The 45,929-nt window shown below is 41.5% G+C and carries 44 protein-coding genes and 2 riboswitches; of the genes, 36 read left to right on the top strand and 8 right to left on the bottom strand.

The features are described 5' to 3' along the window. Positions 1–56: 56 nt before the first annotated feature. Complete coding sequence (locus PGLA_RS17150; protein WP_068535136.1) at positions 57–1,067, bottom strand: alpha/beta hydrolase; 1,011 nt, start codon at positions 1,065–1,067, stop codon at positions 57–59. Between the two features lie 171 nt (positions 1,068–1,238). Between PGLA_RS17150 and PGLA_RS17155 the strand changes: the two genes are divergently transcribed. Next, positions 1,239–1,982 (top strand): IclR family transcriptional regulator, encoded by a 744-nt coding sequence (locus tag PGLA_RS17155; RefSeq protein ID WP_068535139.1) that lies wholly within the window; start codon positions 1,239–1,241, stop codon positions 1,980–1,982. A gap of 118 nt (positions 1,983–2,100) precedes the next feature. Here PGLA_RS17155 and PGLA_RS17160 read toward each other — a convergent pair whose 3' ends face one another. Then, positions 2,101–3,564, bottom strand: coding sequence for an amino acid permease (locus PGLA_RS17160; RefSeq protein ID WP_068535142.1), 1,464 nt, complete (start codon positions 3,562–3,564; stop codon positions 2,101–2,103). Positions 3,565–3,741: 177 nt separating this feature from the next. Continuing rightward, positions 3,742–3,940, bottom strand: a riboswitch (Lysine riboswitch). Positions 3,941–4,033: 93 nt separating this feature from the next. Beyond that, positions 4,034–5,170, bottom strand: a complete 1,137-nt coding sequence (locus tag PGLA_RS17165) for a virulence factor (protein WP_068535145.1) — start codon at positions 5,168–5,170, stop codon at positions 4,034–4,036. Between the two features lie 232 nt (positions 5,171–5,402). Then, a riboswitch (cyclic di-GMP riboswitch) is annotated at positions 5,403–5,496 on the top strand. Positions 5,497–5,715: 219 nt separating this feature from the next. Between PGLA_RS17165 and ggt the strand changes: the two genes are divergently transcribed. The 8 genes from ggt to PGLA_RS17205 all read left to right on the top strand — a co-directional run bounded on the left by ggt (position 5,716) and on the right by PGLA_RS17205 (position 18,910). Further along, positions 5,716–7,434, top strand: a complete 1,719-nt coding sequence (gene ggt, locus PGLA_RS17170; protein ID WP_068535149.1) for a gamma-glutamyltransferase — start codon at positions 5,716–5,718, stop codon at positions 7,432–7,434. Between the two features lie 175 nt (positions 7,435–7,609). Beyond that, positions 7,610–9,661 (top strand): methyl-accepting chemotaxis protein, encoded by a 2,052-nt coding sequence (locus PGLA_RS17175; protein WP_084411200.1) that lies wholly within the window; start codon positions 7,610–7,612, stop codon positions 9,659–9,661. A 195-nt stretch (positions 9,662–9,856) separates the two neighbouring features. After that, the gene (locus tag PGLA_RS17180; protein ID WP_068535251.1) at positions 9,857–11,482 is read left to right on the top strand and encodes an ABC-F family ATP-binding cassette domain-containing protein; all 1,626 of its coding nucleotides are present in this window, start codon (positions 9,857–9,859) and stop codon (positions 11,480–11,482) included. A gap of 202 nt (positions 11,483–11,684) precedes the next feature. Next, entirely contained in the window at positions 11,685–12,647 is a 963-nt protein-coding gene (locus tag PGLA_RS17185) for an ABC transporter permease (RefSeq protein WP_068535152.1), read from the top strand. Positions 12,648–12,678: 31 nt separating this feature from the next. Next, positions 12,679–13,572 (top strand): carbohydrate ABC transporter permease, encoded by an 894-nt coding sequence (locus tag PGLA_RS17190; protein WP_425415401.1) that lies wholly within the window; start codon positions 12,679–12,681, stop codon positions 13,570–13,572. 96 nt (positions 13,573–13,668) lie between these two features. Then, positions 13,669–15,339, top strand: coding sequence for an extracellular solute-binding protein (locus tag PGLA_RS17195; RefSeq protein ID WP_068535158.1), 1,671 nt, complete (start codon positions 13,669–13,671; stop codon positions 15,337–15,339). A gap of 208 nt (positions 15,340–15,547) precedes the next feature. Further along, positions 15,548–17,134, top strand: a complete 1,587-nt coding sequence (locus PGLA_RS17200; RefSeq protein ID WP_068535160.1) for a response regulator — start codon at positions 15,548–15,550, stop codon at positions 17,132–17,134. Between the two features lie 15 nt (positions 17,135–17,149). After that, complete coding sequence (locus PGLA_RS17205; protein ID WP_068535254.1) at positions 17,150–18,910, top strand: cache domain-containing sensor histidine kinase; 1,761 nt, start codon at positions 17,150–17,152, stop codon at positions 18,908–18,910. A 112-nt stretch (positions 18,911–19,022) separates the two neighbouring features. Here PGLA_RS17205 and PGLA_RS17210 read toward each other — a convergent pair whose 3' ends face one another. After that, complete coding sequence (locus PGLA_RS17210) at positions 19,023–19,208, bottom strand: hypothetical protein (RefSeq protein ID WP_068535164.1); 186 nt, start codon at positions 19,206–19,208, stop codon at positions 19,023–19,025. A 153-nt stretch (positions 19,209–19,361) separates the two neighbouring features. Here PGLA_RS17210 and PGLA_RS17215 point away from each other — a divergent pair, with 153 nt between their 5' ends. From PGLA_RS17215 to PGLA_RS17225, 3 genes are all read left to right on the top strand, one after another. Continuing rightward, complete coding sequence (locus tag PGLA_RS17215) at positions 19,362–20,255, top strand: cation diffusion facilitator family transporter (RefSeq protein ID WP_281197403.1); 894 nt, start codon at positions 19,362–19,364, stop codon at positions 20,253–20,255. Positions 20,256–20,484: 229 nt separating this feature from the next. Next, entirely contained in the window at positions 20,485–21,060 is a 576-nt protein-coding gene (locus PGLA_RS17220) for a hypothetical protein (RefSeq protein ID WP_068535168.1), read from the top strand. A gap of 333 nt (positions 21,061–21,393) precedes the next feature. Then, entirely contained in the window at positions 21,394–21,876 is a 483-nt protein-coding gene (locus PGLA_RS17225; protein ID WP_068535171.1) for a DUF948 domain-containing protein, read from the top strand. 128 nt (positions 21,877–22,004) lie between these two features. On the opposite strand, the gene PGLA_RS17230 is transcribed toward PGLA_RS17225, so the two are convergent. Together PGLA_RS17230 and PGLA_RS17235 are read right to left on the bottom strand one after the other, a co-directional pair. Continuing rightward, a complete protein-coding gene (locus PGLA_RS17230; protein WP_068535174.1) occupies positions 22,005–22,412 on the bottom strand; it encodes a YtxH domain-containing protein in 408 nt (135 codons plus the stop codon). Between the two features lie 337 nt (positions 22,413–22,749). Continuing rightward, positions 22,750–22,977, bottom strand: a complete 228-nt coding sequence (locus PGLA_RS17235) for a DUF1128 domain-containing protein (protein WP_068535177.1) — start codon at positions 22,975–22,977, stop codon at positions 22,750–22,752. Between the two features lie 180 nt (positions 22,978–23,157). Here PGLA_RS17235 and PGLA_RS17240 point away from each other — a divergent pair, with 180 nt between their 5' ends. The 4 genes from PGLA_RS17240 (at position 23,158) to PGLA_RS17255 (ending at position 28,418) form a co-directional block, all read left to right on the top strand. Continuing rightward, complete coding sequence (locus PGLA_RS17240; RefSeq protein ID WP_068535258.1) at positions 23,158–23,952, top strand: alpha/beta fold hydrolase; 795 nt, start codon at positions 23,158–23,160, stop codon at positions 23,950–23,952. Between the two features lie 161 nt (positions 23,953–24,113). Then, positions 24,114–24,764, top strand: coding sequence for a DUF6483 family protein (locus PGLA_RS17245; RefSeq protein ID WP_068535180.1), 651 nt, complete (start codon positions 24,114–24,116; stop codon positions 24,762–24,764). A 74-nt stretch (positions 24,765–24,838) separates the two neighbouring features. Then, a complete protein-coding gene (locus PGLA_RS17250; protein ID WP_068535184.1) occupies positions 24,839–26,002 on the top strand; it encodes a class I SAM-dependent methyltransferase in 1,164 nt (387 codons plus the stop codon). Between the two features lie 271 nt (positions 26,003–26,273). Beyond that, complete coding sequence (locus PGLA_RS17255) at positions 26,274–28,418, top strand: O-antigen ligase family protein (RefSeq protein ID WP_161487941.1); 2,145 nt, start codon at positions 26,274–26,276, stop codon at positions 28,416–28,418. Between the two features lie 11 nt (positions 28,419–28,429). On the opposite strand, the gene PGLA_RS17260 is transcribed toward PGLA_RS17255, so the two are convergent. Next, complete coding sequence (locus tag PGLA_RS17260) at positions 28,430–28,744, bottom strand: dehydrogenase (protein ID WP_068535189.1); 315 nt, start codon at positions 28,742–28,744, stop codon at positions 28,430–28,432. A gap of 171 nt (positions 28,745–28,915) precedes the next feature. Between PGLA_RS17260 and uptA the strand changes: the two genes are divergently transcribed. The 19 genes from uptA to PGLA_RS17355 all read left to right on the top strand — a co-directional run bounded on the left by uptA (position 28,916) and on the right by PGLA_RS17355 (position 43,949). After that, on the top strand, positions 28,916–29,530 hold the full coding sequence (gene uptA / locus PGLA_RS17265) for an undecaprenyl phosphate transporter UptA (RefSeq protein ID WP_068535192.1): 615 nt from the start codon (positions 28,916–28,918) through the stop codon (positions 29,528–29,530). Beyond that, complete coding sequence (locus PGLA_RS17270; protein ID WP_068535195.1) at positions 29,527–30,093, top strand: thioredoxin family protein; 567 nt, start codon at positions 29,527–29,529, stop codon at positions 30,091–30,093. The genes uptA and PGLA_RS17270 overlap by 4 nt, the downstream gene beginning before the upstream one ends. A 6-nt stretch (positions 30,094–30,099) precedes the next feature. Continuing rightward, entirely contained in the window at positions 30,100–30,723 is a 624-nt protein-coding gene (locus PGLA_RS17275; protein WP_068535198.1) for an MBL fold metallo-hydrolase, read from the top strand. Between the two features lie 237 nt (positions 30,724–30,960). Beyond that, a complete protein-coding gene (sigY, locus tag PGLA_RS17280) occupies positions 30,961–31,482 on the top strand; it encodes an RNA polymerase sigma factor SigY (protein WP_068535202.1) in 522 nt (173 codons plus the stop codon). A gap of 2 nt (positions 31,483–31,484) precedes the next feature. Further along, complete coding sequence (locus PGLA_RS17285; protein ID WP_068535204.1) at positions 31,485–31,823, top strand: YxlC family protein; 339 nt, start codon at positions 31,485–31,487, stop codon at positions 31,821–31,823. Beyond that, positions 31,820–32,056, top strand: a complete 237-nt coding sequence (locus PGLA_RS17290; protein WP_245700047.1) for a hypothetical protein — start codon at positions 31,820–31,822, stop codon at positions 32,054–32,056. The genes PGLA_RS17285 and PGLA_RS17290 overlap by 4 nt, the downstream gene beginning before the upstream one ends. A 1-nt stretch (position 32,057) precedes the next feature. After that, positions 32,058–32,255 carry a PLD nuclease N-terminal domain-containing protein gene (locus PGLA_RS17295; protein ID WP_068535207.1) on the top strand — a complete coding sequence of 66 codons (198 nt, stop codon included), beginning with the start codon at positions 32,058–32,060 and terminating at the stop codon, positions 32,253–32,255. Beyond that, a complete protein-coding gene (locus PGLA_RS17300) occupies positions 32,252–33,172 on the top strand; it encodes an ABC transporter ATP-binding protein (protein ID WP_342671693.1) in 921 nt (306 codons plus the stop codon). Before PGLA_RS17295 ends, PGLA_RS17300 begins: the two co-directional genes overlap by 4 nt. Then, positions 33,169–33,948, top strand: a complete 780-nt coding sequence (locus tag PGLA_RS17305) for an ABC transporter permease (protein WP_068535213.1) — start codon at positions 33,169–33,171, stop codon at positions 33,946–33,948. The genes PGLA_RS17300 and PGLA_RS17305 overlap by 4 nt, the downstream gene beginning before the upstream one ends. Before the next feature lie 89 nt (positions 33,949–34,037). Beyond that, on the top strand, positions 34,038–34,421 hold the full coding sequence (locus PGLA_RS17310; RefSeq protein ID WP_068535216.1) for an ATPase: 384 nt from the start codon (positions 34,038–34,040) through the stop codon (positions 34,419–34,421). A 173-nt stretch (positions 34,422–34,594) separates the two neighbouring features. Continuing rightward, positions 34,595–34,882 carry an Asp-tRNA(Asn)/Glu-tRNA(Gln) amidotransferase subunit GatC gene (gene gatC / locus PGLA_RS17315; RefSeq protein ID WP_068535218.1) on the top strand — a complete coding sequence of 96 codons (288 nt, stop codon included), beginning with the start codon at positions 34,595–34,597 and terminating at the stop codon, positions 34,880–34,882. Positions 34,883–34,912: 30 nt separating this feature from the next. After that, the gene (gatA, locus tag PGLA_RS17320) at positions 34,913–36,370 is read left to right on the top strand and encodes an Asp-tRNA(Asn)/Glu-tRNA(Gln) amidotransferase subunit GatA (protein WP_068535220.1); all 1,458 of its coding nucleotides are present in this window, start codon (positions 34,913–34,915) and stop codon (positions 36,368–36,370) included. 122 nt (positions 36,371–36,492) lie between these two features. After that, positions 36,493–37,932 (top strand): Asp-tRNA(Asn)/Glu-tRNA(Gln) amidotransferase subunit GatB, encoded by a 1,440-nt coding sequence (gatB, locus tag PGLA_RS17325; protein WP_068535223.1) that lies wholly within the window; start codon positions 36,493–36,495, stop codon positions 37,930–37,932. A 175-nt stretch (positions 37,933–38,107) separates the two neighbouring features. Next, the gene (locus PGLA_RS17330) at positions 38,108–38,566 is read left to right on the top strand and encodes a GNAT family N-acetyltransferase (protein WP_068535225.1); all 459 of its coding nucleotides are present in this window, start codon (positions 38,108–38,110) and stop codon (positions 38,564–38,566) included. Positions 38,567–38,622: 56 nt separating this feature from the next. Beyond that, positions 38,623–39,336: an MgtC/SapB family protein gene (locus PGLA_RS17335; RefSeq protein ID WP_068535228.1), complete on the top strand. Its 714-nt coding sequence runs from the start codon at positions 38,623–38,625 to the stop codon at positions 39,334–39,336. Positions 39,337–39,610: 274 nt separating this feature from the next. Beyond that, complete coding sequence (locus PGLA_RS17340) at positions 39,611–40,213, top strand: hypothetical protein (RefSeq protein WP_068535231.1); 603 nt, start codon at positions 39,611–39,613, stop codon at positions 40,211–40,213. A 2-nt stretch (positions 40,214–40,215) separates the two neighbouring features. Beyond that, a complete protein-coding gene (locus PGLA_RS17345) occupies positions 40,216–41,484 on the top strand; it encodes a DUF4097 family beta strand repeat-containing protein (protein ID WP_068535234.1) in 1,269 nt (422 codons plus the stop codon). Between the two features lie 118 nt (positions 41,485–41,602). Beyond that, on the top strand, positions 41,603–42,028 hold the full coding sequence (gene perR / locus PGLA_RS17350) for a peroxide-responsive transcriptional repressor PerR (RefSeq protein ID WP_068535237.1): 426 nt from the start codon (positions 41,603–41,605) through the stop codon (positions 42,026–42,028). 202 nt (positions 42,029–42,230) lie between these two features. Then, a complete protein-coding gene (locus PGLA_RS17355; protein ID WP_245700050.1) occupies positions 42,231–43,949 on the top strand; it encodes a glycosyl hydrolase family 18 protein in 1,719 nt (572 codons plus the stop codon). Positions 43,950–44,061: 112 nt separating this feature from the next. On the opposite strand, the gene PGLA_RS17360 is transcribed toward PGLA_RS17355, so the two are convergent. Then, complete coding sequence (locus PGLA_RS17360; RefSeq protein WP_068535240.1) at positions 44,062–44,439, bottom strand: YgzB family protein; 378 nt, start codon at positions 44,437–44,439, stop codon at positions 44,062–44,064. Positions 44,440–44,563: 124 nt separating this feature from the next. Between PGLA_RS17360 and PGLA_RS17365 the strand changes: the two genes are divergently transcribed. Next, positions 44,564–45,436, top strand: a complete 873-nt coding sequence (locus tag PGLA_RS17365; protein ID WP_068535243.1) for a nucleotidyltransferase-like protein — start codon at positions 44,564–44,566, stop codon at positions 45,434–45,436. The last annotated feature ends 493 nt before the right edge of the window (positions 45,437–45,929 follow it).

A 45,929-nucleotide genomic window follows, 5' to 3' on the forward strand; every position in this document is an offset into this window, starting at 1 on the left:
ACTTCATATTACAATCCATCAAATATAAGAAAGTATATATTTGACTTAATGCTCAATTATTCCTCTTGAATGGAGGTATTAAGGGTAGTCTTAACTTTTCCGAGGAATGATGAAACACGACGCAAGTAATCTCGAGAATGTTCTCGAAAGATGAGTTCATGATGACTATCATCGACAATCCAGACGGTCGAGAGTGGATTACTTTGGTTGGAAGCTAGCTTTTCGGCAATGCCAAAGGGTGCTTTCTCATCTAGAGTTCCGTGTATGAAGAAGATGGGAAAAGGATAATCCTCACTTTTTACTTGTTGATATGGAATTTGATTGAGGCTTGTTCCATTCAATACCGGAAACAGTAATTCTAATATTTCCAAAGATGGATGGCGAGGCAGAGCGATTTGGTTCTTAATATTGTGATATAACGTATCTGGTTCTAGTAGAAAGGTACTATCAAGAATCATAGCATCTACATCTTCTGTTTGCAGACCTGCTTGAAGTGCCGTGCCAGCTCCCATTGAGAAGCCCCATACGATAATCTGTCCTGCATCACGTTCTTTAGCAAGTTTAATAGCTCCTAGTAATTGCTGTGTTTCAATTTTGCCACCCGTTGCGACATCTTTATTGTACTCAGCTGCAAATCCATAGTCGAACATAAGCACATTATAATTAAGGCTGTGTGCATAATGAGCAAGATCATACATAGGAACCCATGACTCCTCACGATTAGCCCCATAGCCGTGACTGAACACAATGGTTCTTTTGGACCCTTCAGCAGGAATATACCAACCATGCATCACACGGCTATTATCGAGTGCAGGGAAAGTAACATTCTCATACGCCATAGATTTGGCAGCTAAGGGATTGGAATAGACAGGTGCAACCGTGGGATTGGATAATACCCAGGCAATGTAAGCATGTAGAGCAACGAAACAAAACAATAGGAAAAAGATAATCGATAGAATAAGTGCAACAATGATATGTTTAACACGAATGAATCGAGTTGTGGTCGGTTCGGCTAACTTTTGGATTGAACGAGATCCTGGGGCATTAGTCCTAGTTAATATGTTCATAAAAAAGCCCCTCCTTATAGGTCTTATTAATCGTATGCCCCATATTAATGAAAGTCAATGAAGTTGGGACAATTGTTAGCTAATTGTAATATGTAGACTTTACTCACGTTATTTCATATAATTATGTAACCATGTTTCACGTGATGAAACAACAAAGAGGGGCGATTCATCTTGGAAGATCGCAAATTAACGGTCCGTTCTGTAGAACGGGCGCTTGACATATTACTGTGTTTCACAAGAAATGATGATCTCGGACTGACAGAAATAGCAGTGCAGATTGGGCTTCATAAGAGCACGGTACATCGTCTATTGTCTACGCTCGAAGAGAGAGGGTTTGTTATTCGGGATGCTGCAACAGAAAAGTATCGTCTCGGAATGAAGATATGGGAACTATCCACGCATTTGTCACGAAGTGATGACCCAGCTATATTATTGCTGCCAGCAATGGAGAGAGTACGAGACCACTTAGGCGAAACCGTTAGCCTTTACTTACGTGAAGGTAAAGAAAGACTTCGTATTCAGGCGGTGCAGAGTAATCAAGCCATTAGGCGTGTAGCTCAGGTTGGTGCAAGACTCCCGTTGTATGTAGGTGCATCAAGTAAAGTCCTTGTGGCTTTTGCATCGACTGAAGAGCAAGAGGCGTTGTTGAATGATCCTGAATGGCCTTCATGGATTGATCGTGTAAGCTACATGGAACAGTTATATGAAATTCGGGAATGTGGATATGCGATGAGCTTTGAGGAAAGGGAGCCAGGAGCTGCGGCGATATCGGTCCCTATTGCGAATTGTCATGGCGTGGTGACGGCTGCACTGTCGGTATCGGGGCCAGTTAATCGACTTTCTATTGATACCCTTTATGAGTATGCACCTTATCTAATGGAAGCAGCACATGATATGGGATTAATGATTCAGTAGCTAAAAGACAAAAAGTAAGGATCAGCCAACACTAGCTATTTCTAGTGTTGGGCTGATCCTTATTTTATGCTCAAAACTTATAATCAGTACATGCAGAATATACAAGAAGGACAATCCGTTATCCTCGATGATCTATAGTACTTAAGTCACATTGCTCCAGTGGGATGACTTTGGTCTTCTTCACCCATCGATAACCGAACCAGATCATCAAAAAGAGTGGAATGCTGATATAGGATACGACAATGCCATACCAATCAATAGAATCACCGGTAAATGCTCCGAGGTTCTGTCCGAATATGGCGATTAGACATAGGATGAAAGCGAAGATCGGACCAGCTGGGAACCAACGTGCTATAAAAGGGAGTTCCTTAAGAGAATGCCCTTGAGCTAGAAATGCACGTCGGAAACGATAGTGACAGACGGATATAGCTAACCAGTTGATAAATCCGCACATGCCAGATGCATTCAGTAACCAGATGTAGACAACACCATCTCCGAAGAAGGAGGCAAGGAATGCAAGCATTCCAACGGAAGTTGTGAGGATCAGAGCATTAACTGGAATGCTACGTCGATTCAGCTTACCTAAAAATTTCGGTGCTAGTCCATTCTTGGCCATGGAATACAAGACACGTGTTGCTGCATACATACCTGAGTTGCCTGCAGAGAGGACTGAACTCAGGATAACGGCGTTCATGACCGCTGCGGCAAAAGCAAGTCCAGCCTTCTCGAATAATAGTGTGAATGGACTGACTCCAATGTTATTGAGATCACTGTTGAGTAGACTAGGATCTGTATAAGGGATAAGCATGCCAATAACAAAAATAGAGCAAACATAGAAAATAAGAATACGCCAAAAAACTTGTCGAATAGCACGGGGCACATTCTTGCGAGGGTTCTCGCTTTCACCGGCGGCAACACCAATGAGTTCTGTACCCTGAAATGAGAAACCTGCAGCCATAAATACCCCAACAAAGGCAAAGAATCCACCGTGGAATGAGGAGCCTCCAAGATTGAAATTCTTCAATCCAACGGATTCACCACCGATAATTCCGAAGATCATCAGAACGCCGAGGGTAAGAAAGACAATGACTGTAATAATCTTAATGATAGCGAACCAAAACTCTGATTCCCCAAAGCTTTTAGTAGATAAGAAATTCAATCCGAACATAATAAGTAGAAACAAGAGACTCCATAGAGCAGAAGGGCTGTCTGGGAACCAAAATTTGATGATGACAGTGGCTGCAGCGAGTTCTGCGGCAATGGTGATCGCCCAGTTATACCAGAAATTCCAGCCCACAGCAAAACCAAAGGCAGGACTAACAAATCTTGAAGCATACGTGCTGAATGAACCTGAGTCGGGAAGATAGGTAGCCAATTCACCAAGGCTATTCATCAGGAAGTATACCATCAACCCTACCGCAGCATAAGCTAGCAAGGCTCCACCGGGACCAGAAGAGGAAATAGCACTTCCACTAGCAAGAAAAAGTCCTGTTCCTATAGATCCACCTAAAGCAATCATAGTCATATGTCGTGCTTTGAGACTGGGCTTCAGTGAACCTTCAGTCTCCTTGTGATTCTTCATTAATCATTACACTCCCTCTACAAATTAAATGCCTTGTCATGGAAGGGAAGGAAGATAGCAAAAAAGACCGCTGGAATGGATTCCGGCGGTCTTATCAATAGATATCATAACAAATGCATGCTCTTATACAGAGAGCACATAATGTCTTCTATTTATATGATCCGCACCCAACTTCCATGAAAAGATAGCCCAACATAGCGTCCTATTGAAGGAAACTATGACAGTTCTGCCCCTATTCGGAAAACAGACCCAGCATACTTGGCTTGAAGCAGCCTATATACTTCGGCGAAAGGCGCCTTTCGATCGTGAATGATACGGCGGCTTCTTACGCCTCTTCACGGTCTACTCATCGCGGTTCGCGACCTCTACCTCATCTTTTAGTAGGATGAGGATATCTTTAATTGATTATACTGAACAATGTCTAAGTATAATCAATTGTTATGTTAGGATCAAATGGATAAATATTGAATTACGAGCGGGTACGCTTAGCCATCTGCTGCCATATCGTTCCGGCGGCTTCTTCACCAGACTCGATCCGTTCAAGAGCCATTTTGGCTTGTAAGCTGACTTCGAATTCAGGATCTTCAGCCGCTTCCTCAAGAGCTTGGCGTGCATCTTCTGTACCGACTTCATAAAGGAAGCGAGCAGCCCGCCAACGAACAAGTTTACTGCTGTCTTTCAACGTTTCAGTCATCGCCTTCGTTGCATGGGCATCACCGATGTCGGATAACGTGTCACCAGCTGTACGTCGTACAGCAGCAGATTTATCTTGCAGTGCAACGTATAACAGTTCCATTGCTTCTGGTGATTTCAAATCTCCAAGGTAGATGATAGCAAGACGACGGATTTGCATTTTTGGATCTTGAAGTGCAGTTCTAATGAAACGGATTCGTTCTGTTGAAGGATTCATACCGTCAAATGCGGCATAACGAATTCTCCAATCGTTATTCTGAAGCGCTTCTTCAAGCTCTTGATCGCTGAGTTCGGTACGTTTCTCCATGAACTCTTCGTCACTAGCGCCATGTGCAATGGCCTGCTGAATGACTTTCTCGAGACGTTCAGGAGGATAGGCTGCTTCAAGTTCTTGCTCTACTTCACGTGCAATCTCCTCTAATTCACCATAACGGACACCATAATCAGAAAGCTTACGTTCCTTAATCATGGTTGCTATGGCAACAGCGGTTACCGCCTGAGTGAACCGTTCAGATAAAGCAATACGTTCTTCTCGACCAGCAGCCTTCACACGAATTTGCATGGGGATACTGCGGAAGTACTGCACCAGAACTTCAGCTTCACCGTAATGTTCGCCTGACTGGGTATCAACTTCTAGCCATGTCGTTGTCATGTCATCCTGTCCGAGGCGCTCCTGTACTTCGCCCAAGATGGTGGACCAATCTGCGTTACCTTTACGTTCGAGAGCTGCAAAATCTGTGGTGTGGAATACGCTTTTGACACCAGAAATATGGAGCATTTCTCGTATCCATACCGGTGCAGAACGTTCATTATCTAACGTATATGTTTTTCGTAACCCAGTCTCTATAGTTTCATCCAAGTGGAGCTTCATCGTATTGGGACTTGGTGTTGGTTCAATAAATGTGATCTTCATAATGATAATCAACCTCCTCTTCTACGTTATTTTACCTCATTTAATAAGAAAACCAAAAATAAGATTTCTGAGTGACCGTAATTCAATAAATGGTTATAAAGGGATGTTTTAAGGACAATCGCTAGAAACAAATTGTTTTGGGAGATTACTCGAATTTTGTCGACCCTTGCTGGAATTTGATGGATGGGATATAATCGATCTTAATGAGTAAATGTTCGTGAACAAATACAATTACAGAAAAGAGCACACTATTTCGAAAGAATAGGTCGCAAAGCTATAGGGGCTACCGCTTGTGTCTATGCAGGTTATGCCAGCCAGTTACCTGTCATCGCAACGCTAATAAATAAGATGACATTGGTGGATGAGAGTTTTACCTCATCCTGTAGAGAAATTTTCTTCTAACAAGGGAAGTACTCTCTGCAATGTCATCTTTATCTTGCTTTCACAGTGGTAATTGTTACCTTTAAAGGAGGTAAAATGTTTAAGGGTTAGGTTCTAATACATTACATAGCCATCAAGAATATATATTATTTAGGAGGAGAAACATGAGAATTAATTTGAAAAAGTGTACAACCCTGTTGCTGACGACAATGTTATGCTTCTCGACTTTATCGGCCACTGCAGGTGCGGCGGGTCGCCCCACAACAATGGCACCAAACGGAATCGTTACAACTCCGCATTATCTGGCATCTGCGGCAGCATTGGAAGTGCTTGAAGATGGCGGTAACGCTGTAGACGCGGCAATCGCGGCGCAAGCAGCGCTCGCGGTTGTTTATCCCCACTATACAGGTTTAGGTGGAGACGCATTCTGGCTTATTTATAACGCAAAGACAAAAGAAGTAAAAGCATTAAATGCGAGTGGTCGCTCAGGTGAGAAGACGACGATTGATTTCTACAAACAAAAGGGTTTTGATGTAATCCCTTCCCGCGGCTACTTGGCGGCAAACACAGTTCCAGGAACAGTGTCTGGTTGGGGAGAAGCTTACAAATACGCGAAAAAATCGATGGGTAATTCCATGGATCTGGACAACGTGCTTGAGCGTGCCATTCAGTACGCTGAGAAAGGTTATCCGGTGACACCGAATCAAGAGTCATGGACGAAAAGCGCCATCGACACAAAGGATAAAGAATTGAAAAACTTGCAGCGTTTTGAAACGTTCCGCAAGACGTTCTTGAAGCCTAACGGTGAACCATACAAAGCAGGCGAAATACTTGTGCAAAAAGATTTGGCGAACACGCTGAAGACAATTGCAGATAAAGGTACAGACGCATTCTACAAAGGCAATATCGGGAAGAAGATCGCAGCTGATATTCAAGCTAACGGAGGTTCCTTGACGTACAATGACTTTGCTAACCACAAAGCGGATTGGGTGAGCCCTATTTCCGTGGATTACCGTGGATACAAAGCATACAATGTACCGCCTAACTCCCAAGGTATGGCATCATTATCTATTTTAAACATTTTAAACAACTTTGATCTGAAGAGCATGGGCGAAGGCTCAGCTGACTACTATCATGTTATGGTTGAAGCGACGAAGCAAGCATTTGCGGATCGCGATAAATGGTTAACTGATCCGGAGTTTGTTAAAATTCCAGTTGACCAATTGTTATCCAAAGAGCACGGTAAACAAATGGCTGAGCGCATCGACATGAAAAAAGCCGCGGAAGCAGTTAAACCACTTGATCCTAAAGGTGATACTGTATGGTTAGGTATCGTAGATAAAGACGGCAATGCCGTATCCGTCATTCAAAGCCATTACTTTGACTGGGGCGCAGGTGTTGTGGCAAAAGATACAGGGGTTCTGTTACAGAACCGCGGAAGCTTTTTCTCCTTGGATAAGAGCAACATCAACCACTTGGAGCCCAAGAAGCGCACGTTCCATACACTGAACCCTGCGATGCTGTTGAAAGACGGCAAGCCGTATATGCTATACGGTACACAAGGTGGGGAGGGACAACCTCAAACACAAGCAGCACTTGTAACACGCTTCGTAGATTTTGGCTTCAGTGTGCAGGATGCTATTGAAGCGCCAAGATGGCTGCATGGCCGTAACTGGGGAGATTCTGCTAATGATTTGAAGATGGAAGGACGTATCCCGCAATCCGTTATGGATGAGCTTGTCCGTCGTGGTCATCCAGTGAAGAAGATTGACAATTACACGGACCAAGTGGGTCAATCCGGTATGATTGTTATCGAACCGAAAACTAACGTGAAATTCGGTGGCGCTGACCCTCGTGGTGAAGGCGCGTCTATTGGGTATTAATCCTATAAAATAATGAAATCGACAACGGGGATAACGTTCGGAAATTTCCGGACCTCCCTAGTTGTCTCCTCTAAAATATACGCATATGAGACATCATGACACCCATACACCCTCCGACAACACATGCCGTACAGCTTAATTAGAGATTTCAATGGATAAGGTGGAGGAATAATAAATGAAAGAATCTGTCGAACAAAGTTCGGCTTCCAAGGCTAAGGGTCTGATACTGATACGTAATCTCTTTACAGGCAAGTTAAAAAATAAGCTAATCGCTTGGTTTTTGGTCGTTTCGTTTATTCCTTTAATTTCAACATCCTTGTACGTCTACTACACGGTTTCGACTAAATTGATTGAGAAACAAAATGATTCCTACGTTTCTCTCGTACAGAGTAAAGCTAACACGATGGATATGTTCTTACGGGAACGCATGTCTGAAATACAGCTGCTGGCAACAACGTCAGATATTCGTTCAGACGATAACACACAAAAAATGAAGTATATACAGTCGTTAACAAAGACAACAGACAAGTACGACGGCAACACCTTTATTGGTGCGGACGGCCTTGTGAAAGCTGATACATTTGAAAAAAGCGTAGGTATTGACTTGGGGAGCCGTCCATTTTTCAAAAATGGACTGGAAGGAAAAGTAACGTACACGGATGTTATTCTAGCAAAGACGACGGGCCAACGCTCCATTATTATGGCCGCTCCAGTTAAACAGGCTGACGATCGTGTCAAGGGTGTTCTGACTGGACTCGTAAACTTTGAAGGATTTACGTCCGACATTTTAAAAGATTTGTACATTGATAACGGTGTTGGTTATCCGATTGTCGTGGACAATCAAGGGAAAATTCAGCTTCATCCGAATAAAGAGCTGATCGGCAAGACAGTCAAAGAAGCAAAGTTGACAAATGGTTTAGCTGATATCTTAGCTGGAGTCAAAGCGGAATCGACTTCCTATGTATATAATGAAGCAGGGAAAAATTATTCAGTTGCATACGCGCCTGTGCCAACGACGGGTTATAGCCTGTACTTGCACATTCCGGAAGACTCGATTACAGCAGCAGTTTCCTCCATCAAAACGAATGTGACGATAATTGTTCTGCTTGTAAGCTTAGCGGTTATCTTTATTGCGATCGTTATAGCACAACAAATTACGCGGCCAATTGTCGCGGTAGCATACGCAGCTGAACGTGTATCGAAGGGCGATCTAAGCCAAGAAGCGTTGCAAGTGAAAACGCATGATGAAGTTGGCAAGCTGACAGGGGCCGTCAATACGATGATTACGACTCTGCGTGGCTTCATTCTGCAAGTGAATCGAACGGCCCAAGACGTGGCTACGTCCGCAGAGGAGTTGTCTGCCAACGCAGAGCATACGAGTAAGGCTACCGAGCATATTGCGATGGCGATTCAAGATGTGGCTGACGGAACGGAGAAGCAACTGAAAAACGTTGAAGAGAGCGTACACTCAATTCGGGAGGTAGCAGAGGGTGTACAGCAAATTGCGACTAACGCGCAAAGTGTAGCAAACTCTGCTTTGACAGCATCCGAAAGTGCCGATATCGGCAATCAGGCCATTCAAGTGGTTATGAATCAGATGGAATCTATTCACGTTACGGTAAACTCCATTAACGATACGATAAAGCGGCTAGGCCAACGATCTGCTGCAATTGATAATATCGTTAAGGTAATGTCTGATATTGCGGGGCAAACGAACTTACTCGCTCTTAATGCAGCGATCGAAGCGGCTCGAGCAGGCGAACATGGACGAGGATTTGCTGTAGTAGCCGGTGAAGTGCGGAAACTGTCTGAGCAATCGGGAGAGTCAACCAAGCAAATTACGGAGCTAATTGAAGCGATTCAAAGTGAAACGACAGTAGCCATCGAATCTATGGAGCAAGGCACACGCGAAGTAGCCGTAGGTATCGATGTTGTTAACCAAGCGGGCGCATCTTTTAATGAAATTATGCAATCGGTACTGCAAGTGACAACTCAAATTCAAGAGGTTACGGCTTACTCGATGCAAATGAATAAGAGCACCGATTACGCTGTCGAGCAAGTGAACTTTATTACGAATGTGGCGGAGAAATCGGCTGAGGGGACGCAAGATGTGTCTGCGGCGACCGAAGAACAGTTGGCTGCGATGGAGCAAGTCAGCTCTTCGGCACAGTCGTTGGCCAAGATGGCAGAAGATCTACAAATATATTTACGGCAATTCAAAGTATAATTAAGGAAAAAAAGTGATCGGGTAACAACAAAAACAGCTCATTCCTTGTTAGAGGATGAGCTGCTTTTGTTGTAGTAATGATAAATCCGGAGGCAAGAAAGCGGAATTAACTGTAATTCCATGATTACACTTCGAAAAGGTGCTCCATTTATGGTATGATGGGGGAAGTTTAATTTGAAAGGAATGGATTATTTCATGATCAGTACAAGCGGCGTGACACTCCGTTATGGAAAACGCGCACTTTTTGAGGATGTAAACATAAAATTCACACCAGGCAATTGTTACGGTCTTATTGGAGCGAACGGTGCAGGTAAATCAACTTTTCTAAAGATTCTTTCTGGAGAGATTGAAGCGAACTCAGGTGATGTTCATATGACTCCGGGAGAACGCATGGCGGTTCTTAAACAGAACCATTATGAATATGACGAATTCCCAGTTCTTGAGGTTGTTATTATGGGTCATATTCGCCTATATGAGATTATGAAAGAGAAAGATTCGCTCTATGCTAAGACAGACTTCACAGAACAAGACGGACTTCGTGCTGGTGAACTGGAAGGCGAATTTGCAGAATTGAATGGTTGGGATGCTGAGCCAGATGCTGCAGCACTCTTGATCGGTCTTGGTATTCCTCGTGAACTTCACGATAAGAAGATGACAGAGCTCAGTGGTAATGAGAAGGTACGTGTATTGTTGTCCCAAGCGTTATTTGGTCGTCCTAATAACCTTCTTCTCGATGAGCCTACCAACCATTTGGATCTTGAATCTATTGGCTGGTTGGAGAATTTCTTGATGGATTATGAAGGTACTGTTATTGTCGTATCCCATGACCGTCACTTCTTGAACAAAGTATGTACGCAAATTGCGGATATCGACTTCGGTAAAATTCAGATGTACGTAGGTAACTACGACTTCTGGTATGAATCCAGTCAGCTTGCTTTACGCTTGTCACGGGATTCTAACAAGAAGAAAGAAGAGAAGATGAAAGAACTACAAGCGTTCATTCAACGTTTCTCCGCGAATGCATCTAAGTCCAAACAAGCAACTTCTCGTAAGAAACAGCTAGAGAAAATTACATTGGATGATATTCGTCCGTCTAGCCGTAAATACCCGTTCTTACATTTCAAGCCGGAACGTGAGGCAGGTAAGCAACTTCTTACTGTTGAAGGTTTGAACAAAACGGTTAACGATGAAGTCGTGCTTGACGGTGTAGGCTTCGTAGTCAATAAAGGGGATAAGATTGCTTTTGTCGGACCAAACAGTCTGCCTAAATCCACATTCTTTGATGTTGTGATGGGCGAGCAAACCGCTGATGCTGGTGAATACACATGGGGGATCACGACAACTCAAGCCTATTTTCCTAAAGACAACTCCCGTTATTTCGATGGCGTGGACATGAATTTGGTGGATTGGCTTCGTCAGTATTCCCAAGACCAAGATGAAACGTTCCTACGTGGTTTCCTTGGACGCATGCTGTTTGCCGGAGAAGAAGCGTTGAAGAAAGCAAGCGTGCTTTCTGGTGGAGAAAAGGTTCGTTGTATGTTAGCGAAGATGATGCTTAATGGTGCCAATGTACTCGTGTTCGATGAACCAACGAATCACTTGGATTTGGAATCCATTACAGCACTTAATAACGGACTTACTGATTTTGACGGGACGATTCTTTTCACATCCCATGACCATCAGTTCATTCAGACGATTGCGAATCGGATCATCGAGATTACTCCGAACGGAATAATCGATCGCTCAATGAGTTACGATGAATATTTGGAGAACGAAGAGGTTAAAGCGCTTCGGGAACAAATGTACCCTGTAGAAAAATAGTCTGAAAGTAGTAAGTCTTTAGCATGTGAATGGTGACCCGTAAGTTGTACACTTTGAAAAAAGTGACCACCTTACGGGTCACTTTTTTGTATTAATTATAAGTGAGTTGATAAGTATCACATTTAGTTGATCTGTCAGATAGTAAAAGAAAGCGTTTTTTCGTAAACTTAATGCAGTCGGATAAAGCAGAGGGGGACACGACATGGCACAGCTTTCCGTGAAAACGGTGGAATCAAAGCCACCGCTAAAGCGGCCTACAAGCAGATTTACAACGTTCATGAAACAAATTGATTTACAATTAATGGTACTACCGGCACTTGCGCTTATTATTCTCTTCAGTTATGTTCCTATGTATGGGATTATGATTGCATTTCAGGATTATAAAGTAGGCAATAGTTTCACTAGTAGTCCATGGGTTGGATTTAAGCATTTTGCTTATTTCTTTAATTCACCAGATTTTGCCTTAGTTATGAAGAATACAATCGTTATCAGTTTGTTGAAATTCTGTATCGGATTTCCGGCACCGATCATTCTAGCTTTAATGCTTAATGAAGTTCGTAGAATGAGATTTAAACGAATTGTACAGACAGTTACTTACTTGCCTCACTTTATGTCATGGGTTATTATCGGCGGACTTGTTGGTTCGATGCTCGCGACAGACAATGGTAGTATTAATATGCTACTACAAAAGTTGAATTTGATTAATGAACCGATTAACTTTCTATCGGTACCCGAATATTTCAAAACGATTCTGGTATCAACAAATATTTGGAAGGAAATCGGATTTGGATCCATTGTTTATTTGGCAGCCATCGCCGGAGTTGATCCTAGCTCGTATGAGGCGGCTTCGATAGACGGAGCCAGTCGGTTTAAACAGATATACCTGATAACGCTTCCATCAATTATGCCAGTTGTTTCAATCTTCATGATTCTAGCAATCGGGAACTTGTTGAGTGCTGGATTTGAAGATATTCTCGTTCTCGCACCGAATCCCGCGCTTAGGGATGTATCAGATGTCATCGATACTTATGTCATACGAGTCGGGGTAAACAATTACCGATATTCCTACGCTACTGCCGTGGGTCTATTCAAAGCTGTTATTAGTGTAGGATTACTCACAATCGCTAACTTTGTGGCGAAGAAGTCAGGTAACAGTCTATGGTAATTATGACACAAGTAAAGGAGGTACATAACTGATGCGCGACACTAAAGGCGATCGCATTATGATAATATCCATCTATGCAATTCTAACTATCTTAGCTGTTTCAACGCTTTATCCGTTTCTGAATGCGCTTGCGGTCTCATTCAATGTGGGGTCAGATACTTCTAATGGAGGGGTCACAATTTGGCCTCGGAAGTTCACGTTGGAGAACTATAGCCTCGTCTTCAAGGATGAACGTTTAATGAATGGGTTTTATGTATCTGTGTTACGTACGGTTGTTGGTACTGTAACTGCAATATTGGCGACAGCTATTTTCTCTTACGGTATGTCGAAGAAAGAATTGGTAGGCCGTAAATACTATATGGTCCTGTGTATCATCACGATGTACTTCTCTGGAGGTCTCATTCCGACGTTCCTGTTGATGCGCAATCTTGGCTTGATGAACTCATTCTGGATATTCATTATTCCTTCGCTAATTGGCGTATGGAACATGATTATATTTCGTACATTCTTTCAGGCATTACCTTCTGGATTGGAAGAGTCAGCAAAGATGGATGGATGCGGAAACTGGGGGACCTTATTTCGGATCGTATTACCGCTATCGGGTCCTGTCATAGCTACATTAGGGTTGTTTACAGCTATATCGCACTGGAACGAATGGTTCCTTGCTAGTATCTACCTTTCGAAAGATGATTTGATGCCAATTCAGACCATCTTGAAGCAAATACTAGCTTCTAATATCGTATCAGAGCAATCCTCTAGTCTAGATGCAGCATCTTTAGCACGTATGCAGTCTGCAAAGACGATTACAAGTAAATCTTTATCTATGGCGACAATGATGGTAGCAACACTGCCGATTGTTTGTGTATACCCTTTCGTTCAGAAGTATTTTGTAAAAGGGGTACTCGTAGGTTCTTTGAAAGAGTAGTAGTACTGTGAGAATGGAACGAGGATTTTTCAAACTTTAGTTTGGAGCCTAGTGCTTTAAACATAAATAAAGAGATTGAAAGGGGAAAACAAGGGGATGAAGAAAAAAACAAAGTTGGTTGGCAGCGCTTTATCAACCGTGATGGCTCTATCTTTAGTTGTTGGATGTTCAAGTAATAGCGGAAACGCTGAACCAACGAAGGAACCAGCAAAAGATGGTAACAAGGTAGAGACAAAGGCTGAGGAATCTCAGAAGTATGAATTGGGTAAAGAACAACTAGACATTACGTTGTTTGGTAATTATCCATGGTACGCAGCGACTCCTAAGTGGGGATCAGACGAAGTAACAAAATGGGTTCAAGATAACAAGAAGGTTACCGTTACTGAAGTTCCAAACGGGGGGAATAATGTTCAGAAGCTTAATACAATGATAGCATCTGGCGACCTTCCAGATATCATTTGGGGCGAACGTGGTACCGATGTAGAACGTTTACGTGAGGCTGGTTTGCTTGTGCCTTTGGATGATTATATCGACAAATATCCTAACTTGAAGAAATGGTTGGATCCAATGGCACTTAATATGCTACGTTCACCAGATGGTAAGCTATATACGTTCCCTAACTGGTATACGAATCGTCCTAATGGTAACGCTGGTTGGGTTGTAAATAAGAAAATTTACAACGAGTTGGGCAAACCGAAATTGGAAACGACGGATGATCTATACACTTATTTGAACTTGGTTAAGGAAAAATATCCAAAAGTTATTCCTTTTGAGACTGATCTAGCATCAGAAGGTCATGGTATCGACCAGTTGTTCTCAGCTTTCAAAGAAAGCAATCTTAGCTTCACAAGATTCTATGCGGTACCAGATGGCGATAAGATGACTTCAATTTATAAAGACCCAGGGTTCAGAGAATCCGTTGTTTACGCTTCGAAGTTGTTCCGTGAGAAGCTGATGACGCAGGACGCGATGACGCAAACACGTGATCAAGTCCAAGAGAAACTCAACAACGGAAAAGTAGCAGTATATGCTGCTACTAACGCTACTCTATATTCAAGTCAGGGCCATGCTGAACTCGTGAAGAGTGATCCTGAGGCAGGTTACTTTATGGTTAAACCAATTCACAAGGATGGTTTAGATCCAAGCAAGATTTATCCAGGTACCTATAATAAACTTGGATGGAACTCCGCTGTCATTACGACAAGCGCTAAAGATCCAGAAGCAGTCTTTGCTTTCCTTGATTATTGGACCGGTCCTGAAGGTATGACGTTACAGATGTGGGGAACTGAAGGTGGTTACTGGAAGGGTCTAGACGCTGATGGTGTAACTCCTATATTTACAGACAAAGTTAAGTCTGAACCGCAAGAGTTGGCAAAATATCAGGCTAAAATGGATCCATTAATGTGGGTAGGTAATACGGTGTTTGTTGATGATATCAAGGGTAAATTCCAAACAACTTTAGCTGAAAGTGAACGTGACTGGTCAACATACTGGCAGTATGTAGTCACTTGGCCAACACAAGGTGATGCGACAGAATTCATCGATTTATACCCACAACCAGAAAGTGAAGAAGGCATCGCGTTCCAACGTGCTAAAGATATTTGGTTGAAGGTAAGAGCGCAGACATTGTATGCGAAGACAGACGAAGAAGCGCTTGCAATGCTTGATAAAGCACACGATGATTCGATGAGTGCTGGATTCGATAAAGTACTTGTAAAACTTGCAGAAAAATGGCATAAGAATAAGGCAATAATGGAAGGTAAGTAAAGTAAGCAAGGTGTACTGAGGGGACCCATAGGGTCTCCTTTTTATTTAGATGTATTTGTTAGGTGAGTATTTCTATTTCTAGGACAGAACTTTCGAACAGATACTACGATTATGAATATATTATTTGGAAACTTCTGGTCCAAATGATGCTAGAGACGTTATACTTAATTAAAGAATCGAATGAGCCTTTTAGGAGGGTTATGAATTCATGTATAAAGTGTTGTTGGCAGATGACGAGCTTCTAGATTTAGAAGGAATGAAACAGTTCATTCCCTGGTCAGAGTTGGGTCTGGTAGTGGTAGGAGCCGTAAATAATGGGTTCGCGGCTTGCGAAGTAATGGAGAAGCAATCCATTGATATTCTTGTTACAGATGTGAACATGCCGAATATGTCGGGTTTGGAACTGGCCAGAATCGCTATTGATAAGAAACCAGATGTACGTATCCTTTTTGTAAGCGGATATCAGGACTTTCATTATGTTAAACAAGCATTGTCTATGAAGGCATGTAGTTACTTACTTAAGCCTATGGATGATGATGAACTCATTTTATCTCTACGGCAAATCGTTCAGGATCTTGAAACAGAGGAGAAACGACGAGAAGAGGAAGAGCAATATTATCATATGAAGCCGATGGCTAGAAATGATCTATTGATCCGTTTGCTTCAAGGCGAGCTCACATGGGAACGACCTGATGGTATAGCAAAAATTGCTGTGTCCTATGGTTTGGATAAGCTTGCAGGCCCACTTCGTACAGCTGTGTTGGAAATGGATGATCTGGAATGGATGCAGTATGGGGACACACAATCGGCCACTGCCACTGGGCAAAATCTTGAAGTACTACTGAAAGAAATAAATGAAGTGATCCTTGGTCACGAAATGGGATATTGTTTCAGGTTGTCACGACAACGTGTTGCTGTTGTAATGCATGGGCAAGGGATGAATGATAGAGTTTATGCAATGTTTGAAGAAGTGACCTCCAGATTATCCTTTTCAGTGACAATTGGACTGGGAGAGCCCGTTCAAGACGTGTCACAATTACCGACTTCATATAAGCAGGCTCTAGAAGCATTGGATGGTAAAATATTCTTTGGAAAAGGGGACTTAATCAACTATGAGGACGTCCGCCGAGCACCAGAGTTAAGTGATGCCAAAACACTGGATATTCGTTTGGATGCCTTATTCAAAGCTATGTCTGAGTATAACTTAGTAGGTATTCATGATGAGATTGAAAATCTGTTTCAAACCGTATCCACATTACGCTCAAGAGCTACTATTTATAATTTAGCTATGTATATCATCTTTAAGCTAGATCAATATTTACATACACTGGATGAAGATTTGTTCGAAATGCTGGGGATGGAGCTTCATAGTCTCGATATCGTATTGAAATTTGAGATGATGGGAGATATCCGTTCATGGTTAGTACGTAAAGTTTTTGAGATCTCGGAAAAGATACGTCAAAGGGAAAACTCAAAAAATAGCAAGTTAATTCGGGAGATTATGAATATTATAAGAGAACGGATACAGGAGAACATTACACTAAAGGATATTGCCCAGCAATTTTTGTTTTCTCCTAATTATCTGGGACATTTATTCAAGGAAGAGGTGGGTAAAAGTTTCAGTGAGATACTGACCAGCATGAGAATGGAACGGGCACGCGAATTGCTTAAAGATCCGACTTTAAAAATATATGAAGTTGCAAATCTGGTAGGATACCGATATATTCCTTATTTCAGCAGGCAATTCAGAGAAGCTTACGGTATGACACCAATGGATTTCCGAAAAAGAGAGTAACGAGGGATGCATAAGATGAGAACTCCAGTTCAACCGAAGAAACCGAAGTATATTCCGTTCGGTTACAAATTGATGCTTACTTATCTTGTATTTGTTATTATACCTGTTATTGCTATTGGTTTTTTCTCTCATTCTATGTACCAAGACTCTATTCGCCAACAGACTAGGAGTAACATTCAGGGAACGTTGTTACAAATTCGGGACAACATCGAGTACAAGATGTCGGATGTAGAAAGAGTATCGTCGATGCTGTATCAGGATTATTATCTCAACTTACAGCTTCGCATCAAGGATGAGGGCTGGGAAAGTTATGAACGATTGGTAAATATCATATTACCAAAGTTTGATATTGCCATTAATGCTACAGGCGTTAATATTGCGATGTACTTATTTTTGAAAAATGAGAGTTTCCCAGAAATGTATACAAGTGAAAATCCAGTGTTATTGGAACGCGACTATAATTTGTATCAATTCAATCGGATCAAGGATAAACCTTGGTATAAGAATTTTCCTGAGGAGAAATATGGTGGTACAAAGGTATGGAAGAGTGTAGAGCTTGATAGTGAATTCAATCGTATTTCACTACTCCGCCGGTTAGTAGATAACGTAAGTCCTTTGAGATTGAAAGAAACTGGATTTATGAGACTTAGTGTCAGCATAGATGAGCTCTTTCAATCGGTTGATTATCGTAAAATCGGTGAGGGTAGCATATTAGTGGTTAAGGATGAACATGGAAAAGTCATGTATCAGTCTGGAATTTTACCTAATGATTTCGCTTATGACACGATTAAGGACACTGAGTACTTGACTATTAAGGAAAATATGAAAGGGCCATCATGGGAATTAGTAGCTTATGTTCCTATGACCATTATGGAGAGAGATTCTGCGAAAGTACGGATGTTCTTAATTCTGTTATGCCTCATTTGTTTGATTGTATTTACTATTGCAGGGATGTTTATTTCTCGGTATTTTTCGATTAGGGTAACCAAAATTGTATCTGTGCTCAATGCGTTCCGCGAAGGGGATTTGCATAAGCGCATGGGGTATAAGGGCAAAGACGAATTCTCCCAAATTGCTCTAGCTCTCAATGAAATGGGACACAATATTGATCAATTGATCGAACAAGTATATGTGACCCAACTTGAGAAAAGGGAGTTGGAGTTAGAGTCACTCCAAGCGCAGATTAATCCTCATTTCCTGTATAACACGCTTTCTTCGATTAGTAGGTTGGCCAAATTCGGTGAGATCGACAAGTTACATCGTATGGTTCTAGATCTAGCTAAGTTTTATAGGCTATCATTAAATGAGGGACGGACTGTGATCCCGGTTCGTAGTGAATTGGAACAAGCACAAGCGTATATAAACATTCAGACGACCAAGTTTGGGGAAGCGGTATCCATCTATTTCGATATTGATCCAGACATTATTAAATACGAAACCATTAAATTAATATTACAGCCATTTATCGAGAACGCGTGTGAACACGCATGGTTTGGCGATTCGATTCATATTCGGATTGTAGGAGAACTGGAAGGGAATAATATTGTATTTAAAATCATTGATGATGGTATTGGGATGTCTCCGCTATTAATTAAACAAATTTTTGATCCTGTTGAAGGATTGAACACGGGTTATGGCATCCGTAATGTGAATAGTCGGATTCAGCTTCACTTTGGTTCAGAGTATGGCGTAACGATTGGTAGCAGACCGGGTATTGGGTCCACGGTAAAAATTGTGATCCCAGCACAGCTCCCGAATAGAAAAAAGCGGACTTGAAAATGGAGATTAAATCGAAGGTAAATACATTGTAAATGAAAAAGATGACTTCTGAGTATGAGTATTCAGGAGCCATCTTTTTTCATATTGTGTTCTATCTAAAGAAGGAGACTTATGAACCACCCGTACGACGACGTTGGTTAGTCGGCTTTATGTTGTTCTGACTTTTTAATGTTTTGCCAGAACCAGCTTGAAAGGTATTCGCGTTACCTGAGGCAGCTTGTTGTTTCTTCTGCTCAAGTTTTTTTCGAATGGCATCAGCCAGACTGACTTTTTTTACTTCTTTATTTTCGCTCATATGAAAACCTCCCTTTGGGCGTGTGTATTCATTTTAATCGTTTTTAATTATCTCTACAAGGGGGAGTATGCTCATGCTCCTGATGAAGACAATTTCGTTGGTCTAGTCTCAAAAAGAATACGTTTATTCAGATAAGGAAAAGATGGTTGGTAAATGCAAATGAAGGAGTTGTACAAGGGCTTGGATATTTATGAAGAGATACGTAAAGGAGAAAGAGGAGCATGGGTTAGTATTGGTGCATATCTCATTTTGTCTGCGCTCAAATTAGTGAGTGGTTATGTATTTACTTCTAGCGCTTTATTAGCTGACGGAGTAAATAACGTAACAGATATCGTTGCATCCGTAGCCGTATTAATTGGTCTACGTATTTCACAGAAACCACCGGACTCGGATCATGCTTATGGACATTTCAGAGCCGAGACCGTAGCAGCACTTATAGCTTCTTTTATTATGGCTTTGGCTGGTGTTCAAGTTATAGTAGAAAGCGTGAAGACATTTTGGAAAGGTGAACAAATGGAGCCCCCGAGCTTATGGTCTGCTGGTGTGGCTCTCCTATGCGCCATCGCGATGTTTGGGGTTTACCTGTACAATCGTCGCTTAGCGGAACAAATTAATAATAATGCTTTGATGGCTGCTGCCAAAGATAATCTTTCTGATGCTATGGTAAGTGTCGGAGCGACGGTGGGGATTGTAGGTGCGCAGTTTGGATTACCTTGGCTTGATAGCATAGCAGCATTTGTGGTGGGAATAATCATCTGTAGGACCGCCTGGGGTATTTTCAAAGAATGCACATATAGTCTTACGGATGGATTCGATCAAAACCAAATTACGGATTTACGAGGTACAATAGCTTCTGTTTCAGGGGTAGAAGGGATCAAGGATGTGAAAGCACGGGTTCACGGTAGTCGTATACTTGTAGATGTGGTGATTGAAGTACAATCTAACTTAAGTGTTACTGAAGGACATCAGATCACGGACTTAATTGAAGAACAAGTGAAGAAAGAGCATAACATCATGCAAGTTCAGATTCATGTAGAGCCCAAATAAGGGAAGCACGCTATGAGCAAACAGGCATAAAGTTATATTTATAAATATAGAAAGGGTGTCTTCCAATTGAGAAGATACTCTTTTTTAGGTTTACCTGTTGGTTATTTTCGACAGCGCTATGACTGTGAATAGGAAGAATTGTATTCCCTTTAGTGATAAAAGGTTCTTTTTTCTGTTATAGTTGAGGCATTAAGTAAAAGATTTATTTTTGTTTGAAAGGAGAGAAGTAATGCGGATTGTTAGACGAATGATTGTTACAGTGTTGTTATTGGTAATTGCGCTGGTTGTTGCAGTTATAGTCTATATCAGACCAGAAAAAGAACTAGATATGAGCTACGAACAAGTGGATATGAAAGTTAAAGTGTGGAACATGGTGAAGAATCGAGTACCTGAAATTGAATTAACAAGGGAAGAAATGAATCATCTTGCAAAGAAAAAAATGGTAGAGGCTCTCACAACTACGGATACAAACGTAAAAGTTACAGGGGTGGAGTTTAGCATTCATGAAGAAGAATTGGAAGCAAAATTCAATGGCAAATGGGGCGTGATTCCTTTTGGAGGAACATTAAACTTTCATATGAAATCTAATGGCAGTGACCTGATACTAGAGCATACATCGACCAGAATTAGACAAATTGAAATACCATCTTCACGATGGTCCTTAGCTCCAATAACCGTCTCTTTAAACGAATATGTACCTAATTTAGTGGGAGTAGATCATATTAATTTTAAAACGGATAGCATCGTGCTTTTCTTTAAGATAGATTGGTTAGCTATACCGCCATTTTTACTTGATCTAAAATAATGCATAACAATCAAAGAACCCCAAATCGTTAGTGTAACAACTATTCGCAATGGAGGTTGCTGCTGCAACACCGTTCCTTCTTCATATTTAGTTAAATGTAGGATATTTTCTCTGTTTCCTTCATAAGGATTAGGAGAATTCTATGTGACGTTCCGTCTTGGTGCATCCTTGTATTCGGTATTTAACCTAGGATTTTAAAAATGAACAATCCAGATTTGGATGATTTAAAAAAGCCAGTTCTACTTAGAGGACTCCTGTTTCGCACTTTTGGAGAAGGAGTAACTAAGAGCAATAAATAATATAAATTAAGAACGTAAAAGGAGCGATTGTACTATGATCGAAATTAGTGTCGTTATTATAGCTGTTGCATTTGCAGTACTTGTTGTATTTCTTATAAATACGCTAAGAGCAGCTACGAAATCATTAGAGAAAACAACTCAGACCTTGCAGGAAGTTCAGATGACGATTGAAGAATTGGGTTATGAAGTGAAACAAACCGTTAGACACGCGAATGATATTACCGTTGATTTACAATCGAAGATGAAACAAATTGATCCCGTGATAGAATCTGTACACAATCTAGGCGAAGTATTAAGTGAAGTTACATATGCAGCTAAGCAACTCTCGAGTACTGTGATGGATAAAATGATGAAAAAGAACAATACACCGCCTGCTTCTAACGTACCACCAAGTACGGCTGAACAACGTACAGTGAAATCTTATACAACTGTAAGTGAGACGAAGGAATCAAAAGCAACAAGTTGGATAAAGTACGTTGATGTCGCAGCTGGAATATGGCAGAGGTTTCGCCGTTAAGGAGATTTTGAAAATGTGAGGTAATCCACATCTTCGCTTTCATTATGGTAATGCGTAGATGCTTAGGTGGTAGTTGACGCAAAAAATAGCCAGCTTAGATAAGCCGGCTATTTTTGCGAACGAATGGATTAATATTTTGTCGCGTTCAGCTCATGTTGAATATCTTTAGCTGCATCTGTGGAAGTATCCTTAATTTCTTGAGTAGCATCAGCTATTTCTTCTGATACATTAGAAGCAGAAATTTTTACCGTATCTATGATGTTATGAGAACCTTCAACAATACTTTTAGCAACGTCAGAAGATTTGGTAGAGACGGTCTTAGCTATTTCGGTTGCCTTATCGCCTACAACACATGCAACTTCTTTTGTTTTGTCAGTAACGAGAGATAACTTCTCACTGAGATCTCCGCGTAGCTCATTACCTGGTTTGGGAGCAAACAATAAAGCTGCTGCTGCACCGATTAATCCACCAATTAACGCCCCTTTGAAGAACGTGCTATTACTTTGTACTGGATAGTTTTTTTCTTCTGGACTCATACTAAATCACTCCTAAATTTATAATTTTTTAATAGATATTAAGTATATCCTATATTTAGGTGGTTTGTCTGAATAAACGACTGATTAGACTTAAAAGGAAAACGAAAATGGCTGTTCCCAAAATAAATCCCCACATCATGATTTGGGGAACCAACACTTACTAGAGGCGGGTACAGTACAAAGATTTGAATATCAAAGGAAGTAGTAGTGAAGGGGAATCATAATTTATTCTGGTGGATCTTCCCTAAACCGACACATTGTGAATATAAAAGAAAGAAGGAGGATGTCCCAAACCATGTGGTAATGGTTTTGGGACATCCTCCTTCTAATATAATCATTACGATTGACGGCGTAATCGTCCGAGTTCTAATACAAGAGACTCAACTTCCGAAATGCTAAGGTTACTCTTTTTCATGACTAACTCATATACATCTTGAATATCCTCATACTGTTCTACTGAAAATGCGGAAGCTTGCATAGCGGCTCCACTTGCCATTCTTAATTTTGTTTTAATCTCTTCAATCATATATTCGATGTTCTCAGGCGTTTTATTTGATAAATCCATTAGATGGACCATCCTCTCTTGGTATAAAATATGCTTCCTGTATTGTAACATGTCACACACACTCACTACCATTATCTCTTATTAAAGGCTTCGGAATATGGAAATTTAAATTAAATGGTTTCAAGATCGTATAATTTGATTAATAATACTTATGAAGAGACGCAGAAAGAAGGATTAATTATGGGAAAAATAATATGCGATGGAAATACAATTTGTTATAAGGATCAAGGTCAGGGAGAGCCCCTAGTGCTTCTGCATGGATTTTGTGGTAGTTCGGAATATTGGGATCAAGTAGTGCCGTTGTTATCAGAGCGTTATCGTTGTATCGTACCTGATCTTCGCGGTCACGGTTTTTCGGATGCCCCAATGGGAGCCTATACGATTGAACAAATGGCTGATGATGTTGTTCAATTGTTGGATGCATTGGAACTTACGAAAGTGACACTCTTAGGTCATTCACTAGGGGGATATATTACCCTTTCGTTCGCTCAACGATATGCTTCTCGACTGAATGGATTCGGACTCATTCACTCTACAGCTTTCCCTGATAGTGAAGAGGCAAAGGAGAAGCGATTACTCGCAGTAAGAGGTATTCAGTCTAACGGGATCACACCGTTTGTAGATAAGATGATTCCAAGTCTCTTTGCGCCAGATCATATAAATACTCATCCAGAATGGATACATCTAGCTAAAGAAATTGGATATAAAACGCCTCCACAGGGTGCCACTGGAGCAGCAATGGCGATGCGTGAACGTCCGGATCGTCGAGAGGTTCTGTCGGCAACGGTTCTTCCAGTATTACTTGTTGCGGGAGAGAAGGATGGTATTATTTCGCCAGAGAAGACATTTACCGTGGACCAACCTAAGGTGACTCAGGTAACGATTACAGACGTAGGACATATGAGTATGTTGGAAGCACCTGATCAGTTGGCTGAGACTATTGTAACTTTTTTGGATAAGGTCAAAGCTAACTAGTATTGTATAATGAATATCAAATCATTCAAAGAAACCCGAAGGCATTGCGCTTTCGGGTTTCTTCCTCGAGCAGTGTTACTGGCATTGCTTGTGGGAATGACTTACAATCGAAGATAAGTAGAAAAGAGTCTCGAAAATGTGAAATTTCAAGGAGGGTATACATGTTTCGTAATGATTACATTCTCAGAATGGTTGAAGAAATGACCCAAATGATCTCCAAAGTATTTGATTTGAAAAAAGAACGAAAACATACTGAGGCCCTTTGGGAAATAGATGAATTACTTAGTAGGGAGTTCCCCCTTAATTCACGTCTGTTGAATTCGTTACCAACAGAAGAGATCACGGAAATGTTTCGTTTTGGTACGACGGTTGAATCAGATAAGTTACAGGGTGCAGCGTATCTTTTGAATGAAGAAGGAAAGATATATATGGATTCGGGTCAAATAGATGAAGGCTTAACCCGATTTATGAAATCATTACATCTTTATTTGGTTGCGGAACTTCATGGTGCGAATAAAGAGCTGATCCAACTTCCGAATCAGGTTGATAATCTTTTGAATCAGCTCAAAGACTATCGTCTTCCGCTAAAAACGGAAACCTTGTTGTTTCACTATCAAGAGAAGAATGGGTGTTATGCTGAAGCAGAGAATGCATTGTTTCGTCTCTTAGAACGAGATGGAATAGATCCAGTTGAGGGGCTCGCTTTCTACGAACGGCTTCAGGGTGAAGAGGATGAAAGACTGACGCAGGGAAGACTCCCGCGGGCAGAGGTTGTGGAAGGGTTATATGAAATGCAGCGAAGAATCCAGTAATAATGATTTGGATGAGTCAACCGAATATGGTATTGTAACGGATAAGACAACTTTAGAAAGTGAGATGTACTCTTTTGGAATCATTACGCAAACTTATTTACCAGGTGATTAACGACTCTTCCATGATTACGGCCACGATAAGCCAACTTCGTAAGAAAGAAGGCATTTCATATACCAAAGTACAGATTAAACCGGTAGAACTGAAAAAAGTGCTTCGTTACCAATTTGCTTATTACTACAGTAACAAGATTGTCCACAAGAATGCTACGGAAGAAGAAGCGATTACGCTACTTGAAGAACTTTTTGAGCAGACTTTTCGTCAAGGCCTTATCTGTACCTCAGAAGCGGATTATCAAATACTCATTAGTAAGAAGTTCAAAGTATCGATCTTGACCAAATCCCCTTCTAGGAGTGAGGTTGATTTGTCACATAATCGCAAGAAGCAATATGTACTTGAAGAGGGACAACCGATTCCCTTTTTAGTAGAACTCGGGATAATGAACGAAGATGGTAAAGTGTTAGCCCGCAAATATGATAAGTTCAAACAAATAAATCGTTTTTTGGAAATGGTTGAGGATGTCCTTCCGAGCTTGCCAGAAGATCGTCCATTGACTATTCTGGATTTCGGCTGTGGTAAATCCTATTTAACATTTGCCCTCTATCATTATCTAGCTATTCAGGAACGAAGAACGTTGAATGTTGTTGGACTTGACCTGAAAGCGGATGTTATAGAACATTGTAATCTGCTTGCTAGTAAGCTAGCTTATAATAATCTAAGATTTCTCGTTGGAGACATTGCGGACTACAATGAATTAGACAAAGTCGATATGGTCGTCACGCTTCATGCTTGCGATACAGCAACGGATGCTGCGCTTGAGAAGGCCGTTCGCTGGGATGCTTCAGTTATATTATCTGTACCGTGTTGCCAACATGAAGTATTCACTCAAGTAAAGAACCCCCTATTAGATCCACTTCTATCACACGGGATATTGAAAGAACGGTTCTCTGCACTAGCGACAGATGGCGTACGAGCGAAGTTGCTAGATCTGATGGGTTATCGTACGCAACTGTTAGAATTTATTGACATGGAGCATACCCCTAAGAATATCCTCATTCGTGCTGTCAAAGGAGATAGCGGGGATCGCAATCAGTTATGGAAGGAATACACGGAATTCCGTGACTTTCTTCATATATCGCCATATTTAGAAAAGGTCTGTGTAGATCTGTTACCTATATAGATTGAACTAAAGACGAACCCCTATATTCATGATTCTCTTTAGAAATGATTGAACTTGTGAGCGCGAACTTTAGTTCAATCTATATTCGTCTTCTAATATTCATAAGAATGAAGTATAACGATGACCCTATTTTCATATAATAGAGAAGGAGCCACCCGCGCTGGGTGGCTCCTTTTGTGAATAAAAGAGACCAAAAGGACAGCGAAGTCGTTTCTACTTGAGAATAAGAGGATAAGGCCCTATATCGTAAGGGATGAAGGCGGTGGAAAGTATGCAGAATTGGGAGTGGAAACTATCAGCAGTTGGATTGCTTGTTATGGGTGCTTTTAGTTGCTGGCAGACAGGCATTTTTTTTGCGTCAGACATGTATCCAATTGTACTTGGATTAAGCATAGTTTCACTTGTAATAGGATTCTCCTTGCTGACTCGGAGTTATAGGGTTTGGGAGAATGCAACTGTATTCCCTGATATTCTCGTACTTTTATGTCCTTTTCTTATGATGGCACTATATGTGTTGCATGTGTTGTCTCAACCACTGTTTGCTCAGGGTACCTTCGTTGAACTATTGAAATGGGGAGGGTACGGGACGTTTGCGGTTATGGCTTATTATGTTGGAAGTAAGAAGGAGGGGAGAACTCTTCTTCAAGCAGGATGGCACGGCATAGGGTTATTACTTTCATTAAGTGCAATCTTTGATATCTATGGGCTTGTGAACATCCCTCATAATATAGTGTATAATTCGAACCCTGGCATAAGTGCCACAGGTGCAAGACTAGCAGGAATGATACAGTATCCCAACACATTCGGCGCGCTCATGGCCGCCTTCCTATTGGAGCGGCTATTTGCGCTAGGGCCGCTGATGCAGCAGCGGCCATCCACCCGGCGGGTGCTACTAGGCATTCTGCCGCTAGCACCCTATACCGCCGCGCTGCTCCTCAGCGAGTCGCGCGGCGGTTGGCTTGCGGCCGGCGTTGCCGTGGCCGCCGGCCTAGTGCTTGAGCGGCGGAGGCTAGCGCCGCCGCTCGTGCTTGCCGCCGCGCCATGCTTAGGCACGGCATTGCTGTACCGCCAGCTGGCACATGTGCAACTGGCTCCAGTTCCTTGGCCCAGCCTACTGTGGCTGGCTGGGCTGTGGGCCGGCGGCATGCTAGCCGGCCTAGGTCTATGGCGGCTGTACCAAAGCCGCCATCCCACTTTCAGCTCTAAAACTCACGTTTCACTCCACTCGGATTCTCAAGCTTCGTTCACTAACATCCACACGCATCTCCGTATCCGCAGACTCATAGCGATGTTGCTTGTAGCGTGTATCTGGACCGCTAGCTTTGCTACGATTTGGTTCACTGTGAAGGAGCGGATCACTGCAAATTACGGCACCGTATCCGCGCGTTGGATCATTTATCGAGATGCGTGGAGGTTAATACAGCAAGCACCATGGTGGGGACAAGGAGGCTATACTTGGCGAATGTCATATCCTACGATACAGTCTCAACCTTATGTAGGAAGTGAAGTTCACAGTGGATATCTCGATATCCTGTTGAATACCGGAATCGTTGGTTTTATGATCTTGGTGTTCTTGTTAATCGGAATCGGATGGATATTGTATAAGCAATATTGTGTACTAGTGCCTCCATATTTGGTATTAGTCCTTCACGCAGCGGTAGATTTCGATTGGAGTTTTGGTCTTGTATGGATTCTTATTTTTTGGCTAGCAGCATGGGGATTCTCTCGTCGTGATCGCATTGAACAGTCTACAGTAACTAATGTAGCATCTCTGTCCGCTCAGCACCGTTCCAAAAAGGTCATCTCCACGATAGTCTGTGTTCTATGGTTATGTACAACCATGAGTTTAGCTGGTTTCGCCCTTCGTGGAGAGATGAGTAGTCTCCTGCAAAGACAAGCTCTGCAGACTAAGGATTCTGAATATTCTCAGAAGTTGCTTCATTCATCCCTACGTTGGAATCCGATGAACACAGATGCAGCCCTTCAATTGGTGCGTATCTCATCACCGGAAGAAGGGATACGAGTACTTATACAAAGCCTGTCCTACGCTCCGCAGCACCCCGGCCTCGTTTGGAAATTAGCTAATGCTTATGGAGAGCTCGGAGAAAGTAAACCTTTCACCAGATGGTTGTCCTTGAGCAATGTATTAGATCCATATAACACAGAGAAACAAAGTCGCAGCCTTGAGCAATTACTTACACTTTCTCGTGATCAAATGGCTCTAGGAAATACGGATGAATCCTATCGTCTGATTCGTTTAGGGGTTAGTCAATACAACAAATACAAGCATATGGTGGAACAATTATCGGGACAACATGCTCAACTACATAATGATAGGAAATTCATATTAACGAGGGAGGCTGAAGAATGGGGCAGTCAACTGGATAGGTTGGCACAAATACTGCCCGATTCATGAGCATCTAACCATTAGCCTCCAAAAGCATCGCGAAATGCAAGACACAGCTTACCATGATCGACTTCCCATAATGTAGCGAGTTCTTCACTGACATCACTTTCCCACCACTGGTAGAGTAACTTACGATTGCTACTGTTTTCGTGAATCCAGATCAGCTTACCGATCACTTTCCGGAAGTATAATTCTTCACCTTGTTTCAATAATGGCGCTGGAATATGTGTCTTCATTCGTTTGAGGGTACGGTATAGCTCTTTACTACAGGCTCTACGTATTCCACGTGGAGTAGGAAGGGGTCTCGTATTCTTCGCTGTGTGATTAGGGGGCATAAATCCTCACTCCTTTCATCCACAACGTATGCATATAGATAGACGGAAGACACCATACAATTGTTAATTGGGCTCAAGTAGAAGGTATGTCCTTTCCTATGTTAGAATAGAAATTAGGAATAGGAGTTTTTAACCATTAAATACAGAATACATAATGAAAGAGGGGACGGAGTGGAGTTCATTTCGGAAATTGTTAATCAGCTATTTCATTGGATTCAAAGTTTAGGTTATTTCGGAATCATGATTGGTTTGATGGTGGAAGTCATCCCTAGTGAGATTGTACTTGCCTATGGTGGTTATCTGGTATATACGGAACAAATTAGTTTCTGGGGTGCTGTTTTATTTGGAACCATTGGTGGAGTAATAGCCCAAATATTCGTGTACTGGATTGGTCGTTATGGTGGTCGACCTGTGCTTGAAAGATATGGTAAATACATCTTTATTCATAAGAAACAGATTGACGCTTCAGAAGCATGGTTTAATAAATACGGCACAGGCGTGATTTTTACAGCTCGGTTTATTCCGATCGTTCGACATGCTATTTCGATTCCAGCAGGAATGTCTCGTATGCATTTGGGGAAGTTCACGCTCTTAACGACACTAGCCGTTATTCCATGGACATTCTTGTTTGTATATCTCGGGCGTTATTTAGGCGCAAAATGGGAGACAATTGATGAAGTGGCAGGTCCTTATATTACACCAATCCTTTTAATTGCACTTGCGTTATTAATTGTGTATTTCCTAATGAAATGGGTTAAATCCAAGAAAAGAGGAATCAATTCATGAGAACTAATTTAGCAGACAAACTTAGAACAGGTATTTCGCCACAACAGTTTATGGATGGCATGCAAAAGAATAAAGAGACGTTCCAATCCAACTATGATGCATTCGTATGGGATGTTGCTTCAGAACGTGAATTTTTCGGAAGTTTGAATCATCGTGATGATATACGTGTTCTTATTCTTGCTGCAGATTGGTGTGGAGATGTAGTGCGGAATATACCTGTAGTCTTCCATGCGTTAGAGACTGCTGGCATCCCTACGGAAGTATTAATTCTTGAAGAGAACTTTGATGTCATGGACGAATTCCTTACGTTAGGCGGAAGATCGGTTCCTGTGGTCATTTTCGTAGATACCGGGGGATATGTTCTGGGGTCTTGGGGACCTCGTCCGAAGCATGTTCAACAATATATGATTTCGTTCAAACAGGAGAATCCAGATCGTGAAGCATCAGACTATGCCGAGAATATGGCTATTGTACGTTCGCAAATGATCGAAGCTTATGGAGAAGGAGTCGATGTCCGTGCAGCTATCCTTAAAGAACTGCGCGAATTGATATCGGGGATATAATAAGTTATGTTGAAAATTGATAGTTACTCCTTAGGTCCTTTACAGACGAATGCCTATTTATTAACGAATGAAGAACTAGGCAAAGCGGTAATCATTGACCCTGGAATGAACCCCGGCGCGCTCATCAGAAAAATTGAGAACTTAGAGATTGCAGCTATTCTGCTAACCCATGCTCATTTTGATCATATGGGTGGCGTTGACGAAATTCGTAAACTCAAAGGGTGCCCGGTCTATTTGCATGATTTAGAAAGCGATTGGTTGACATCTCCCAAATTGAATGGTTCATTGATGTGGTCACAGGTATCGCCACCACTGTCGACTGATCCTGCGGAGTATGATTTGGCTGGAGGGCAGCAATTGGAGCTTATTGGACATCAGTTCGCTGTGTACCATACACCAGGCCATTCTCCGGGAAGTGTTAGTTTCCTTTGTGGCGATGACCTTTTCTCAGGCGATGTGTTATTTAAGCTTGGGGTAGGGCGTACGGATCTTCATGGCGGAAGAGAGCGGGATCTGTTCGATTCGATACACAATACGCTGTTTACACTTAAGGATGAAGTGAAGGTATATCCGGGACATGGTCCTCGGACAACGATCGGATATGAGCGTTCTAATAATCCGTATGTATAACTGCTAGGTCATATACGAACATGAAATTTACCAACGACAATATTTACCTGTACAAATGTTGACAATATGGTTACAATCTTGTTAGATATTTGTTTCACAATGAAAAAGCACGCAAGCTGCGGAATTGATCCCGGTTTGCGTGTTTTATTTTGTTGTGGACTTTTTTTGAAAGACAAATGAACGAAACGATCAACCTATTCGTATTATCTATGTCGCTGATGGAGAAAGGGGTTGGAGATGAAGACAGAGGAACGGAATAAAGTTAAACTTGCGCAGCAAGGAGACGCTGATGTTCTAGCAGAACTGATACATGAACATTACTCTTTTCTATATAAATACTTAGTTAAGGTCACTATGGACCCTGCAATGGCTGAGGATCTCGCTCAAGATACGATACTTCGGTGTATCGAGAAGATAAGCCTTTATGATGGTTCCTCCTCATTCTCTTCTTGGCTCATGACAATGGGGACTCGTATTTATATAGATCAGATACGCCGTAAGAAGAGGGAGAGAAATTGGCTCTTTAAGGAACAAGGGATCCGGCGAATTCGGTGGCAGTTTGAGAGTAGGAACGAGGAATGGGACGACGTACTTGAATCTTTAGCAAATTTATCTTCGGAACATCGGGTAACGGTGTTACTTAAACATTATTATGGCTATACCTACGATGAGATTGGAGAGATGCTCTCCATTCCCACTGGAACCGCTAAATCGAGAGTTGCCACAGGTGTTCGTCAATTAAGAGAGGAGATGAGTTAACCATGGATAGGAAAGATGAAAAAGGAACAGAGGAAGAGATATTCCTCAGCAAATTACGCCAAAGTATAGATAGAATGGATCATGTACTGGATCATCCTTCGATACCGTCCAAGGAACAATTGAAGGGTCACATTCATGAACGCTTACAAAGGCGTCGGAAGTCTATGATGATGGAACTGCTGTTGTTTTGGTTAGTCTCATTATTCGTGATGGGCAGCGGAGCATTATTAGTTTACTCGGCTCCTTGGATGGTTTGGTTGATTCAGGGAGTGAGTTTTGTTACGGCTTTCGTTCTGGTGGTACACTTTATCATCCATCGAAGAAAAGAGGATTTAGGATGAGTGAAATAATGAGTGAACTTAAGGAAATACCCATATGGCTCATCGTAACGCTTATACCGCTCCTTTTGATCCAAGGAACTTGGTTGTTTATAGATGCTGGAAAACGGGGGAAGTGGCGCTGGTTTTGGGGGCTATGGGGGATGGTTTATATCCCTATACCATTACTGTTATACCTGTTTTTTGTTAGGTTACCTGATGAACGTAAGAAATCCCGTGAAAAAAAGGATGATTAACATGGACGAAATTATTGCTTATTTACCATTAATTCTACCGATCTTAATATTACAGCTTGTCCTTGCAGTAATCGGTTTGATCTCCCTATCTAAGGCCCAAGAGGTACGTGGTCCCAAGTGGATGTGGATATTGATCATTGTTCTGGGGAATATGGTGGGAAGCATCCTTTACTTTGTTATTGGAAGGAGAGATGTATGATGGGTCTACTACAAGTGACTGATTTGAAGAAAAATTTCGGTAAAGAAAGTGCCGTTAGAGGATTAACATTTCAATTGGAGCAAGGGAAGTGTGTTGCTTTACTAGGTCCCAATGGTGCAGGAAAAACAACGACATTACGTATGCTTGCAGGGCTTCTAGAGCCTTCTTCAGGTGAAATTATCTTTGGTGAACATCATAGTGTTACGGATTATCGGAAGTGGCTTGGATATTTGCCTCAAAACCCAACGTTTTATGGGTGGATGTCAGGACAAGAATATATTCGTTTTGCGGCTGGACTTAGTGGAATGGAGCAGAAAGAAATTAGTAAACGAACTGAAGCTGTACTTGCGAAGGTAGGCTTACAAGATGCAGCTAAACGTCGGATATCTGGCTATTCTGGGGGGATGAAGCAGCGTCTAGGATTTGCACAGGCACTTGTTCATGAACCGAAGTTGTTAATCCTCGATGAACCTGTCTCTGCTCTTGATCCAATTGGACGTAGAGAAGTGATTAATCTACTTCGTGAAATAAGAGAAGAGACAACCGTTTTGTTCTCTACACATGTCCTACATGATGCAGAGGAAATTTGTGATGATATCCTCGTGATGGCGAAGGGACGTTTAGCTGAACAAGGATCACTTAGCTCTTTGAGAGAGAAGCATCGCCAGCCTCTTGTGATCGTACAAGTGGAGAGGGAACGTGAGGCACTGTTATGGCTTGATTCTTTAAAGAGTAAACCTTATGTATTACAAGCAGATATTAAAGCTGATATTGCAGAATTAACGGTTCATGATCTAGGATCGGCAAGAGATGAGCTCATGAGAGAGGCTACGGAGAATCGGATCCCTCTAGTGAGATTCGAAGCAGGAAGTTCTTCCTTAGAAGATATGTTCGTGAAAGTGGTGAGTAAGCAATGAGATCTACTTGGATATTTTATCGAAAAGAAATGCTAGAGATGTCTCGAAGTTTTAAGCTTCTATGGATCCCCATTGTCTTTGCGATATTAGGAATCATGATGCCAATAACCAGCCTGTTTATGCCGGAAATATTGGAGATGTCAGGAGGAGTCCCACCTGAGATGCTCTCATTATATGAGACTCCATCGTCAGCAATGGTGATGGTTCAAGTACTAAGCCAATATAGCACAATGGGCGTTCTGATCCTCGTACTTTCATGCATGAATAGTGTATCGGGCGAACGCTACGGGGGAACTGCGGAGCTAATCATGGTAAAACCTATTTCGTCTTTCGCTATCATTATTGCCAAATGGTTAGCTCAATGCACACAGGTATTCATTGCCTTTGGTTTTGGATACATAGCGTCGTTCTACTATACCTATCAAATGATTGGTCCTTTATCTTGGAAAAGTGGTTTAGCATCGTTTGGACTGTATGGTCTGTGGCTCATTTTAGGAATTACAATTGCACTTCTATTTAGTACAGTTCTGCGAGGAGCCGGAGCGGCTTTTGTCACATTAGCTATTCTAGCACTACTTTCTCTCTTGAATAGCCTTCTTCCTACTTGGTTTAGCTGGAGTCCAGCTCGTCTTACGGCTCTAGCTTCCGAGGTATTGGTTGGGAATCTTCTTTCTGTAACTTCCGTTGTTATATGCTGCTTGATTACCATAGGTATCATTGTTTTTTCTCTTCTTAGTGCAGCACGTCTCCTTCAGAAGCGAGTGCTCCCCAACTAACAAAGAGTCCATCTTAGTAGATACCGTAGACACCACTATGTTTTTTTAGTAGACTATTGAGTATCTTATTGACATCTAGGAGGTAGACGATGCTACTTATTGGGGAAAAAATTGTAATCGTCGATGACGCCTTTGAGCAGAATCTTCCGATCGGTGAATATGGTTATATTATTGCATATGACCGTAATCCCGATAATGCATTTGATTATGTCATTCGTGTACCGAAAGTTAATCGCAATTTTTTCGTGCCTAATGATGATGTTGAGCTGGAAGAACGGCTCATGCAAGAGGAAGTAGAGCGTACAACACAAGAAGCGCTAATCGATTACGCATTGGCGACATATAATGAGGAGCTATTTCATCACGTGATGAACGGCGAACCAGAATCTGTTGAGGAAGACGAGATGATCTCGAGCGAGGTATTGTCCCAAGCAGAATTTATTAAACAGGTCAATCTTCGTGCATGGATATAAAAAGAGTCGGCTTATGCCGACTCTTTTTGCTGAACTCTACTAGAAGAATAAGGATCTTGGTTCCTTGAGATTGAATTGTGAAAGGTTCTATCCTATAATTATAAACATTATCCTGAGGGTTGAGGCTTTAATCCTGTACTACTTGAGAAAGAATAGGGAGGAATAGAAATTACATGAATATATCGACTCAAGATGTTCAACATGTAGCCAAGCTTGCGAGACTAAATCTGAGCTCGGAAGAAGAGCAGGTATTTACTGAGCAGTTGAATGCGATTCTACAATATGCAGAGAAACTGGATGGATTGGATACGGAAGGCATAGAAGCTACAACACACGTGCTTCATCTTAGCAATGTCATGCGTGAGGATGTACAACGAGAGAGTCTTCCTACTGATAAAGTATTCGCTAATGCACCAGAGCATGAAGATGGACAATTTAAAGTTCCGGCAGTTTTAGAATAAGAGTCTTATTATTGAAGGGAGGAATCACGGTTGAGCCTGTTTGATTATACATTGTCTGAAATACATAACAAGATGAATGACGGGGAATTGTCTCCTACCGATTTGGTGGATCAGGCATTCAAGACGATCCATGAACGTGATAACCGTGTGGGGGCCTATCTTACGCTAGATGAAGAAAAGGCAAGAGCCACAGCACGTATTCTGGATGACGAACTGATTGCAGGTGGAGAGCGAGGATTATTGTTCGGATTGCCTGTGGGCATTAAGGACAACATTGTGACCGAAGGTCTTCGTACCACTTGTGCAAGTCAGTTCCTCAGTAATTTTAATCCTGTATATGATGCTACTGTGACGAAGAAACTCCGTCATGCGCAATCTGTTATCCTTGGTAAGTTGAACATGGATGAGTTCGCTATGGGTGGATCTAATGAAAATTCAAGTTTTCATCCTGTTCGTAATCCGTGGAATCTAGACTATGTACCAGGAGGGTCTAGTGGAGGTTCCGCTGCTTCAGTGGCAGCAGGAGAAGCTTATTTCACGCTCGGTTCAGATACAGGAGGATCTATTCGTCAACCTGCATCGTATTGTGGTGTCGTCGGCTTAAAGCCAACATATGGTTTGGTATCACGTTTTGGTTTGGTAGCTTTTGCTTCCTCGCTAGATCAGATCGGACCTGTAACGAAAAACGTAGAAGATTCTGCTTATGTATTGCAGGCTATTGCAGGTTATGATTCCATGGATTCAACTTCAGCTAATGTAGATATTCCTGATTACGTAAGTGCTTTAACTGGAGACGTTAAAGGACTCCGTATTGCAGTACCTAAGGAGTATATTGGTGAAGGTGTGGACCCGGCCGTTAAAGAAAAGATTATGGATGCATTGAAAGTACTTGAGGGGCTAGGTGCCGTATGGGAAGAGGTTTCCTTGCCACATACTGAATACGCTGTAGCGACCTACTACTTGCTTGCATCATCTGAAGCTTCTTCCAACTTGGCACGATTTGATGGTGTACGATATGGCGTTCGTGCGGACAACCCAGCGAACCTTCTCGATTTGTACCATGAATCTCGTAGTCAAGGGTTCGGTCCAGAAGTTAAACGTCGTATCATGCTTGGTACGTATGCGTTAAGTTCTGGTTATTATGATGCCTATTATTTAAAAGCACAGAAAGTTCGTACATTGATCAAACGTGATTTCGATCAAGTATTTGAGAAATATGATATTATCATCGGACCAACTGCACCAACTACAGCCTTTAAACTAGGGTCACAAGTAGACAATCCATTAACGATGTATCTGAATGATATTCTTACCATTCCAGTAAGTCTTGCAGGCGTGCCTGCGATAAGCATCCCATGTGGGTTAGCAGACGGACTCCCAGTGGGTATGCAAATTATAGGTAAATCATTTGATGAATCTACTGTATTGCGTGTAGCGCATGCTTTCGAACAACACACCGATCATCATACGAAACGACCTAACGTGTAACGTTCTATATAGATTGAACTAAAGTTTACATTTCCCATATTCTATAGATTCAAGTGTATCTCATGAATATGAGAGTTCGTCTTTAGTTCATTCTATCTAGGTAGAAGAGGAGGGAATAAGGCGTGTCTACATCCAAATATGAAACAGTCATTGGACTGGAAGTCCATGTCGAGCTACATACGAATTCCAAAATTTTCTGTGGCTGCTCGACTGAATTCGGAGCACCACCGAACACCCATACTTGTCCTATCTGCCTTGGGCATCCCGGCGTATTACCGGTTCTGAATCGCCAAGCAGTGGACTATGCTATGAAAGCAGCGATGGCACTTAATTGTACCATTGGAGACAGAAGTAAATTTGATCGCAAGAACTATTTCTACCCCGATTCACCCAAAGCATATCAAATATCTCAGTTCGACCAACCCATTGGTGAACATGGCTGGATTGATATAGAAGTGAACGGTGAGACGAAGAGAATTGGTATTACTCGTCTTCATTTAGAAGAGGATGCGGGCAAACTGACACATGTCGACGGTGGATATGCTTCTTTGGTGGACTTTAACCGCGTAGGTACACCTCTTGTAGAGATCGTATCTGAACCAGAACTTTCTTCACCGGAAGAAGCTCGTGCATACCTCGAGAAAATCAGAGCCATTATGCAGTATTGTGAAGTGTCAGATGTGAAGATGGAAGAGGGTTCACTTCGTTGCGATGCCAATATCAGTCTTCGTCCTTACGGACAGAAGGAATTTGGCACAAGAGCAGAGTTGAAGAACATGAACTCTTTCCGTGGTGTACAGAAGGGCATGGAATACGAAGAATACCGCCAAGCTGAAATCTTGGATGACGGTGGAGTGGTAGTGCAGGAAACAAGACGTTGGGATGATGGACAAGGGAAGACAATTAGCATGCGCGGTAAAGAACAAGCTCATGATTATCGCTATTTCCCGGATCCAGATCTTGTGACGTTACATATTGATGATGCTTGGAAACAGCGTATACGTGCATCTATTCCTGAATTACCAGATGCTCGTAAAGAACGATACAGCACTCAATATGGCCTGCCGAGTTATGATGCAGCTGTCATTACCGCATCCAAACCACTTGCAGATCTCTTCGAGGAGAGCTTGAAGTATACGAGTGATGCCAAAGCCGTATCGAACTGGATTATGGGTGATCTGTTAGGATATCTAAACAGCAGCAACCTAGAATTATCTGAGGTGAAGGTTTCTGGACAGGGACTTGGTGAGATGATCGGTCTCATTGAGAAGGGAACGATCAGTAATAAAATTGCTAAGACGGTATTTAAAGAAATGCTTGAAAGTGGGAAGCTACCACAGCAAATCGTTGAGGAACAAGGTCTAGTACAGATCAGTGACGAAGGAGCGATCCTTAGCATCGTGGAGCAGGTTGTGTCTGCTAACCCTCAATCGGTTGAAGATTATAATGCAGGTAAGCAGAAGGCGATTGGGTTCCTTGTAGGTCAAGTTATGAAAGAAAGCAAGGGGAAAGCGAATCCAGCGCTGGCAAATAAATTGCTTGTTGAAGTTCTAAGCCGCTAAGGCTATTAGGGGCTTGTCGATGCAGACAGGCCCTTTAGTCTAAATATAAGAAATTTGATACGCTACTTCTTATATTTCCTAAAAGACGGATACCCGCCCTTAAGGGACGGTGTAGCCGTTTCTTCTTGTATAAATGGGCAGGTAGGTATCAGGTCATTGGAATGGAGAATGATAAATGATCATAGAACTTTTATTAGATCATGAAGATACGGTGCATCAAATATGGCGTCTGCAGCAAGTGGCTTACCGACTTGAAGCTGAAAGAATTGGATTCAGTGATATCCCTCCATTGTTGGATACCTATGAGACACTTAGTCAGTGTGGAGAGAGATTTTTTGGTGAAGTGGATGAGGATGGGGAACTACAAGGAGCAATAGCCATCATTAGTGAGACCGCTGGAACAATGACGATTACTCGGATGATGGTCCAACCCGCTTGTTTTCGCAAGGGTATTGCTGGCAGGTTAATTCAGCACGTGTTAGATTATCATGTGGATACCCCGTTATTTATTGTATCAACAGGCACACGTAATGTTCCTGCGTTTACACTGTATCTGAAATTTGGATTTATTCCCTTTGATACTTATGAAGTAGCGCCAGAGATTGAATTGACCACATTTCATAGACATCAATAACAACGATTAACAACGTGAATAACTAACAGTTCTTGATTACTTAAAGGGGGTGCAGTGTGCATAATCCATGGCTGATCGATGATCTGCATATTCTAATACGTTTATTACTGTCAATGTTGTTAGGCGGACTCATCGGGTTGGAGAGAGAAAGCTCGAATCGTGCAGCAGGACTTCGTACACACATTTTGGTGTGCTTGGGGTCTTCTCTGATTATGATGCTCTCTATTTATGGATTCGCAGAATTTGCGAATGAAATGAATATTCGAATGGATCCGGCACGTCTTGCATCAGCAGTTATTACAGGTATTGGATTTCTAGGGGCAGGGACGATTCTGTTTACAGGGAAATCGATTACAGGGCTAACGACTGCTGCTTCGCTCTGGGTTGTAGCAGCATTGGGACTTTCGGTGGGTGCAGGGTTCAATTTTGCGGCTATTGCGACAACCCTCTTAATTCTGTTGACCTTGGTCTTATTTAATAAGCTTGAACAGCGATATATTAAGGGGAATAAACTACATTTAGTCACGATCCACGCGACGAATGCTCCTGGATTTCTTGATGATGTTTCCGATTTATTTAAAGAAGAGGGCTTTACGATTAAGAAATGTATAGTGAACGAACGTAATGTTAATCCATATGGGGAACTTCAGCCTCCACAGACGACTATTGAACTCACGATGCATGTATTAATCAAACGAACGTTTGATCCGATTTATGTGTCATCGAAAGTTCGGGGGTTAGAAGGAGTAACGATGATATCCTTGGAATGAATCGATTCCTTTACGAAAAAGGGTACTTTCCAAGATGAAAGTGCCCTTTTTTTAAATATAAGAAAGTATAAGTTTCACTTGATACGCTATTCCTTATATTTCCGCGTAAAACGGGTGACGTCCTTTGGAGAAGGACGGCGCAGCCGTTTCTACTTGGTTTGTCGATAAATACAGTACCCAATTGTTTACCAGTTACTAAACTTCCGTAATGGGGTATTATCTTAATTATCTTAATAATCTTAAGCAACGGTCAAGGTAAAGGAGGGGATATGAGATGAGCCTCTTGCAACAACAATCATCCACCAATAAGGAAGAAATACAACAACGTAAACAGCGTACAAGAAGATTTTTTACTCGTAAACGTAAGTTTATAGCGGGATTATTTGCAGCACTTTTACCTGGGTTAGGACATATCTATTTGGGATTATTTAAAAAGGGGATCTCATTCCTATTTATACTAATCCTAGACGGCTCAGCAATGTTATATTTTTCATCCAATGGAATGCATATTAATGTACCCTTTTTAATTCTTTTAGGACTAATGATTCCAGTTACTTATTTCTACAACTTATACGATGTACTTCAAGCGGCAGACTATAGGATTACTCTTCGTGATAAGGAACCAGATTTGATTCATGCCCCCTTACGAAATCGTCACAATCCTTTTGCTGGTGAAGGGAGCATTTCCTTCGGTATTTTACTTGTTGTTGGGGGGATGTTGTTGATATTATTCCACCAAAAACCTGCTTGGTTAGAACAATATATTGAACTTTATGGACAGTTTACGGTTGCCATTGGATTGGTACTTGTAGGTTTGGGACTTTTGATTCGAGAAAAGGTAATGCAGCGAGGTTCGAATACACATGGGGAGGGATAAGGATGAATAGCAAACACAAAATTCGCGTGGGACGGTATACAGCAGCACTTTTGTTAATGGCAACAGGGATTCTGTTAATCATAGATGAAGTGCAAGGAAGTGAATATATGCTTCTATTGCTTAAATGGTGGCCTCTGTTGGCGATTATGTGGGGACTTGAATCCATTCTTATCTACTGGTTTAGGCGGCATGAAAGAGGTATTAGGTCTAGACTTCGGCTCGATATAAAGGGTCTATCATTGTCTATTATTCTGAGCGCCAGTGTATTCATTGTGACTCAGCAAGAGCACTATTTATATCTGTGGAATAAAGTGAGTTTAAATCTGACTGCATCTTCCGTAGATTTTAGTGAGCAGGAAGGTAGAAGTTTTAATAAAGAAGTTCAAGAGATCCCGGTCTCCTTTGACAGTGAGAATATCGTTATAAATAATATCAATGGGGATATTATGTTACATCGTGAAGCTATTGATAATATACAGATTTCAACCGAAATATGGGTGGATCAGATTACAGGCCCTGAAAGGGAAGCCATAGTCGAACAGTCATTACTTGAGATTAGTGAAGGAACGACGATCAATATCGCAACTATAGCTAAAGCTTATGGACAGTCTGGTAAACGTCAACCTCGGATGAATCTTAACATCGCGCTTCCAGAGAATAGACGTTTTAATTTAGATGTACGAACGATGAATGGGAATATCAAACTGAAGAATATAAATGCAATAGAGAATATTTCATTGGAAAGTGCCAATGGAAAGATAGAATTAGACAATGTACTAGGAAACGTCAAGGGTAAAACATTAAATGGTAGCGTTCGAATTATTAATCTTGAAGGTAACGCGGATATTATTTCCAGTCAAGGGAATATGGAGGCTACGGATACATCGGGTACACTAAAATTGTTGACTCAAGTAGGAAATATCTCTGTCGTTCGTGCACGTAGTGATGTTGATATCAGAACGAAGAATGGGGATATCTATGTGAGCCAATCCCAAATGAATCTCAAAGCGGAATCACTTAATGGAGGTATTACTGTGTATGCCTACCAAATCGGTGGAGACTGGGATATTTATAGTGCGGTGGGAGTTATGTCTTTGTACTTGCCGTTGGAAGCGAATTATAAGCTGAATGGTACGATTGCTTATGGTGATATTCAAACGACTATACCTGCATTTACAATTGTAAATAAAACCATTTTAGGAACAATTGGAGAGGGTGATTATTCCATACGAGTGGAAGGGAATAGCGATCTATTTGTAAATTCTCTCTAAAATAGTGCTCTTCATAGGTTTGATGAGATTTGCAGTACATTGACAATTATCAGATAATAACCGTAATATAATAATAATGATACTAATCTAGATGATTTTATAAAAGGTGGCGGGATAGATGGGAACGCGAGTCCAACATGCATTGGAACAACTAAAAACGACCGGTGTCCGGATCACACCCCAACGTCATGCCATTTTAGACTACTTAATGGAATCCATGACTCATCCTACAGCAGATGAGATATATCGTGCATTAGAACCAAGGTTCCCAAGCATGAGCGTTGCGACAGTTTACAATAATTTAAAGATGTTTACTGAAGCTGGGATGGTTCATGAATTAACATATGGCGATTCATCAAGTCGTTTTGACGCGAACGTGTCGGAGCATTACCATGTCATTTGTGAAGAGTGCGGTAAAATTGAAGATTTCATGTATCCGTCTTTAGTTGACGTTGAGCGCGTAGCGGAAGAGGCTACAGGCTACCAAGTAAAGGGTTTAAGGATGGAACTTTACGGAGTCTGTGACACATGTAAGAAAGATTAAGCCGATACACAGCGTCATAAAACATGTGATTCCTAGCAGGATTCTTCATGTTTTATTTTTTTTAAATATAAGAAAGTATAAGTTTCACTTGAACTCTATTCCTTATATTTTCGCTGAAACGGGTGCCGTCCTTGGAAAAGGACGGTATAGCCGGTTCTACTTGTATAATATTTCACATTCATTGATTTACGGAGGTTATATTGTGAGAATAAGAAGTAACCCAAGACGAAACAAGAGAAAAAGGCGACTCGGTCCACTTCTTCTAGTGATATGTTTATTTTTGATAGGTGGTTATTATTTATATACTCAGTCGCTTCCCAATTCAGAGCATGTTGAACCTGATTGGAAAGGAAAGAGTAGTCCTATTTTTGTGCGTGGTGAGCTGCTTGAATACTCCGCTTTGGGTACGGGGGAAGATTTAAAGCTTCCATTGCCTGTATTACAAGATGTGATTGATCCACATATTCGATATGAATCGCAGACGAAATCTATTATTCTCACAACTTCTGAGAAGTTAGTGCATTTAACTCCGGATGAGAAAGAAGCCAAGATTAACAATGAAACAACGCAGCTCCGTTTTGCTCCTGAGGAGTCAGAAGGTATTATGTACTTGCCTATTCGTGTGCTAAAGGAAGTATACGGGTTAGCTGTGTATGAAGATGTCGATTCAGGTGCAGTTCTACTTATGAAAGCTGGAGAGAGTATTCCCATGGGAACGGCGAAAGCGAGTGAGTCGGATGCTACCGTGGCTATGCGTAAGGAGAATTCAATACATGCGCCTATTATATTTGACGTACCTGTTGGTACTGAGCTAAGAGTATGGAGTACGAAAGAAGATTGGTATTATGTGCAATTGGATAATGGCTTTACAGGATATATGGAGAAGAACACAGTAGTTATGGGGGAAAGTAGAACCGTAGCAACTCCTCCTCAAGTTCTTACACGTGCCGAGCGAAGTTGGAAAGGGAAACCTGTTAATCTGGTTTGGGAAGCTGTGTATCAGAAGAAACCCAATCCAGCTAAGATTGGCGAACTTCCAGGTGTAAACGTCGTAAGTCCAACCTGGTTCAGTATCATTGATGGTGAAGGGAATGTGCGAAGCCAAGCAGACTTAGATTATGTGAAATGGGCGCATAAGAAGAAAATGGAAGTGTGGGGTTTACTCAGTAACAGTTTTGAACCTGACATTACCTCTAAAGCGATGGGTAGCTTTGTTAGTAGGATGAACGTGATCAATCAAATGTTACAGTATGCAGATTTATACGAGTTAGATGGTATTAATCTGGATTTCGAGAATGTATATACGAAAGACGGCAGCAACATCACTCAATTCGTACGGGAATTAAAACCTCTTGCGGAAGCTAAAGGACTTATCATATCCATAGACGTAACACCTAAGTCGAGAAGTGAGATGTGGTCACTTTTTCTAGATAGACAAGCCCTTGCAGAAGCTGCTGACTATCTTATTGTGATGGCTTACGATGAGCATTGGGCATCAAGCCCTAAAGCAGGATCAGTTTCTTCTCTCCCTTGGGTGGAAGCGGCATTGCAGCGTATTATCAAAGAGGATAAAGTTTCTCCAGAAAAGCTTATTATGGGAATTCCTATGTACACCAGGATATGGAGTGAAGAGGTTAAGGATGGAGAAACCAAGATTAGCTCTAAAGCTGTGGGAATGGATTCTGTAGCTGACATTATTCGTACAAAGAAGTTAAAACCAACTTATTTAGAGGGACCTAAACAAAATTACGTTGAATATATGGAAGATACTGTACTTAAGAAAATATGGATTGAAGACGAGGTATCTTTAAAATCAAGGGTTGAGTTAGCGAAATCATTACAACTCGGGGGTATTGCTTCTTGGACCCGTAATTTAGCGAATGAGACAGCGTGGAAAGTCCTCAAATCAATTCATCCTTAAATTATTGTACTTGAATGTGAGTTTAATGAAATCATAATATGTATAACATTTTAATAAAAACGGCATCCTTATGATAAGGATGCCGTTTTTATTAAAATAGAAAAATTGCATGCTACCCTTGAGAGGATTGTTGACTAAGTTCTTCCTCCAACGCTTCAGCGGTGATGGTTGCTATTCCTGAGTCCGTCGTTAGTATCGTTTTGCAGAACATACAACGATCTGTTCGACCTAACATTTTCGTCAATTTGCCACATTGGGGACATTGAATTTGAACTGCGCTTGTAGATAACATACCAGCCCAGAAGTAAATACCTAGGCTACCAACCATGGCAATTAGACCGATAACCAGACCTATAGCTGCAAGGATTTTACCAGAATGACCCCAGAACACGATGCCTGCTGTTCCTAACACCATAAGTCCCATGCCAATCATGGTTAGTAATAGTCCCCATGTACGAAATGCATTGATTTTTGCAGACTTAAACATCATGGTATGTTCACCCTATCATTTAGAATAATATAATTCATTTTCGAAGAAGGAACTCGTATGTACATGTTGAAATATAGTATAACTGAAATGGCGTATTTACGCCAAGAAATGTATGGAGGGCATCGTGAAATTATCAAACCTATATTCGCAGTATAAAGAAGTATTTGATGAAGATACCCTAGGAGCTATTGTATGCCAACAACATGATCAGAACAAACAGGGGGCTCTTTTTCATGAATACGATATTCTATTGTTAGTGGTGCAAGTGTCTGAACAGAGAAAGGTTAACCATCTTATGTTTGGCGGAAAAGTCTGCCAAGTACTTCATGTAAGTCTTAGATTACTTAGACGCCGGCTCATAGCGGGTGAGAAGTGTGATTTAGTGAAATGCTTGTTAGAGGGTGATATTATTTTTGATACGGATGGCGTTCTGGCGAATCTCTCTTTGGAATTTGAAGAATTTAAGCAACCGCTTCGGGATCAAGTCATGTTCTTGGAATTTTCACGCTTTCTCTGGTTGTATCTAGAAAGTAAACGTTATATGAGTGAAGGTTATATTATGGATGCTTATCATAGTGTCATACAATCCCTTCATCACTGGGCACGAATTGAATTAATTGAACGAGGGATACGTCCACAGAATAATGTATGGGAACAAGTTCGTGGATTAAATACAGCTGTCCATAAACTATATGAAGAATTAACGGTAAGTAAGGAAACGTTGAAACAACGGGTTGAATTGGTACTTTTGGGATGTGAGTTTTCTGTATTATCCAAGATGGCCGAATGTTCAGGTCTACTGATTAACGTGATAGGCAGTCGTTCCAAGCCGTGGAGCATTAGAGAATTAATTCAACATCCGGAGTTGAAAATAGTCAACGAAGAACTTCCGCTTGTACTTCGTAAGTTAGTATATCGTTCGATTATTAAAGAAGTGAAGATGGAGAGCGACCTAAATCCACACGGTAAACATAATATTCTATATAGTACGATTTGAGCTAGGTAGGAAGAGGGGAGGAGAGTCTAATGACTTTCCTTTCCTTTTCTTTTTATGGTGGGGATATTCATGAAATGGAGACTTACATAATACGTGACTTATTAATTCAAAATGGATGCAAGTCAAAAGAGATATGGTTCTTATTACGTCATGACATAGGTAGAATCGCTATTAGGTATCTTCGTAACTCATCTTATGTGTGTGAGGAAAAGTTCTTCAATATGTTATTAGCAGAAATAATTGTGAGGCTAAACAATTAGGGATTGTGTGATCAAAAAAATATCTTAAAATAAATTTGACTCAGCTATAGTTTTCGTGATAAATTATATCTCGCCCCATTAAACGTGAGCTGATAAATGATAAGTCATTTATCGTCACTGAAAAAGAAGTTGAAAAAAACTTCTTGACGAAATGGTGGTCAACATGATATGATATAGAAGTTGTCGCCGAGAACGACTGGTGCTAACAAAACGAAAACATTGGTCTTTGAAAA

Source organism: Paenibacillus glacialis (assembly GCF_001637205.1).
GTDB classification, from domain to species: Bacteria; Bacillota; Bacilli; order Paenibacillales; family Paenibacillaceae; genus Paenibacillus_AQ; species Paenibacillus_AQ glacialis.

What these genes read in the sequence shown, in the direction of transcription:
- PGLA_RS17150 (WP_068535136.1), bottom strand. Translation starts at nt 1,067, where the DNA reads ATGAACATATTAACTAGGACTAATGCCCCAGGATCTCGTTCAATCCAA.
- PGLA_RS17160 (WP_068535142.1), bottom strand. Translation starts at nt 3,564, where the DNA reads ATGAAGAATCACAAGGAGACTGAAGGTTCACTGAAGCCCAGTCTCAAA.
- PGLA_RS17165 (WP_068535145.1), bottom strand. Translation starts at nt 5,170, where the DNA reads ATGAAGATCACATTTATTGAACCAACACCAAGTCCCAATACGATGAAG.
- ggt (WP_068535149.1), top strand. Translation starts at nt 5,716, where the DNA reads ATGAGAATTAATTTGAAAAAGTGTACAACCCTGTTGCTGACGACAATG.
- PGLA_RS17175 (WP_084411200.1), top strand. Translation starts at nt 7,610, where the DNA reads ATGAAAGAATCTGTCGAACAAAGTTCGGCTTCCAAGGCTAAGGGTCTG.
- PGLA_RS17180 (WP_068535251.1), top strand. Translation starts at nt 9,857, where the DNA reads ATGATCAGTACAAGCGGCGTGACACTCCGTTATGGAAAACGCGCACTT.
- PGLA_RS17185 (WP_068535152.1), top strand. Translation starts at nt 11,685, where the DNA reads ATGGCACAGCTTTCCGTGAAAACGGTGGAATCAAAGCCACCGCTAAAG.
- PGLA_RS17190 (WP_425415401.1), top strand. Translation starts at nt 12,679, where the DNA reads ATGCGCGACACTAAAGGCGATCGCATTATGATAATATCCATCTATGCA.
- PGLA_RS17195 (WP_068535158.1), top strand. Translation starts at nt 13,669, where the DNA reads ATGAAGAAAAAAACAAAGTTGGTTGGCAGCGCTTTATCAACCGTGATG.
- PGLA_RS17200 (WP_068535160.1), top strand. Translation starts at nt 15,548, where the DNA reads ATGTATAAAGTGTTGTTGGCAGATGACGAGCTTCTAGATTTAGAAGGA.
- PGLA_RS17205 (WP_068535254.1), top strand. Translation starts at nt 17,150, where the DNA reads ATGAGAACTCCAGTTCAACCGAAGAAACCGAAGTATATTCCGTTCGGT.
- PGLA_RS17210 (WP_068535164.1), bottom strand. Translation starts at nt 19,208, where the DNA reads ATGAGCGAAAATAAAGAAGTAAAAAAAGTCAGTCTGGCTGATGCCATT.
- PGLA_RS17215 (WP_281197403.1), top strand. Translation starts at nt 19,362, where the DNA reads ATGCAAATGAAGGAGTTGTACAAGGGCTTGGATATTTATGAAGAGATA.
- PGLA_RS17220 (WP_068535168.1), top strand. Translation starts at nt 20,485, where the DNA reads ATGCGGATTGTTAGACGAATGATTGTTACAGTGTTGTTATTGGTAATT.
- PGLA_RS17225 (WP_068535171.1), top strand. Translation starts at nt 21,394, where the DNA reads ATGATCGAAATTAGTGTCGTTATTATAGCTGTTGCATTTGCAGTACTT.
- PGLA_RS17230 (WP_068535174.1), bottom strand. Translation starts at nt 22,412, where the DNA reads ATGAGTCCAGAAGAAAAAAACTATCCAGTACAAAGTAATAGCACGTTC.
- PGLA_RS17235 (WP_068535177.1), bottom strand. Translation starts at nt 22,977, where the DNA reads ATGGATTTATCAAATAAAACGCCTGAGAACATCGAATATATGATTGAA.
- PGLA_RS17240 (WP_068535258.1), top strand. Translation starts at nt 23,158, where the DNA reads ATGGGAAAAATAATATGCGATGGAAATACAATTTGTTATAAGGATCAA.
- PGLA_RS17245 (WP_068535180.1), top strand. Translation starts at nt 24,114, where the DNA reads ATGTTTCGTAATGATTACATTCTCAGAATGGTTGAAGAAATGACCCAA.
- PGLA_RS17255 (WP_161487941.1), top strand. Translation starts at nt 26,274, where the DNA reads ATGCAGAATTGGGAGTGGAAACTATCAGCAGTTGGATTGCTTGTTATG.
- PGLA_RS17260 (WP_068535189.1), bottom strand. Translation starts at nt 28,744, where the DNA reads ATGCCCCCTAATCACACAGCGAAGAATACGAGACCCCTTCCTACTCCA.
- PGLA_RS17270 (WP_068535195.1), top strand. Translation starts at nt 29,527, where the DNA reads ATGAGAACTAATTTAGCAGACAAACTTAGAACAGGTATTTCGCCACAA.
- PGLA_RS17275 (WP_068535198.1), top strand. Translation starts at nt 30,100, where the DNA reads ATGTTGAAAATTGATAGTTACTCCTTAGGTCCTTTACAGACGAATGCC.
- sigY (WP_068535202.1), top strand. Translation starts at nt 30,961, where the DNA reads ATGAAGACAGAGGAACGGAATAAAGTTAAACTTGCGCAGCAAGGAGAC.
- PGLA_RS17285 (WP_068535204.1), top strand. Translation starts at nt 31,485, where the DNA reads ATGGATAGGAAAGATGAAAAAGGAACAGAGGAAGAGATATTCCTCAGC.
- PGLA_RS17290 (WP_245700047.1), top strand. Translation starts at nt 31,820, where the DNA reads ATGAGTGAAATAATGAGTGAACTTAAGGAAATACCCATATGGCTCATC.
- PGLA_RS17295 (WP_068535207.1), top strand. Translation starts at nt 32,058, where the DNA reads ATGGACGAAATTATTGCTTATTTACCATTAATTCTACCGATCTTAATA.
- PGLA_RS17300 (WP_342671693.1), top strand. Translation starts at nt 32,252, where the DNA reads ATGATGGGTCTACTACAAGTGACTGATTTGAAGAAAAATTTCGGTAAA.
- PGLA_RS17305 (WP_068535213.1), top strand. Translation starts at nt 33,169, where the DNA reads ATGAGATCTACTTGGATATTTTATCGAAAAGAAATGCTAGAGATGTCT.
- PGLA_RS17310 (WP_068535216.1), top strand. Translation starts at nt 34,038, where the DNA reads ATGCTACTTATTGGGGAAAAAATTGTAATCGTCGATGACGCCTTTGAG.
- gatC (WP_068535218.1), top strand. Translation starts at nt 34,595, where the DNA reads ATGAATATATCGACTCAAGATGTTCAACATGTAGCCAAGCTTGCGAGA.
- PGLA_RS17330 (WP_068535225.1), top strand. Translation starts at nt 38,108, where the DNA reads ATGATCATAGAACTTTTATTAGATCATGAAGATACGGTGCATCAAATA.
- PGLA_RS17340 (WP_068535231.1), top strand. Translation starts at nt 39,611, where the DNA reads ATGAGCCTCTTGCAACAACAATCATCCACCAATAAGGAAGAAATACAA.
- PGLA_RS17345 (WP_068535234.1), top strand. Translation starts at nt 40,216, where the DNA reads ATGAATAGCAAACACAAAATTCGCGTGGGACGGTATACAGCAGCACTT.
- perR (WP_068535237.1), top strand. Translation starts at nt 41,603, where the DNA reads ATGGGAACGCGAGTCCAACATGCATTGGAACAACTAAAAACGACCGGT.
- PGLA_RS17360 (WP_068535240.1), bottom strand. Translation starts at nt 44,439, where the DNA reads ATGATGTTTAAGTCTGCAAAAATCAATGCATTTCGTACATGGGGACTA.